Genomic DNA, 56,793 nt, shown 5'->3' with positions numbered 1-56,793 from the left:
GTTGCCCACCCACGGGATGCTGGCCAGGCCCGGCACGCGGCCTTCGGAGTCGCCGTATTCGTCCTTCAGCAGGCCGCCCAGCACCATGGTCTGGCCATCGTCCACCACCACGGTGCTCTCGATCGAGCTCTTGTCGGTGATCTGCGAGCCGTCCTGGCGCAGCGAGCTGCTCTCCTGGTAGATCGTCATGCGCACGGTGCCGTTTTCACCGATCTGGCTCTTGATCTTCAGCGTGATGCCGACGTCCTTGCGCTCGATGGTCTGGAACGGGTTGACCGCGCCATTGCCGGTGCCGGTGTTGGTGAAGCTGCCGGTGGTGAAGGGCACGTTCGAGCCGATCACGATCTTGGCTTCCTCGTTGTCCAGCGCCACCAGGTTGGGCGTGGACAGCACGTTGGCGCCGGTGTTGCTCTCCAGGAAGCGCGCCAGCGCGCCCAGCGTGAAGACGCCGTTGATCCTGTTCAGGATGCCCAGGTTCAGGCCCTGGCCCGGCACCGTGGAGGTGCCGCTGCTGGCAGCCGTCGTCGTCGCGGCGGAGCCCGCCACCTGGGCCAGCGTCAGGTTCAGCAGGTTGTTGCCGCCGTTGCCGTAGTTGGTGCCGGCGTAGCCAATGGTGTTGTTCTTGGTGCTGCCGATCACGCCTTGCCACTGGATGCCGAATTCGGCAGCCTTGGCGGCGTCGACCTTGACGATCATGGTTTCGACATAGATCTGCGCGCGGCGCGTGTCGAGCTGGTCGATGACCTGGCGCATCTGGCGGTAGACGGCTTCGGGCGCCGAGATGATCAGCGAGTTGGTCGACGGGTCGGCCTGGATCTGGCCGCCGGTGGACGGTCCGGCCGAGGCCGAGACAGGCGTGCTCGCCACGCTGCTCTGGCCGCTGCTGGTGCCGCTGGTCTGGATGCCGGTGGGCTGGTTTTGGGCCGGCGTCGGGCGGCTGGCGCCGGACAGGCCGGTGAGGCCGCTGCTGTTGGTGCCGCCCGCGCTGCTGGCCGAGGCCGCACCGCTGGCCATCGCGGCGCGCAGCACCTCGGCCAGCTTCACCGCGTCGGCATTCTTCAGGTAGACGACCCAGATGTTGCCGGCCGGGCCGCCGCCGGGAATCGGCTTGTCCAGCTTCTCGATCAGCGAGCGCGCATTGTTCAGGCGCGTCGGGTTGGCGGCACGCACGATCAGCGAGTTGCTGCGCGGCTCGACCATCACCGAGGTCGCCGAGCCGGACACGGCGGCGGCACCGGGCACGCCTGCCGTCGCGGTCTCGGTCAGCTTCTGCACCAGCGGCGCCAGGTCCGCGGCCAGCGCGTACTTCACCGGGATGACTTCCACTTCGGAAGCCGCCGGCTGGTCCAGCGCGGCAATGATCTTGGCCAGGCGCTGCAGGTTGTCGGCGTAGTCGGTGATGATCAGCGAGCCGTTGCCGGGGTTCGCGTTGATCGTGTTGTTGGCGCTGATCAGCGGCCGCAGCACGGCCACCAGGTTGTTCGGGTTCTCGTGGTTGAGGCGGAAGATCTGCGTCAGGATCTGGTCGCCACGCACCGTGGGCGCACCCACCGAGACGGTGCCGGCCTGCAGCTTGGCTTCGGCCTCGGGCACCACCTTCAGCAGCCCGGCGTTTTCCACCACCGTGAAGCCCAGGCCACGCAGCGCAGCCAGGTAGCTGCGCCAGGCTTCGAGCGGCGGCTGCGGCTTTTCGCTGGTCACGGTGATCTGGCCGCGCACCCGGGCGTCGACCAGGATCTGGCGGTCCAGCATCGCGCCGATGGCGCGCGACACGGCCTCGATGTCGGCATTGACGAAGTTCAGCGTGACCGGCGCCTTGGCGCGGGTGGCTGGCATCGGCGGCTCGGTGTTGTCCTGCGCGAAGGCGGCGCCGGTCACGCCCAGGGCCGAGAAAGCCTGGCTCATGGCCACGACCAGCGGCGCCAGGCGGCGGACAGCGCGCGTGCGGCTGGCACCGGGCTGCTGGACGCGCGTGCTGCGCATGGCGTTTTGAGGCTGCGACGAAGTCATGTTCACCCGATCGAAATGACGGACGACGCACCCTGGCGCCGCCCGATGATGTTCAGCAGATTGTTCAATGCCGGCTCCTGCCCCGGCGCGGCGCGCGCATCACCGCGAAAGTGCAGGCCGCCCGGGCGCAGTTCGCCCTGGCCCTGCAGTTGCAAGGCGCCTTCCAGCGTCTGCAATTGCACCACCGGCGGCTGGCCAGGCTGGCTGGGCGCCGTCAGCGAGATGCGGTAGCTGCCCAGCGGGTCGACCGGCGCGAGCCGGGACGAGGTCTGCAGCAGCTGCAGCTCGGCACTGCCCTGGACCTGCCAGGCACCGCCGGCCTGCTGGCTCAGCGTCAGCCCCGGGCTGGCCAGGCGCAACTGGCCGCCAGGCTTGACGGTGTTCCATGGTGCGCCCAGGCCTTCCAGCCAGGCCGCAGGCCATTGGCCCAGCGTGGTGTCGCTGCCACCGGCGCCGCTGGCCGTGCTCAGTGGCGTCAGCGTCAGTTGCATGCGGCGCCAACCGGTGCGCAGCTCCAGCCGCGCGCCGCCGGCCATGCAGCAGGGCTGCGTCAGCTGCAGCCCCAGGCCCAGCCACAGCGGCGACAGCCGCCAGGCCAGCCGCGAAGGCATGACGCGCGCGTCCTTGCTGCCCGGCCCGCCGGTCAGCACCGGCAAGGCGCTGCCATGCCACAAAGTGCCCTCGGCCTCGGCCAGTTGCAGCCGGCCCTCGGTGGCACCGGCCACCCAGCCGGCCAGCCACGAGGCCGGCAGCTGGGACGCCAATGCCAGCAGCCCACCGACCAGCGCGCCGCTCCACAGCCAGCCGCGGCTTTGCGCCTGGCCCGGCAGCATGCCGCCCAGGCTCAGCCCGCCGCGCGCCAGCTGCGCGCTGGCCGGCGCACGCGGGCGCCGGGCCAGCCGGCGCAAACGCGCGGCGGTGTGCGCGGCGGTGTGCGTGGCCGCAGGCGAGGGCAGCACCGGTTTGCGCATCAAGGTGAGCCTGGCAACTGCAGCACCAGCGTGCCGCTCAGGCCGTCATCGGCGCGCGAGAGCTTCATCTGCACCGGCCGTGCACGCGCTGCCAGCCTGGCCTCGGCCAGCCAGCTGCGTAATTCTTCGGGCGGCATGGCCTTGAGCGTCAGCGTGGCGCGGTCGCCCAGCAGTGCCAGCGTGCCGTGGTTGCCCAGCCGGGTGACCGAGGCCTTCAGCGCAGCGCTGGCGTCGGCGGTGCTGACGGGCGCCTGGCCCTTCAGCTGGCCGGCTTCGCTGGCCAGGGCCTGCATCTGCAGCCACTGCAGTTCCAGCTCGGCGGCTTGTGCCGGCACCTCGCGCCAGGTGCGCCAGGCCGGCCGTACGGCGATCAGCCAGACCAGCAGCACCGCCAGCGCAATGCCCATCACCAGCACCAGCTGGCGTTCGCGGGCAGACAGCGCCACCCAGCGGGCCTGCAGCGGCGCCAGGCGGGCCTGCAGGGCGGCGTTGGTCGAAACGCTGCGGTTCATTCTTCGTCCTCGTCGTCACCGGGCTTGGGTTCGGGGCCGCCCATCGGGCGCATCACCGGGCCGGCCGGCTTGCCGCCGGGCTGCGGCAGCATGCCCACCGGCTGGCGCATCTGCATCGGGCCGCTCTCGCCAACGCCTGCCGGGCGCTGAGCGTTCGGGGCTGCGCCCGGTGGCAGGCCGGGCGAGCCGCCAGCCGCGCCGGGGCTGCCGCCAGGGCGTGCGCCCGCTGTGCCGGTGGCGCCCGTTGCGCCGCCAGCGCCGGTCGGCGGCCGGCTGCCAGGTTTGGCGCGGGTCACGATGGGGCCGTTGGCGCTGGTTTCGGCGTCCAGCCCCATGACCAGCAGATGGTTGCGGAAGGCTTCAGTTTCCTGCGGGCTCCAGCCCGGGCTCTCCAGCGTCAGCCGGCCGTTTTCGAACTGCAGCCCGTTGGCCGGGCCACGCGAGGCCGGCCAGGCGGCCTGCGCCGCGTACATCAGGGTTTCGAGGTCGCCATCACCGGGCTTGCCGGAGGCGGTGCGCAGCAGGTCGATTTCCTTTTGCATCTGCAGCGGCGCGTCGATCACGCCGCGCACCTGCGGGAAAGTGGTCTGCAGCAGCGTGTTCATGGCCTGCTTGCGCTGCGCCAGCGCGCTGCGCTGCTGCCAGGCCCAGACGTTGGCGCCCACCAGTTGCAGCACCAGCAGCAGCACCAGCCCGCCGCGCACCCAGCGCCAGCTCGGGTCGTGCAGCGCGTTGGCCAGCGCCTCGTTGAAGGCGCGCTGGCCGCGGCGCTGGGCCGCCAGGTCGAACTGGCGCAGGTTCCAGCCGCTGCGCGCGGCCTGCTGCAGGAATTCGGTGTCGCTTTGCGAGGCCACCGGTGCACCCGCCAGCCGGGCCGCTTCGGCCGCGCCACCGGGGCTGGCCGACCAGGCAATGCTGACGTCGGCCGGTTGGCGCGCCAGCAGCGCGCGCGTGGCCGGGCTGTCCAGCGGCAGGCACAGGGGGCCTTGCTCGTCGCGCCAGGCCAGTTGCAGGCCCTTGTCGTCTTCGTAGACGTGGCCGGCCGGCGGGCCTTCGGGCACCCAGGCGGGCACCACGCGGTCCACCGTCAGGCCGCTGGCTTCCAGCCTGGCCAGCTGGCCGGCCAGCCAGGGCTTGTTCAGCGCGGCAATCCAGCCGAGGCTGCCGGCGCTGGCGCCCGGGGCGAGCGCCAGGTGCAGTTCGGATTCGTCTTCCAGCAGGGCCTCTTCCAGCACGCCGGCCAGGGCCTGGCGCATGCGGCTGGCGGGGGCCTTGGGCAGCATCGCGTGGTGCCAGCCAACGTCGGCCGGTGCCAGCACGGCCACCACCTGCTGCGCCTGCGGCAGCTCGGCGACCGCGGCGCGGCCCTGGCGGGTCACGTGGCTGCCGTCGGCGCTGAAGGCAAACGCGACGTCCGCGGGCTCACCCAGCGTCGCCGGCTCGGCTTGCTGGGCGGCCAGCCGGGGCTGGGCTGGCAACTGGACGATCAGAGTGGACATGGACGGCGGAAACTCGACGCGGAAGGCATGGGGGTATCAGGCAACAGGCATGGCGAGCCGCCGGGCAGGCGGATGGCCGTCCGGCGTGGGCACGCCGGTGCCCTGCAACCCGCTATTGTGGCGCGAGCCGGAGCGGCGCCGGCCCACGTTTGTGGGGAGTGGGTCTGGCGCTTCATTTGGACAGGCGCTCGCGCCACAGCACGCGCACCTCGGCCCCCTGCCGCTGGACCAGCGAAATCTCGCGCAGCACCGAGTCTTCGTAGCGCAGCTGGCCGGTGACTTCGAAGTACTGGCTGGCGATGCCGGCCACCTTGCCCCATGCGGTGGCATTGGTGCTGAACTTGTCGCCCAGCGCCTTGGCCGCTGAGCCGACCGAATCGAACCCCTTTTTCAGCTGCGCGCGCTGCTGCACGAGGCGCTGCGCGCTGGAGCGGTCCAACCCTTCCATCACCGACATCAGCACCTCGGGTGAGGCGGTATTGAGGTTCACCGTGGTTGTGTTTGGCAGGATGGTCACGTAGGGCGTCAGCCTGTCGATGGTGGCTTGATCCAGCCCCAGCCAGCGCAGCTGGGCCACGCGTTGGGGCCGGATCGGCGCACTGGCCTGGGCCTTCTGACCACCGTCGACCAGATCTTCCGCATCGCTGGAGACCGCCATGGCTTCGGCGATGCGCTGCGCCACCCCCACGGGCAGCCCGAGCGTGTCGCAGAGCCGGGTGAAGGCCAGCAACTGAAGCTTGGCCTGTTCTTCGTCGTCGTTGGCCAGGTTACGCAGGTTGTAGCGCGAGGTCGCATCGACGATGTCGCCGGACAGGAAGGCGTCGAGCCCGGTGTCCTGGGTGTTGTCCTTGTCGGCCGCCAGGAAGGTCGACAGCCGGATTTCCGCCAGGCCGGTGGCCCACGGCTCGGTCAAGGCATCGCCGCCGCCATCGCGCTGATCCTCGCGCAGGATCAGCCGCGCCCAGTCCAGTGCGCCACCCAGCAGCCAGGCCGACTGCGCCCGCGCGCGCTCCGCGCTTTCGACCTCGATGGCCCGCCATTGCTGCCAGACCATGCCTGCCGCCAACGTCGCGACCAGCGTGACGATCAGCATCGCCAGCAGCAGGGCCGCACCGCGTTGCGTGTGGCGGTTGAGGTGTTGGGCGGTCATCCGCCGCTTCCTTGCGTGCCTTGCAACTGCAGGTCGCGGGTCAGCACGCCTGCCGGCAGGCTCAGAACCAGGCGCACGCCTTGCGGCAGGTCATCGTCGTCGCTGCTAGCGTTTGCCGCTGCGGCAGCCGCAGCCGCAGCCGCAGCCGCAGCTGCTGCATCACCAGCCCCGGTTCCCGCGCTCTTATCATCCATCGGTTGCGTGTTCGTCGTCGTGGTGGACTTCGTCGTGCGGTTGCCGCTGGACTGCGCATTGCTCCAGCTGTTGTCGCCCTGGCGGTAGTAGAAGACCTGCCAGTTGCTCAGCTCGGTCAGCATCGGCAGGGCACTGTCGCGCAGGCTGCTCCACTGCTGGCTGCGCATCCACCATTCCTGCAGGTCCTGCAGCTTGGTCACCGGCGGCGAGGCCCAGCGGTACAGCGTGTTGTCCTGGCGCGTCCAGACGACCAGCATCAGGCCGTCCGGCGCACGCCGGGTCAGGCGCAGCGCGCTGCCGTCGAAGCGAAGCGGCGGCGCGCCGGGGCTGGCCTGCAGTTGCTGCAGGTCCTGCTCCCATTGCGAGATCACGGTGGCCATCTGCAGCGTGCGCTCGGCACTGCCTTGGGCTCCATCGCGCACGCGCACCAGGCCGTCCATGCCTTGCCAGGCCATCGCGGCCAGGATGGCCATGATGAACAGCGCGACCATCACCTCGATCAGCGTGAAGCCAGGCGCGGCGCGACCTTGCGGTGCAGAAGAAGGAGGGCGCGGGTACATCTGGAACATGCTGCGCTCAGTAACGCGGCAGCACGGTGGACTGCGTCAGCAGCTGCTGGCCGCTGTCGTTGGCAATCACCACGTCGACGCGGCGGAAATTCGGGTTTGGCGTGGCCTGCACCCGCACCACGCTGCGGTAGGTGTTTGCCAGCTGCGTGCACTCCCCCGTGCTCTCGCCAATGTCGGGGAAGCGGTGGGCCAGCTTCAGTGCGGTCAGCTCGTTGTCGGCGCACCACTGGGCCTCGGTGACCGAGGTCAGGCGCTGGGCGTTGTTCAGCAGCGAGCCGCCGGCCCGGCTGCCGGCTGCCAGCGCAATGGCCACGATGGCGACCGCCACCAGCACTTCAACCAGCGTGAAGCCGTGCGCTGCCCTGGGGTTCACGGCGTCACCGCCGCGTTGGCCGCATCCACCTGCACAAACGGGCCCAGCCCATTGGTGGCCAGCACCAGCCGGCGTGCTTCGAGCTGCAGCACCACCTGTTGCGCGCCGATGACCGGTTCCGGCCCCAGCCGCAGCGGGCCACCGCCAACGACTGCGGCCCGGGTGCTTTCGTCCAGCCATTGGGTGGGCAACTGGATGCTGTCGGGCAGGCCGAGGAAGTTGAAGCCCGGGCCATCGCTGCGCGGCAGCCAGGTCACTTCCAGCCCCATCGAGCGCGAGCGGGCGCGGGCGCCTTCGAGCAAGGCGCTCAGCCGAGCACCTTCTTCCTCCAGCTTGCTGGCCGCCCGGTCGCGCAGCGACAGCGAGGCGATGCCCATCGCGATGGCAATGATGGCGACCACGATCATCAACTCCAGCAGCGTGAAACCGCGCTGGAGGCCGTGACGGCCATCAGGAGAGAAACGGGCAGGCCCGCGGGTCGAGGTCAATGCGGTGCCACGAGAGACGGTGCGACCGGCAGCCGGTGCAGCACCGCTTATTGCCAGGAGCCGATGTCGGCGTCGGTGCCTTCGCCGCCGTTCTGGCCGTCGGCGCCCAGGCTGAAGACGTCGATCTCGCCTTGCACGCCGGGGTTGGCGTACAGGTACGGGCGGTGCCAGGGGTCATCCGGCAGCTTGTCGACGTAGGGGCGCCAGTTCGGCGGGATCTGGCCGACGGTGGGCTTGTGCGCCAGCGCGTCCAGGCCTTGTTCGGCGGTCGGGTAGCGCTGGTTGTCCAGCTTGTAGAGCTTGAGCGCCTGCATCAGGGCGCCGATGTCGGTGCGGGCCGCGGTGACGCGGGCCTGGTCGGCGCGGTCCAGCACGTTGGGCACGATCAGCGCGGCCAGCACGCCGATGATGACCAGCACCACCATCAGCTCGATCAGCGTGAAACCCTTTTGCGCCGCTTGGCGCAGGCCTTTCAGGCCATTTGGGCGGAGGGGTGATCGGGGCATGGCAGACATGTCGGTAAAGAGGCCTCGTGGGCCGTCGGGCGAGGGGTGGGCTTGCATGATAATCGCCCGATGGCTTCGCGATTATTAACGTTTGTGGTGTGGGCGCTGGTGGCTGCCAGCGGGCTCTTCTGGGGCCTGAAACTGTTCACCCATGCCCGTGGTTTGCCCGACAACGCGCAGGCGACCCGGCAGGTCGTGCCCCAGGGCGGCGACTTGAGCCGGCTGCTGGGCACGGTGGTCGTGGCCGCGGCCGAAGAGGAGCCCGAAGACGCCAGCGACCGCTTCAAGCTGCTGGGCGTCGTGGCGCCCGCCGGCCATACCGGTCCCGGTGTGGCCCTGATCGCCGTGGGCGACCAGCCGGCCAGGGCCTGGCGCACCGGCGCGGTGGTCGATGGTGACACGGTGCTGCTGTCGGTTGGCAAGCGTTCGGCCCAGCTGGGCCCCAAGGGCGGCCCGGTCAGCGCCGAATTGAACCTGCCGGAGCCTGCCGTGGCCGCGGCCTCGCCGGCCCGGCCGGTGCTGTCGATTGGCGTCGGTGGCGTGCACGGCCCGCAGGGTCAGGGCCCATTGGCTCAACCCCGCCCGATGACCGCGCAGCCGGCCCCGCAGCCCGCCCAGAGCAACGACGACGACGAGTGAATGGGTCACCCGGTTCGGCGAATACGCCGAACCACCCTCCGAGATCGCGTCACTGATCCATGCGCCTGAGCGTGGCCACCGACACGTGCGGCCAGCTCAGGCCGGCGATTCACTCGACTCGCGGTGAGTTCGCGGGGGGTGGATCGGGGGGCGGTGCGGTCTGCCGGGCCGACCAGAACGGGCTGTCCGGCCATCGGCGTTCGGCTGCGTAGTGCATGCGGCGTTGCTGGAGATAGCGCCGCCAGCTGGTGTCGGCGCGCTGCGCCCAGGCCCGCCCCGATGGCGCCATGGGCTGTCCGGCCAGCCAGGCGGCCAGCGTTTCGGCCGCGGCAAGGCCATCGGCCAGCGCGCCCGAGATGCCCGACGAGGTGAGCGGGTCGAAGGCCATCAGCGCATCGCCGACCGCCATCCAGCCCGGGCCCGTGGCGCGATCCAGGCAGGCGCTGTGGGCCGGGAAGCTGGCGATCCCCGGCGCACGCTCGGGCGGCGGCAGGCGGCGCACCAGCTCTTCGGTGTTGCACCAGGCCTGGTGGAAGCGGTCGCCGGAGCGCAGGCGATGCGCTTGGGCGAGATCGCGGTCCGTCATCAGGCAGACCACGGCACGTTCACCGGCCAATGGCGCGGCGTACCACCAGCCGAAAGAGACGGGCTCGATGAGTGACAGGCCCGCCAGGCCGCCTGCCGCCGGCCGCGGCACGATGGCGCCGAGCGCCACCAGCGCATCGACCTGCCTTCGCGTGGCGCCCAGGCGCGTGGCCAGCTCGGCACGCCGGCCGCTGGCATCCACCAGCACCCGCGGGCGCCATGTGCTGCCGTCGTTCAGGCGCAGCACCCAGCTTGCGCCTTGCCAGGCCAGCTGGTCGATCTTGGCCGGCCGCATCAGGCGCACGCCCTGGGCCACGGCGGCTTCGCGCAGCATGGTGTCGAAGGCCTGGCGGTCCAGGTGCCAGCCGCTGCCTTGCCCGCGGTGGAGGAAGTCGTCGATCTGCCGCTGTTCCCCCCACAGCGACAGGTTGGCCTGGTAGGGGGCGTGCGCCTGCATCGCGCCGGGCAGGCCCAGCCGCGAAAGCATGGTCCCCACGTCCGGCGTGGCCGACTCGCCGATGGCCCAAGGGCGCGCCAGCGGCCAGTCGACCAGGCCCACGTCTCGCACGCCAGCCTGCCTCAGCGCCAGGGCCGTGGCGCAACCCGCCGGCCCTGCGCCGCAGATCAGCACGTCAAGCGGCGTCACCTGCGGCGGGCGGGAAGAAGGGGCGTGGCAAGGTGCGGGCGACCTCGACGAAGCGCAGCTCGCCCTGCACGGTCTTTTCCATCACGAAGCCCAAGCCTTGCCAGTACTTCACCATGTCGACATCGTCGGCGAAGGAGATGAAGTCGTCGCGCAGCTGGTCAAAGTCCGTGCCGACCCAGGCGACCTGCGCGCCGCTGTGCTGCCCTGGTGGAGGTGGGGCGGCGGCCAGGCCCGCGGCGCGCGGTGCGGGCGGCTCCAGGTAGACGAACTCCGGCCGCTGCGCTGGCCACCACCAGATGACCCGCCCGTCCATGGGCTGCGAGGAGCATTCGTTGAAGTCCGCCTGCCACGGCACGGCCATGTAGCGGCAGATGTCGCCGGGCTGCATGCGGGCCGGGTCGAAGCCGGCGCTCAGCGGGCCCTCGAGCACCGGGCAGGCGTTGATGCGCAGCGGGTCGTCGGCTTGGTAGATGGCCGTGTTGCGTGAGATCCAGCCCATCTCGATGCCCGGCGAGAAGGCACCGCCGACGCAGTTTTCCAGCACGTTGCGGGTCAGGCCGATGGGCGACTCGGGAGACGGTGCTTCGTTGGAGAACCATCCGGCCGCCCACTGCTGCAGGAAGAAGAACTGCGTGTCCGTCACCCGCAGGTACTTGGAGGTGAGCGTGCCGGGGATCAGGCAGTTGTCGCCCGCCAGGTACGGCATCATCGTGCGGCCACTGCTGCCGCTGCTGTTGCCGACGATGACGTTCTCCGAACTGGGTGGCCGCAGCACGTCGAGGATCCAGGTGCGCAGGCCCTTGTACTCATCGCTGTCCGGCGAGCTGGGCACGGTGCCCAGTTGCGCGAAGTTGAAGCTGTGCGGCTTGGGCGGGATGGCCGCCACCCAGGGGTAGAGCGTGCCGCGCTCCAGCAGCGGCTGGATCTCCGTCTGGAAGTTGGGCCGGTAGCCCGAGGGGCCGGACTTCCACAGGCCCTGGTCGAGGATTTGCGGCACCTTGCCCGCGCGCACGCCGGCGTCGAAGATGGTGTCCCACAGCGAGACCAGGTTGGGGATCTGCGGCGCGTACGAAGGCGGGCCCACCAGCACCCAGGAGGCATCGGCCTGGACCTCGGTGCCATCGGTCAGCCGGATCACCGCGAAGATGGGGCCGTCCGAGGTGTCGTCCCACCAGCCGTCGTTGTTGGCGTAGTCGTGGATCTTCGGATCGGGCGAGGGCGTGCCCGAGATGCCGAATCCGCCCAGCACCAGCAGGCGCCCGGCGTCATCCGTGCGCAATTCGCCCAGGCTGGCGATGGTCTCGCCGGTCGGGTTGAGCGGCCCGGGCGGGAAGTTCACGCCGCGGTAGTCCGGCGGTGCACTCGCCGCATCGAAATGCACGCCGGATTGCGCGGCCCCGGCGATCGTGCGCGGCCCGGCGTCGATCATCAGCTTGTTGCGGTCCGGCTCTGCGGCATTGCGCAGCGGGTGGTTGGGTGCGTAGCCCTGTTCGCCTTCGTTGGTCACGAAGGTGTACCAGCTCGCCTTCTTGTTCGCGATGTGGGCCGTCCAGGTGATGGCCGCAATGCCGGGCGTGCCGAGGGTGATCTCTTCGGCGCCGTCCGGACCTTCGCGGTAGATGCGAAAGCGCGCCGCCTGGCGGCACATGCGGCCCTGGTCGTCGCGGAAGTCGCGCTCGGTGAAGGGCGCGCCGTCGGGCAGCGTCGGCAGGCCCCGATAGGCCTCGGGGCCGATGTAGAACTTGGCCGGCGCATTGCCCACGCGTGCCACGCCAATGCTCGGGTAGATCTTGTAGTTGCTCATGGTCTTGCCTCCGGTTCAAAGCACATGGCCGGCGCCGGTGGCAGCCAGCTTGTCCAGGCCGCGCATCGCGCGCACCAGGTGCGCCGCGCGCACGCTGCCGCTGGGCGCCTTGAGGATTTCCTGCCGTAAGCCGTGCGCCAGCGTGCGCGTGTCGGCGCCTTCGTCCCAGCTCCAGGTCGGCGCGGCGTTGGGGCCGACCGCGCTGTCGCCATTGGCATGGGCCGGCGTGTTCATCAAGGAGATGGCCAGGTTCGGCAGCACCTCGTGCATCAGGTTGAGCACGACGCCGAAGAAGGGGTCGTGCTCGCCGCGCATGAAGGTTTTTTCGAAGCCGCGCAGCATCACGCTGTAGTGCTGGTTGAAGGTCTTGGCCAGGCTCAGCGCTTCGGGATTGGAGAAGTCCTCCAGCCGTGGGTTGGAGGTGGCGGGCAGGGTGGGCGGGAAGTTCGCCAGGTCCAGCGAAACCTCGCGGAACTTCATGAAGTGGCTCAGCTCCTCGGGCGTGCCCAGGATGGGCCCGTAGGTGCCATCGCTGCGCATGCCGTACTGGTTGTAGGCGCCATAGGGCTGGCGCGCCACCAGGGGCTGGTCGGCAGGTACCTTGCCTTCGCCCTGGCGCACGATCTGGTCGATGCCGGCCAGGGCGCTGGCCTTGTCGCGCACTTCGATCACCTTGCCGCCGAACTTGCCCAGGTAGACGTCGGTGCGCTGCCGGAACTCGGGCGTTTTGGCGCTGAAGGGGTCGCCCGGAAACGCTTCGATCGCATTCACCAGCGACTGGTACAGCTGCGCGATCGTGTCGTAGTGGTCGCCCTGTGCTGGCGCATCCCAGGGCGCGGGCGTCTCGATGGCGGCATAGACGTTCGAGAACACGTCGATCGATGCGCGGTACAGCCCGAGCAAGGGCGTGGTGTTCTCGTTTGCGTGCGGCAGGTAGCCGGGATAGACGGGCGCGAACGCTTGCGTGAAGCGCGGCTGGCCGCCCAGTGCGACGACGAGGTTGGCGGCCTGGTTGACGTGGAACATCTCTTCCATGACCACGCTGCGCAGCGCCTGGTAGGCCTTCGAACCGGTGTCGGAAATCGAGTACAGGCCGCTGAGGTACACGGGTATGGTCGAAAACTCGACCTGCAGCGCCAGTTGTGCGGCGCTGCGCAGGTCATGGAGCTGCTCGTGGGTGGTTCGGGCCTGCAGGCCATGGGGTGTGCGGGCCCCGGGCAGGCGATCAAAAAGATGACCGAATGGGCGTGGGCTTTGCAGGCCTCGGCCCGAGCGGGGGCGCGATGCTTCGGAGGGCATGGATGGGGGCTCCCAACGAGTGTTGCGACATGGCGGGGCGCGATGAACAACAACTGTCCGTCGTGGCTGCCTTCGAAACTGCACACAACTTTCGGTGGTTCACCCCTGCGCACCGAGAGGTCCGCGCTGGCGAGGTGGTGTTGTGCGTGGCGGACTGTAGTGAGGTCGGCCTTCAGCGCCTATCTGCCAGAGTTGACAGGTCGGGTGATGTCGGGCTTTGGGCCGTTTTTGCGTTTTTGCGTTGTTGCCGAAGGGGCGGCGCTTGAGCGCGGTTGATGGACGCGCGAGCAAGGCTCAGTTGCGGTCCACCGGATTGTTGGCGCAGGCTGACGGTGGTTCAGGCAGGAAATCCCAGCCGTAGGGGCCGTCGCGCAGTTGCAGCGTGCCTTGTGCTGCGCCGGTGCAGTTCGGGCCGCTGCGTTGCCAATCCAGGCGCAGCGCGGCGCTGTCGGCGCGCCAGCTGCGGAAATAGAGGTGCGTGCTCGCGGCAGGCTCGTAGCGGAAAACCTGCGACCAGCGGGGGCCGGCCTTCTGCAGCAGCGTGACGCTGCCGGGCGCATGGCCGCCTTCCGGGCTGTCGACGACAACGATCAGGCGGCCGTTGGGCGCCACCCAGGGCCAGTCGGCCAGCAGCAGACCGGCGGGGTTGCCGGCGCTGAACAGCCGCAGCCGGGGTGCACGGGTGTCGTCCCCGGCGGCGACCTGGGCCACCAGCCAGGCGTCGGCATGTTCCAGCGGGCCCAGCAGGCGGTAGCGCAGGCCGCCGGCCGAGACGGCGGGGCTGCTCGCGGCACGCGGGGCGGCGGGCTGGTCGATCAGCACCAGCGCCGGCTCCCCAGGGCCGAACAGTTGCAATGTCAGCGTGTCGTCTTCGCGTTTGGCGCGCTGTTCGCCGGCCAGGGCCAGCGCGGCGGGTTCACGCGCGTCGGCGCAGCTCAGTGGCGGCTGGTGGGCGACGCAGTCTGACCAGCTGGAGGCCGCGGGCGGTGCGGCGGGTGTGTCCGCCGCAGGGATGACGGGGACGGCGGGGCCGGCGGCCAGCGCGGCGCCAGTGGTGCCCCAGCATGCCAGCAAGGCAAGGTCCCAACGGGTCATCCGCATCGTCGGTGGATCTCCTGTTCGGGCCATTCTGCATGGGCAGCGGCCCCAGGGGAAGCCGGAGCATCCCGTGCGTGGTTCAGCCTGCCACGAACAAGCCCTTGTGCTGTTCGCGCAGCAGGTTCTTCTGCACCTTGCCCATGGTGTTGCGCGGCAGCTCGGTCACGACGAAGACCTTCTTGGGCACCTTGAATGCCGCGATCTGGCCCTTCATCGCCGCGATCAGTGCCGCTGCGTCTGGTGCTTCGCCGGGCCGGGCCACGACCACGGCCACCACCGCCTCGCCGAAGTCCGGGTGCGGCACGCCGATCACCGCGCTCTCGGCCACGCCGGGCAGATCATTCAGGTAACCCTCGATCTCGGCCGGGTAGACGTTGTAGCCGCCGCTGATCACCAGGTCCTTGCTGCGGCCGACGATGTTGACATAGCCGGCCGCGTCCACCTTGCCGACATCGCCGGTCTTGAACCAGCCGTCGGCGGTGAACTCCTCGGCGGTTTTCTCCGGCATGCGCCAGTAGCCCTTGAAGACGTTGGGCCCCTTGACCTGGATGCCGCCGATCTCACCAGCCGGCATGGGCTGGCCCGCATCGTCCAGCACGCGCAGGCCCACGCCGGGCAGCGGGAAGCCGACCGTGCCGCCGCGGCGCTCGCCGTCTTCGGCGCGGTAGGGGTTGGAGGTGAGCATCACGGTCTCGCTCATGCCGTAGCGCTCCAGGATGGTGTGGCCGGTGCGTTGCTGCCAGAGCTGGAAGGTCTCGATCAGCAAGGGCGCCGAGCCGCTGATGAACAGGCGCATGTGGCGACAGGCGTCCTTGTTCAGCCCGGCCTCGCCCAGCAGCCGCACATACAGCGTGGGCACGCCCATGAAGACGGTGGCCTCGGGCAGCTTGGCCAGCACGGCCTTGGGGTCGAACTTGTTCAGCCAGATCATCTTGCTGCCGTTCAGCAGCGCGCCATGGATGGCGACGAACAGGCCATGCACGTGGAAGATGGGCAGCGCGTGGATCAGCACGTCGCCAGCCTGCCAACCCCAGTAGGCCTTCAGCGTCTGCGCGTTGGACAGCAGGTTGCCCTGCGTCAGCATCGCGCCCTTGCTGCGGCCGGTCGTGCCGCTGGTGTAGAGGATGGCGGCCAGGTCATCCTCGGCGGGCTGGGCTGGCGTGTGGCTGTCCAGGTGGAAGCTGGCGCGGTCCAGCAGCGTGCCGCTGCGGTTGTCGCCCAGTGTGTAGACATGGCTGCTGCCGCACTGGAAGGCCAGGCGGCTGACCCAGGTGAAGTTCTGCGGCGAGCAGACGACAACCGCCGGCTCGGCATTGCCCAGGAAGTATTCGATCTCGCCGGCTTGGTAGGCGGTGTTCAGCGGCAGGAAGACGTGGCCGGCGCGCAGCACGCCGAGGTAGAGCATCAGCGCCTCCACGCTTTTTTCGACCTGCACCGCCACGCGGCTGGCTGGCGGCAGGTCCAGAGAATCGAGCAGGTTGGCGATGCGCGCGCTGGCATGGTCCAGGTCGCGCCAGGTGTAGTGCAGTGGCGCGCCGGGGCCGTCCATGGTTTCGATGGCAATGCCGTCCAGGTCGGCGGGGAAGCCGGCGCGCAGCGCGGCAAAGAGGGTGTGCTGGCTCATGATGAGGATTCGCTGGAAGGTGGGGGTTCTTGGGCCGGAGCGTCGAAGCGCGCCGGTCGTTTTTCGTTGAATGCGGCCAGGCCCTCGCGGTGCTCGGCCGAGGGCGCGTAGGCGTAGTGCGGCTCGCGCTCGGCGCGCTGGCTGGGCGGGCCGCTGGCAAAGCGGCGCAGCGCCTGCTTGTTGAGCTTCATGGCCTGCGGCGAGAGGCGGGCGATCTGCCTGGCGCAGCGCAGCGCCTCGTCTGCCACCAGGGCGTCCGGCAGCACGCGGGTCACCAGGCCGCGCTCGCGGGCCTCCTGGGCGTTGAGCACGCGGGCTTCGAGCAGCAGCTCGCGCAGCACCGTCTCGCCGATCACGCGGGCGACGATCTCGATCTCGCGGGGCGCCATCGGAAAGCCCAGCTTGGCGATGGGCACGCCGAAGCGGCTGGCCTCGCCGCACAGGCGCAGGTCGCAGCAGGCGGCGATCTCCAGCCCGCCGCCCACGCAGGCGCCCTCGATCTGCGCGACCATCGGCAGGTCGCACCACCACATGGCCTCCAGCGCCGGTGCCACCAGCTCTTCGTGGAAGTGGGCCAGCGTGTCGGCCTGGAAGCGGAAGGCCGGGAACTCCTCGATGTCGCCGCCCGCCACGAAGGCGCCGCCCGCACCCTGCAGCAGCAGCACGCGCACCTGGGGCTGCGTGGCCAGCGCGTCGAATCCGGTGCGCAGCTCGCGCCACATCTGCGCGTTCAGCGCGTTGAGCTTGCCCGGGTGGTCGAACACCACGCGGGCCACGCCCTGTGCGTCGGCAGGCAGGAAGTGGACTTGGCCGGTCATGCAGAGAAGCGCATCAATCGAGCTTTGCGCCAGAAGCCTTGACGACCTCGCCCCAGCGCTTGGTTTCGGACGCGGCGAACTTGCCGAAGTCGTCGCCCCAGAGGTTGGGCATGTTGGCGCCCAGGCCGTTCCAGATGCCTTTCAGCTCGTCGCTGGCAAAGGCCTTCTTCAACTCGGCCTGCATCGCGGCGACGATTTCCTTGGGCGTTCCCTTGGGCGCCCACAGGCCGTACCAGGTGGCGACCTGGTAGCTCGGCACGCCGGCTTCGATGGAGGTGGGCACGTCCGGGAAACCCGGCGCGCGCTTGTCTGAGGCGACGGCCAGCGCCTTGATGCGGCCGCTCTTGATGTGGGTAGCCGAAGAGGCCAGGCCGTCGAACATCAGGTCGACCTGGCCGGCCATCAAGTCCTGCAGCGCCGGGCCGGCGCCGCGGTACGGGATGTGGGTGATGAAGGTCTTGGTCTGCAGCTTGAACAGCTCGCCGGCCAGATGGTGCGAGGTGCCGTTGCCGGCAGAGCCGTAGTTCAGCTTGCCCGGGTTCTTGCGCACATAGTCCAGCAGCCCGGCCAGGTCCTTGACCGGCACCTTCTGCGGGTTCACGACGATGACCTGCGGCACGCTGGAGATCAGGCCGACCGGCACGAAGTCGGTGTCCAGCTTGTAGTCCAGCTTCGGATACATGGCCGGGGCGATGGCGTGGTGCACCGCGCCCATGAAGAAGGTGTAGCCGTCCACCGCGGCATGGGCGGCAATGCTCGCGCCCACGGTGCCGCCGGCGCCGCCCTTGTTGTCGATCAGGAACTGCTTGCCGGTGTTGTGCGAGAGCACGGCGAACAGCGGTCGGGCGAAGGCGTCGGTGCCGCCGCCGGCCGGGAAGGGCACGATGATGGTCACGGGCTTGGCCGGCCAGGCGTCGGCCGCCAGCGCAGTGCCGGTCATCGCGGTGAGGCTGGCGAGGGTCAGCGCCGTCAGCAGGCGGCGGCGGTGGAAGCTTGGGGTCACGCTGGGTTCCTTTGGGATGATTTGTTGGAATGGGTGCGGGGTCACAGCAGCGCGGCGATGGCGCGGGAATGCACCACCTCGCCGTTCACGAAACGCGCGTGGCAGGTGTCGATGCGCGCCAGGTCGTACAGGTAGTTCACCATCATGCCGGCCGATTGCTTCAAGCCTTTGGCAGCCAGGTTGGCATTCGGGTTCAGCCGCTCCAGGCGGGCGCCGTTGTCCAGGTGGAAACGGGCCACCGGGTCGCCGCCGGGCTGCGGCGAAAAATGGTTCAGGTAGAAGGCGGCCAGCTGCAGCAGCGCCTGCTGCACTTCCGGGCGCATTGCCTCGTGCGCGGCCGGGCGGGTGAGGGCGGCGAGGTCGCCGTCGCCCGCTGCAAGCAGGAGGGTGCGCGCGGCTTCCAGTTTCGCGGCGGCCGTGGTGCGCACGCCGGGCAGCTCGGCAAACGGCCCGGCCTTGCCCAGCCAGGCCATGAAGCCGGGAATGGGCGAGAGGGTGCAGAAAGTCTTGAGCTGCGGCAGCTCGTGCTTGAGCTGCTCGACCACGCGCTTGATCAGGAAGTTCCCCAGCGACACGCCGCGCAGCCCCGGCTGGCAGTTGCTGATCGAATAGAACACGGCAACCTTCCAGTCGCCCGGCGGCAGCGGCTCGGCGCGCTTGGCGATCAGCGGCGCGATCGCGTCGGCCATCGCCGGCACCAGCGCCACTTCCACGAAGATCAACGGCTCGTTGGGCAGCTGCGGGTGGAAAAACGCGAAGCAGCGGCGGTCGGGCTGCAGGCGGCGGCGCAGGTCGTCCCAGCCGTCGATTTCGTGCACCGCCTCGTGGCGGATCAGCTGCTCCAGCAGCTGGGCGGGCGATTGCCAGCTGACCTCGCGCATCTCCAGGAAGCCGGGGTTGAACCAGCTGCCCAGCAGGTGCAGCAGGTCGGCTTCCACCGCCTTCAGCGCCGGCCGCTTGGGCAGCCGCTCCAGCAGCGCATGGCGCAGCGCGATCAAGGCCGCGGTGCCGCCAGGCGCACGGTTGATGCGACGGAACAGCTCCTGGCGCGGCGGCTCGACGAGTTCGCTGAGTCGGATCAGCGCTTCGGCATCGGGCTTTGCCGCGTAGGCTTGGGCGCCTTCGAGCACCGCCGCCGGGTTGGGGCTGAAGTCGGCCAGCAGCAGTTCGAAGAAGTCGTCCAGCCTGCGCACCGGGCCGTCGTCTCTCAAGATCGCCAGCTGTTCGATGACGCGCCTGGCGATCACCGGGCTGCTGGCTTCGCCGCGCAGCGAGAGCAGGTCATGGCAGTCCTGGCGCAGCTGGCGCACCGCGCGTTCGTGGCTGCGCGCCTGGGCTTTCTGAAGCAGTCCGTCAAGCATTCGGGTGGGCCTTGGCGTAGGTCTCTTGGGCTTCCTGGTCCCGCAGCGCCTTCAGCGCGACGAGCTGGGCCATCAGGTGGTCGTGCATCGCGCGTTCGGCGCGTTCGGCGTCGCTGGCCAGCAGCGCGGCCAGCAGCTCGCGGTGCTCGCCAATCGAGGCCTGCATGCGGCCCGGCATCAGCAGCTGGCGGCCGCGCATCAGGCGCACGAAGCGGCGCAGGTCGCCGGTGCAGCGGGCCAGCCAGCGGTTGCCGGCCAGGCGTTGCACCAGGCTGTGGAATTCGTGGTTGGCACGGTAGTAGCCATCGCGGTCGCCGGCCTCGGCGTGGCGCTCCAGCTCCTCGTGCCAGTGGCGCAGCTCGGCGCGGCTGGCGTCGTTCATCTGGCGCGTGGCCTCGCCGGCGCAGCGGCCTTCGAGCATGGCCATCACCGGGAACAGCTGCTCGGCGTCGTGGTCGTCCAACTCGACGACACGGCAGCCGCGCTGCGGCACCAGCTCGACCAGCCCCTCGGCCGCCAGCACCTTCAGCGCCTCGCGCAATGGCGTGCGGCTGATCTGCCATTCGGTGGCCAGCGCCTTCTCGTCGATCCACTGGCCCGGCAGCAATTCCTGCTCGAACATCATCATGCGCAGCCGCGTGGCCACGCCGTCGTGCAGGGAAGCGCCGCGCAGCGAGGGGGCGACGGGAGGGGCAAGGGCCATGGGCTGCATCGTAATTTTGTAATTACGGCGACGGACCTGGGGTCAACCCGCAGCCGCCCACAGGCTGTTTCAAGCGGACAAACCTGGCCCGGACAAACCCGAGCCCCGCCCGCGCCAGCAGTCCGTGCTCCGTAAACTGGCCCGATGCCTGTTCCCGCTGCCGCCATGGCCCTGCCGCAAGATGCCGATGAAGTGCTGAAGCTGGCCGCGCGCAGCATGTTCGACGTTTTCGCGAACACGGCGCAAGGCATGCTGGTGGTGGACAAGCACCACCGCATCGTCTGGATCAGCGAAGGCTACAAGCGTTTCCTGCCGGCGCTGGGTTTCAGCGACGAGCACGACTTCGTCGGCCAGCCGGTGGAGCAGGTGGTGCCCAACACGCTGATGGCCGAGGTCATCGACAGCGGCCAGCCGATGCTGGTGGACCTGCTGACCAACAAGGCCGGCACCTTCCTGGTCAGCCGATTGCCGCTGCGCAATGATGCAGGCGAGGTCATTGGCGCACTGGGCATGGTGCTGCTGGACCACCCCGGCGCCGGCCTGCAGCCGCTGATGGCCAAGTTCGTGCGCCTGCAGCGCGAGCTGGACGACGCGCGCCGCGAGCTGGCGGTGCACCGCCGCACCCGCTACACGATTGCCAGCTTCATCGGCAACAGCCCGGCCGCCATCGAAGTGAAGCGCCAGGCCCGCCGCGCAGCGGGCACGTCCAGCACCGTGCTGCTGCTGGGCGAGACCGGCACCGGCAAGGAGCTGCTGGCCCAGGCCATCCATGCCGACAGCGCGCGCGCCGCGCGGCCGTTCGTGGGGGTGAACATTGCCGCGGTGCCGGACACCCTGCTCGAAGCTGAGTTCTTCGGCGTGGCAGCTGGCGCCTACACCGGCGCCGAGCGCAAGGGCCGCGAAGGCAAGTTCAAGCTGGCCGACGGCGGCACGCTGTTCCTGGACGAGATTGGCGACATGCCGCTGGCGCTGCAGGCCAAGCTGCTGCGCGTGCTGCAGGAACAGGAAGTGGAGCCGCTGGGCAGCAACAAGGTCGAGAAGCTGGACCTGCGGGTGATTGCCGCGACCAGCCGCGACCTGGCGGTGATGGTCACCGAAGGCAGCTTCCGGGCGGACCTTTACTACCGCCTCAACGTGCTGCCGATCCGCCTGCCCGCGCTGCGCGAGCGCATGCCGGACCTGGACGCCTTGTCCGACCACCTGCTGGCCGACATTGCCCGCCGCAACAGCCAGCCGCACAAAAGCCTCAGCGCCGACGCGATGGACCTGCTGGCCGCGCAACGCTGGCCCGGCAACATCCGCGAACTGGGTAACGCGCTGGAACGCGCCTGCCTGATGACCGACGACCTGCGCCTCGCCGCCCGGCATTTCGGCGACCTGCTGCCCGTGCCGATGGACATGCCGACGCGGGCCCGCATGCCGCTGCGAGACGAGCCTTCCGAGGCTTTGCTGCAGGGCGCCCGGCCGCTGGGCGAAGCCTTGATGCAAAGCCTGTTGAAGCCGCTGCCGGTCGCAGTGGCCGAACTGGAAGCGAGTTCGATCCGCGCTGCACTCAGCGCCACCAAGGGCAACAAGCTGGCCGCTGCGCGTCTGCTGGGCATTGCCCGGGCCACGCTGTACGAGAAGCTGGGCCAGCTGGGTTGAAACCCTGTCTGGTGGCCATGCACATGCGGCGATGGGTGTCTGGAAAACAGACGCTGTCTGCCGAACGGACAACCCTGAAGCTTTCGCACGACACCGCCGGCGGCCGCTGACGCCACGTGCCTTCGGTGTTTTCCCGGCCCTGCCCGCTTGCGGCACGGGCTTTGCGGTGTTGCAGGCACACAAGAACACGCAGGAGACACACGGCATGCCGCTCAAGGCTTTTTGCAAGCAGGTTCTCGCCGCTGCGGCCGCACTGGTCACCTTGGCCGCCGCTGCCGCGGACGGCGAGATCCGCATCGCCCATGTCTACAGCCGCACCGGCCCGCTGGAGGCCTACGGCAAGCAGACGGCGATCGGCCTGCAGATGGGGCTGGACTACGCGACCGGTGGCACGATGACCGTGGCCGGCAAGAAGCTGGTCCTGATCGAGAAAGATGACCAGGGCAAGCCGGACCTGGGCAAGAGCCTGCTGGCTGCCGCCTATGGCGACGACAAGGCCGACGTCGCCATCGGCCCCACGTCTTCCGGCGTGGCGCTGGCGATGCTGCCGGTCGCCGAGGAGTACAAGAAGATCCTGCTGGTGGAGCCGGCGGTGGCCGACAGCATCACCGGCGACAAGTGGAACAAGTACATCTTCCGCACCGGCCGCAACAGCAGCCAGGACGCGATCTCCAACGCGGTGGCGCTGGACAAGCCCGGCACCGTGATCGCCACGCTGGCGCAGGACTATGCGTTTGGCCGTGACGGCGTGAAGGCCTTCAAGGAAGCGATCAAGAAGGCCAAGGTCGTGCACGAGGAATACCTGCCGACCAGCACCACCGACTTCACCGCCGGCGCCCAGCGCCTGATCGACAAGCTCAAGGACCTGCCGGGCCGCAAGCTGATCTGGATCGTCTGGGCCGGCGCCGGCAACCCGTTCAAGATCGCCGACCTGGACCTGAAGCGCTACGGCATCGAGATCGCCACCGGCGGCAACATCCTGCCCGCGATGGCCGCCTACAAGAACTTCCCCGGCATGGAAGGCGCCACCTACTACTACTTCGGCATTCCGAAGAACCCCGTCAACGAGTGGCTGGTGGCCAACCACTACAAGCAGTACAAGGCGCCGCCGGACTTCTTCACCGCCGGCGGCATGACGGCCGGCATCGCCATCGTCGAGGCGCTGAAGAAGACCGGCGGTGATGCTTCGGCCAACAAGCTGATTGCCACCATGGAAGGCCTGCGCTTCGAGTCGCCCAAAGGCCCGATGACCTTCCGCAAGCAGGACCACCAGGCCCTGCAAAGCATGTATCACTTCAAGATCAAGGTGGACCCGGCCTTCCCTTGGGGCGTGCCTGAGCTGGTGCGCGAGATCAAGGCCGAAGAAATGGACGTGCCGGTGCGCAACACGCGCTGAGCCGCCTGGGCGCGGCGCAGGCCTCCCGCTTGCCGCTGCGAAGTTCCGAGACCAACGGAGACAAAGCCATGAGATTTTCTGCCCGCAGCGCGGGTGCCGTCGCGGCGTTCGCCGCGATCACACTCGCCAGCCTTTCCACCGTTCCAGCCCAGGCCGCCGTCGCGCTGCCCGCGCTGAACGTCGACACCAGCCAGACGACGGTTTCCGGCCTTTCGTCCGGTGGCTTCATGGCCAACCAGCTGGGCTACGCTTATTCAGGCACCTTCAAGGGCGTGGGCGTTTTCGCCGGCGGGCCTTACATGTGCGCCGGCCACAGCAACTACACGGCCTGCATGTACAACGCCAGCATCAGCGCCAGCATGCTGAGCACCATGCAGGCCGACCTGAACAACTGGAGCGGTTCGCTGAACGATGCGCTGGCCAATGTCGCCAGCCAGAAGATATTCCTGTTCGTCGGCACCAGTGACTACACCGTCGGCCCGAACCCGATGAACGCCGTCAACACCCAGTACGGCAACAACGGCGTGCCGGCCGGCAACCTCAGCTACGTGCAGCGCGCCAGCACCGCACACGTCTTCCCGACCGACTTCGCCGGCACGGGAGACAACGCCTGCAACAGCAGCAGCTCGCCCTACATCGCCAACTGCGGTTACGACGGCGCCAAGGCCGCACTCACGCAGTTCTACGGCACCTTGGCGGCCCGCAACGATTCGCCGGCAGCCGCCAACTACATCGAGTTCGACCAGACCGCCTACAGCAACGGCAACCCGGGCATGGCCGCGACCGGCTGGCTCTACGTGCCGGCCGATTGCGCCGCCGGCACCCAGTGCAAGCTGCACGTGGCGCTGCACGGCTGCCAACAGAACTACGCGACCATCGGCGACAAGTTCCTGAAGAACACCGGCTACACCCGCTGGGCCGACACCAACCACATCATCGTGCTGTTCCCGCAGACCAAGGTCGACAGCACGAGCCACAGCACGTCCGCCAGCGGCTCGCTGGGCAACCCCAACGGCTGCTGGGACTGGATCGGCTGGTACGGCAGCGACTTCGCACGCAAGTCCGGCACGCAGATGGCAGCGCTCAAGGCCATGGTCGACCACGTGGCGTCCGGCTTGGGCAGCGGTGGTGGCGGCGGCGGTGGCGGTGCGTTGCCTGCGCCCACTGGCGTGGCCACATCCGGCGCGACCAACACGACGATGAGCATCGCCTGGGGCGTGGTGAGCGGCGCCGCCGGCTATCGGGTGTTCCGCGGCGGCACGCAGGTCAGCGGCAGCGGCCTGGTCACAGGCACCAGCTACACCGACACCGGCCTCACGGCGGCGACCACCTACAACTGGACCGTGGCTGCGGTCGACGCCAGCAACGTGCAGGGCGCCATGTCCAGCCCCGCCAGCGGCACCACCACCGGCGCCGCGGCCACCTGCACGACGGCCAGCAACTACGCGCACGTCTCGGCCGGCCGCGCGCATCAGAGCGGTGGCTACGCGCTGGCCAACGGCTCGAACCAGAACATGGGGTTGTGGAATGTCTTCGTCACGACCACGCTGAAGAACACGGCCCCGAACTACTATGTGATCGGCACCTGCCCATGAGCAAGAAAGCCCATGCTTGAGACACGCCACTTGAGCATCCGCTTCGGCGGCCACGTCGCGGTCAACCGTGTGTCCTGCGTCTTCACGCCGGGCACGCTGACCGCGATCGTTGGCCCCAATGGCGCGGGCAAGACGACCTACTTCAACCTGATCTCGGGCCAGCTGCCGGCCAGCGAAGGCCAGGTGCTGCTGGACGGCATGGACATCACACGCCTCGGCGCGCCGCAGCGCACGCGGCGCGGCCTGGGCCGGGCCTTCCAGCTGACGCAGCTGTTCGCGCAGCTCTCGGTGCAGGAAAACGTGCGGCTGGCGGTGCAGGCGCGGCATGGGGGCGGGCTGAACTGCTGGCGCGTGTGGCTGGACCGCCAGGACTGGCTGGAGGAAACCCGCGAGATCCTGGCCGAGACGCAGCTCTGGCCGCAGCGCGACGCGCTGGCCGCCAGCCTGCCGCATGGCGACCAGCGCAAGCTGGAGGTGGCGATGCTGATGGCGCTGGACCCGCGCGTCTACCTGTTCGACGAGCCGACCGCCGGCATGAGCGCTGACGATGCGCCTGTGGTGCTGGACCTGATCCGCCGGTTGAAGACCAGGCGCGACCGCACCATCCTGTTGGTCGAGCACAAGATGGACGTGCTGCGCGAGCTGGCGGACCGCATCGTGGTGCTGCACCAGGGCGCGCTGGTGGCCGATGGCGAGCCTGCCTCTGTGATGGCCTCGCCTTTGGTGCAGCAGGCCTACCTGGGCGTGGCGCCGGTGCAGGAGGCGGCATGACGAATGCGTTGTCGCTGGAAGGCGTTCACACTCACGTCGGCCCGTACCACATCTTGCATGGTGTGGACCTCCATGTGCCCGCCGGCCAGGTCACGATGCTGCTGGGCCGCAATGGCGCCGGCAAGACGAGCACGTTGCGCACGGTGATGGGTTTGTGGCCCGCCTCGGCTGGCGTGCTGCGCTTCAAAGGGCAGGCGATCACCGCGATGACCACGCCAGAGATTGCGCGCCTCGGCATCGCCTACGTGCCCGAGACCATGGGCATCTTCAGCGAGCTGACGGTGCGCGACCACCTGGTGCTGGGCGCTCGCGCCGCGCGGCGCGCCGAGGACCTGGACCGCACGCGGCTGGACTGGCTGTTCGGCCTGTTCCCGGCGCTGCACAAGTTCTGGCTGCATCCGGCGGGCAAGCTCAGCGGCGGCCAGAAGCAGATGCTGGCGATTGCCCGCGCGCTGATAGCACCGTGCGAACTGCTGCTGGTCGACGAGCCCAGCAAGGGCCTGGCGCCGGCGACGGTGATGAAGTTGATCGAGGCCTTTACCGAACTCAAGCGCCAGCGCTGCACCGTGCTGATGGTGGAGCAGAACCTGGCGATGGCCAAGGCGCTGGGCGACCGCGTGGCGGTGATGGACAACGGCCGCATCGTGCACACCGGCGCGATGGCGGAACTCGCGGACGACGAGGTACTGCAGCAGCGCTTGCTGGGGCTGTCGTTGGGAGTGGCGGCATGACCGATTCGCCTTTGCCCACCGGCAGCTTGCCGACGCAGCCGGGCGAAGTGGCCTTGCCCGGCGCGCGATTCGACGCGAAGCCGCTGTGGCTGCTGGCCGCGCTGGCGCTGCTGGCCTTCCCGTTGATCGGCAATGGCGCGAGCTGGCTGACGCTGACCGCGGCCGGCCTGGCGATGGGCTTGATCGTCTTCATCATGGCCTCGGGGCTGACGCTGGTCTTTGGCCTGATGGACGTGCTGAACTTTGGCCACGGCGTGTTCATTGCCGCGGGCGCTTTTGTCGGCACCAGCGTGCTGGCTGGCATGGCCGGCTGGGTGGGCAGTGCCTCGGCGCTGCAGAACCTGGGCGCGGTGGCGCTGGCGATGCTGGCCGCGATGGCGGTGGCCGCGGCGCTGGGCGCGGCTTTTGAGCGCGTGATCGTGCGGCCGGTCTACGGCCAGCACCTGAAGCAGATCCTGATCACCATGGGCGGCATGACGGTGGGCGAGGAGCTGATCAAGCTGATCTGGGGCCCGCAGCAACTGCCGATGCCCATGCCCGAAGCGCTGCGCGGCGCGGTGCTGGTTCCCTGGTTCGGCGGCGAGGCGGCTGCGGTCGAGAAGTACCGGCTGTTTGCGGTGGTGCTGGGCCTGGCGGTGTTCGCCGGCCTGCTGTGGCTGCTGAACCGCACCAAGCTCGGCCTCTTGGTGCGCGCCGGCGTGCAGGACCGCGAGATGGTCGAGGCGCTGGGCTACCGGGTGAGGCGGCTGTTCGTGGGCGTGTTTGTCGCCGGCTCGGCGCTGGCCGGGCTGGGCGGCGTGCTGTGGGGGCTGTACCAGCAAAGCGTGGTGCCGCAGATCGGCGCGCAGCTGAACACGCTGCTGTTCATCGTCATCATCATGGGCGGGCTGGGCTCCACGCTGGGCTGCTTCGTCGGCGCGCTGGCGGTGGGGCTGATGGCCAACTACACCGGCTTCCTGGCGCCCAAGCTGGCGCTGTTCTCCAACATCGGCCTGATGGTGGCGGTGCTGCTGTGGCGGCCGCAAGGCCTGTATCCGGTGCGGTGAACACGATGCTGAACCGCCTGCTTTCGCACGACCTGCCGCGCAGCCGCTGGCTGGCTGCGGCGTTGCTGCTCATTGCCGCGGCGCTGCTGCTGGCGCCCTTCCTGTTCCATGGCGCGAAGGCGCTGAACGTGGCGGCCAAGGTGCTGGTCTTCATCCTGCTGGTGGCGAGCTACGACCTGCTGCTGGGCTATGCCGGCATCGTCAGCTTCGCGCACACGATGTTTTTCGGCATCGGGGCGTATGGCGTGGCCATTGCCTGTGCGCGTGCCGGCAGCGGCGTGGGCTGGGGCCATGTGGCGCTGGGCCTGGGCGGCGCGCTGCTGCTGTCGCTGCTGCTCAGCCTCGTCATCGGCCTGTTCTCGCTGCGCGTGAAAGCCATCTTCTTCGCGATGATCACGCTGGCCGTGGCCTCGGCCTTCCAGACGCTGGCCTCGCAGCTCTCGGAGCTGACCGGTGGCGAGGACGGCCTGAGCTACAAGGTGCCGGCGCTGCTGTCGCCGTCGTTCGAGCCGTTAGCCGAGCCGGTCTTCGGGCTGATGATCGACGGCAAGGTCATCGCGTACTACGGCCTGTTCATCGTCGTCACGCTGGGCTTCCTGGCGCTGCTGCGGGTCGTGAACTCGCCGTTCGGCCGCGTGCTGCAGGCGATCCGTGAAAACGATTTCCGGGCCGAAGCCATCGGCTACCGCGTGGTGGTCTGGCGCACGCTGGCCAATGTGCTGGCTGCGGCGGTGGCCACCGTGGCCGGTGCGCTGCTGGCGCTGTGGCTGCGCTACACCGGGCCGGATACCACGCTGAGTTTCGAAGTGATGCTGGACATCCTGCTGATCGTCGTGATCGGCGGCATGGGCACGCTCTACGGTGCGGTGCTGGGCGCTGCGCTGTTCGTGCTGGCGCAGAACTATCTGCAGGACCTGCTGGCGCTGGGCGCGCGGGCGCTCGAAGGCGTGCCGGTGCTCTCGGCCCTGGTCTCGCCAGACCGCTGGCTGTTCTGGCTGGGCCTGGGTTTTGTGCTGTGTGTCTACCACTTCCCGAGTGGCGTGGTGGGCCGGTTGCGGGCAAAGCCCGGCCGGCCTGCGGCGTCTGAATGAAACGTCGATCAAGGAGACCATGATGAAGACTCGCTCGAATCTGTTCCCTGTGCTGTCGGTGCTGGGCGCTGCGCTGGCCTCGGCCCTGGCTTCGTCCGCCTGGGCAGCCCCAATCAACCAGCCGCCCGCCGCGCTGCGCGGCCCCATCGTCGAGAAGGCGTACGACGGCAGCAGCGACGACCTGCTGACCGGCGGCCTGGGCAAGACCGGCCTGATGGGCGCCACGCCCGTCTTCGTGAACCCGGCCGCGCCCACGCCGGCCGAATTGCGCCGCAACGCGATCTACACCAACTACCGTGCGCTGGTGGACTACACCGCGCTGGGCGGCATGGGCGTGTTCTACGGCCCGAACATCGACGTGAACGGCAACGACACGCTGGGCGAAGGCAAGGTCGCAGGCCGCGAATCCATTGCCTGGGCCGACGACGGCAGCGGCCAGCAGAACGTCGCGATGATGGTGCAGGTGCCCGACAGTTTCGACACCGGCAAGCCCTGCATCGTCAGCGCCACTTCGTCCGGCTCGCGCGGCATCTATGGCGCCATTGCCACGGCAGGCGAGTGGGGCCTGAAACACGGCTGCGCGGTGGCCTACACCGACAAGGGCGGCGGCAACGGCCTGTTCGACCCGATGACCGGCACCGTGATCGCCCGTGACGGCACGTTGACGACGGCCGCCAGCGCCGGCATCGAGTCCCCCTTCACGCCAGCGCTCACGCCCGAGCAACTGGCCGCCTTCAACACCGCGCTGCCCAACCGTGTCGCCTACAAGCACGCGCATTCTCAGCAGAACCCCGAGAAGGACTGGGGCAAGCACACGCTGGACGCAATCCGCTTTGCGTTCTACGTGCTTAACGAACGCTTCGGTCCTGTGGACCCGAACAACCCGGACCAGCACCTGGTGGCCTTCAAGCCGAAGAACACGCTGGTGATTGCCTCCAGCGTGTCCAACGGCGCGGGCGCTGCCTTGGCCGCGGCCGAGCAGGACACCGAGAAGCTGATCGACGGCGTGGCCGTCAGCGAGCCCAACGCGCAGCCCAACGGCGTCAAGGGCCTGACGATCCGCCAGGGCAGCCAGACCGTGCCGCTGATCGGCAAGCCGCTGGCCGAATACTTCACGTTCGCGGATGTCTACCAGCCCTGCGCACTGCTGGCGCCGGGGCCGTCCCTGAATGCCGCGTTCTGGCCGACAACGTACACCGATGCTGCGACGCAGCGCTGCGCAGCCCTCGCCGCGCGTGGCCTCGTCACCGGCGCCACCACGGCCGACCAGGCGAACGGCGCGCTGGCCCAGCTGCACGCCCACGGCTACACGCCCGAGGCGGATTTCCTGCACCAGTCGCACTTCCGCTTCGCGACCAATTCGATCGCGATGACCTACGTCAACGCTGCCGGCCGCTTCAGCGTGGCCGACAGCGTCTGCGGCTTCAGCTTCGCCAACACCGACGCCGGCGGCAGCGTGGCGGCGCAGAACCCGCTGCTGCAGGCAGGGCTGTTCTCGACCGGCAACGGCGTGCCGCCCACCAGCGGCGTGAACATCGTCTACAACAGCTCGGTGGGCGGCGGCAAGCTCGACTTCATGGCCGTGTCGCCGACCAGCGGCCAGGCCGACTTCGCGCTGGACGGCGCGCTGTGCCTGCGCTCGCTGGTCACAGGCAAGGACCCGGTGACCGGCGCGCCGCTGACGGGCACGCTGGCGGCGCAGTCGCAGCGCGTGAAGGCCGGCATCAACGAGGTGCAGCGCACGGCCAAGCTGGGCAAGCTGCCGGTGATCATCGTGGCCGGCCGCAGCGATGCACTGCTGCCGATCAACCACGCTGCGCGCGCCTACTTCGGCAAGACCCAGATGGCCGACGCCAAGGGCCCGAACGTGCGCTACATCGAGGTCACCAACGCCCAGCACTTCGACGGCTTCATTGCCTATGGCGCGCTGATGGGCTACGACACGCGCTTCATCCCGCTGCACGTCTATTTCAACCGGGCGATGGATGCGATGTACGCCAGGCTGAGCACCGGCGCCGCGCTGCCGCCCAGCCAGGTCGTGCACACGACGCCCCGCGCCAGCGGCAGCACCGCGCTGACCGCCAGCAACGTGCCGCCGATCAGCGCAGCGCCGGGCGGCGACGCGATCACCATGGATGGCAGCACGCTCGTGATCCCCGATTGAGCATGCACCCAGCCCAAACCATGCGTTCGAACTACCTCCGCTGCGCTGGCCGCGAGCTGCACTTCACCGAGTGGGGCGCAGGCAACCCGGAGGTGCTGATCGCCTGGCACGGGTTGGCCCGCACCGGGCGGGACATGGACGACATTGCTGCCCACCTGGCCGATCGCTATCGGGTCATCTGCCCGGACACCGTCGGCCGGGGTCTCAGCGAATGGAGCCCGGTGCCTGATGCTGAATACTGCCTGGACTTCTACGTGAAGCAGGCGGTCGACCTGCTCGATCAGTTCGGGCTGCAGCAGGTGCACTGGCTGGGCACGTCCATGGGCGGCGCCATCGGCCTGCGCGCGGCCGCGGGCGTGCTGAAGGGCCGCATCCGCAGCCTGGTGCTGAACGACATCGGCCCCGAGTTGGCGGGGCCCGCGGTGGCGCGCATCCGTGCCTATGCCGGCCAGCTGGCCGCATTCCGCACCGTCAGTGAACTCGAAGCCTATTTGCGGCAGGTCTATCGACCCTATGGTGAGCTGAGCGATGCCCAATGGCGCCGCATGACCGAAACCTCGGCGCGCCGCCTGCCGGACGGGCGTGTCACGCCGCATTACGACCCGGCGATGGCGCTGCAGTTCGAGCACCACCCGGACGACTACACGCAGTGGACCGCCTGGGACCAACTGCGCCTGCCGGTGCTGTGCCTGCGCGGTGAAAGCTCGGACCTTCTGACCCCCGAAGTCGCCGAGGCCATGACGCAGCGCGGCCCACGCGCCGCGCTGGCCACTATCACAGGCTGCGGCCACGCGCCGGCGCTGAATGTCCCGGCGCAATGGGCGCTGGTGGAAGACTTCCTGAGCCGCCACCGTTGAAGCCTGCGCAGGCAAAAAAAGGCCGCCTGTTGAGGCGGCCTTTTTACAGGGTGCGATCTGGCTCAGGGCGTGATCGGCAGGTTGATCGTGATGATCTTGGTGGGATCGGCCACTGAGGCGGCGTGCAGCACAAGCGTGGTCGCTGCGCTGGTGTTGAACTTGCCGTAGTAGGTGGTGGATTCCACGCTGGTGTCCATCAAGGTGATGGCCGCGTTCGCGTCCTGGGTCACGCTCATGGCGATCGAGCCGTTGAACCGCAACACCACGCCGGCGCCGCTGTTGGCCGAGGTCGTCGGCAGGGTCAGCGTGGTGCCGGACTGCACGTTGCTGGCCTTGGCCACGCCGTTCACCGATACCGTGCTCAGTGTCAGGATGGTGGGCGTGATGTTGAAGTTCAGCGTGATGACTGGCGTGGTCTCGCCTTGCGGTGTCACCGTCAGCACCGTGGTGGTCGGCGTGCGGCTGGTCAGCACCGCGCCCCACAGCGTGCTGCTGGTCGTCAGGCTGTTGGCGGTGGCCGAGCCGAGGTCCGGGCTGAAGTCCATCGGCAAGCCCGAAGCCGAGCCGAGCACGACCTTCTGGCCGGAGTTGATGGCATACGTCTGGGTGCTGCCTGAAGGGATAGGCGACGGTGACTGCGCCACTTCGTCGATGTTCAGGTTGACCGCAAACGGCAGCTGGTCGAGCACCACGTTGATGGTCACGACCTGGCTGCTGTCGGCGTTCGACGTGACCAGCAGTTGCACCGTGGTGGGCGCGTTGCTGGCCAGGGTCGAGACCCAGGTGGTCGAAGTCGTGTTGAGGTGATCCTGCGTGACGCCGCCCAGCGCGGCACTGAAGACTGCGTTGGTGCTGGTCTGCACGAACAGCTTCTGGTTCGACTTCATGTTGACCGTGACGGCCTGGCCTGCTGGCACGTCGGTCAGGACCTGGATGTCGGCCACGGAAATGGTGGAGACCACCAGCGGCGTGGCGGCGACCTGCAGCGTGATGGTCGCGAAGCGGCTGCTGTCGCCCGTGGCGCTGACAGTGAGCACCACCTGGGTGGCGACACCGGAATTCAGCGTGGCCTGCCAGTTCGTGTTCGAGCGGCTGACGGCGGACTTGTAGGCGTTGCCCAGCGACTCGGCGACGCTGATGGCCGCGCCATCTGCCGAGGCGATCGTCACGGTCTGGCCAGAGCTCACCGCCAGCGTTGGGCTTTCACCCTGGTTGACGGTCGCGGTGGAAATCGTGGTGGTGCCGGAAGAGAGCGTGAGGGTCAGCACGACCGGATTCGGGTCCACCGTCACCAGCAGCGTGGCGAAGACGGTGTTGTCTGCCTGGGAGCGCACGATCAGTGTCGCGGTGGCAGCGGCTGCCCCGCTCAGCTTGGCGGACCAGGAGGTCGATGTGGTCGCGCTGTTGCTCTTGGTGATCTCGCCCAGCGTCTGCTCCACCGTCACCGGCACCGTGGTCGAGAACGACAGTGTCTGCCCGGAATGGATGCTGATGGCGCGGATTTCGCCGGCAAGAACCGAAGGAAGCGATGCGCCGTTGGCCGTGAGGTCGGTCACCGTCAATGGCGTGGGCGTCACGGTGATGTTCACTGTCGCGGTGCGGCTGGTGTCACCTTGCGGCGAGACCGTCAGCGACGCGGAGCTGCCGGATGCGCTGCTGACCAACTGTGCTTGCCAGGTGGTGGTGTTGGTGAAGATGCGGCTAGCGCGGGTGTTGGTCAGCGTCGGGCCGAAGTTGGCTTTCGTGTTGGAAGTCACCGTCACCAGCTGGCCGGAGTTGACGGTCAGCGCATAGGTACCGCCTGCGCCCACTGGCGTGGCGGTCACCGGGCTGCCGTCGACCTGCACGGTCACCGCCAATGCCGTCGGCACCACGTTCACGGTCAGCGTGCGGCTGATCTCCGGATAGTCGCTGGAACTGAGCGTCATGGTCATCGTCGTCGCGACGTCGCTCTTGACCGTGCCGATCCAACTGGTGCCGGTGCGGGTCAGCGGGCTGACGGTGGCGCCGGCGGGGGAGTTGACGACGTCCATCGTCAGGTTCGAGCTGATGCTCAGGCTCTGGCCAGACTGGAGGGTGATCGTCGTGCTGCCGCTGTTCGAGAGCGGGGAGCCGTCGATGGCAGTGCCGTCCACCGTCACGCTGAGGTTCAGCGTGGGGTCGGTGCGACCGCCGCCGCAGCCTGCCAGCAGGCCCATCAACATCAGGGCCGCGAAGGCCGCCTGGAGCACGCGGCCCCCGAACAAACGCAATAGCATGATCATCCTGCACGAGGTTGAGAAGACACCGGGCGGCGCGCCTGTGGGGCGCGCACCAGGATGCCCAGGAGCGGCCATGCTCCCAAACCCTAGTGTAGGGGGGACAGCCGGCGCTGACTGTCCCTACCTCTGCAGACGTGTTGCGCTGCCTGTTCTAGGGGGTCACGCTGAAGTGCTGACCAGGCCGGTGGTCGAGCCTGCGCTGTCGGCCGCCATGCTGGCGTAGCGCGCGGCCAGTTGCTCGATGAAGGCGTGCACGTCGATCTTCGGCTTGGCTGCGCTGCTGCTGGTCGAATCGGTGCTGCTGTCGCTGGCGCCGCTGGCCGAGGACGATTCGCCCGGCGGCGGGCCGGGTGGCGGGCCCATCGGGGGCATGCCCGTGCCGGACATGCCGGCGCCGCTTTCGCTGCCCTGCCGCTCTCGGGCCTGGTCCATTGCAGCGGTCATCTTGTCGCGGAAGGCACTCATTTCCTTGGCAGACATCGCGCCGTCGCCGTCGCTGTCGATGGCCTTGAACAAGGCCTGCGCGGCGTCGCTGGATTTGTCCAGGCCGAATTCGTCGGACGAGACGCTGCCGTCACCGTCGCTGTCCAGCGAGGCCATCGGGTCCTCGTGCCTGCCCTGGCCGCCTGGGGGCATGCCACCCATGCCGGCGAACTGGGCCGTGCTCATCATCGCCATGTCGAACTGCGAGGGCGGCGGTGGCGGGCCGTCCGGCCGGCTGGTGGTCGTGCTGCTGGTCGCGTCAGCGGTGCCGGTGTTGGTGCTGCCGCCTGCGCTGCCGGTGCTGCTGGTCGCGCTGCTGCGGGCGTTGGCCTGTGCGCGGGCGGTGAGCATCTGCCAGATGCTGTTGTTCGACGTGGCCGATGAGACGTTCATGACGAGGGGCTTTCCAGGGATGAAGAGAAGCGGGGGCGGGCGGGGTGGGCCGCCGGATCGCTGTCAAAGACGCTTCGGCGGTGTGCGCATGTTCGGGCGGGTGCGTCAGCGGCGTTTGTCGACTTGGTTGCCGGCGTGACACAAAGAAGTGAGCGCCAGCCTTCCGGGGCCCCCAGTCAGCTCTTGGCCTTGTGGGGCTCGTCCAGCGCGGCAAACAGGTAGCCCACGCCGCGCACGGTGCGGATGATCTGCGGCGAACGCGGGTCGTCGTCCAGCTTGTGGCGCAGCCGCGAAACCAGCAGGTCGATGCTGCGGTCCAGCTGTTCCACGCCTTCGCCGCGCGCCAGGTCCAGCAGTTGCTGCCGGTCCAGCGTGCAGTGCGGGTGGGCGATGAAGGTCTTGAGCAGGCGGAATTCGGCCTGCGACAGCGGCACCCGCAAGCCGGTGGGCGCTTCCAGGCTGCGGGTGGCCGGGTCCAGCCGCCACTGACCAAAGCGCAGCGCCGAGGTGGCCTTGGCGGCCGCCGCGGTGGTCGCCGCGGCCGGTGGCGGCCCGCCCACGTCGTCCCGCGAGCGGCGCAGCAGCGCACCGACGCGGGCCCGCAGCTCACCGGGGTGGAAGGGCTTGTCCAGCACCGCGTCGGCGCCGAGTTCCAGCGCCACGGCGCGGTCGGCCGCGTGGCTGGCGGCCTGCAGAACCAGCACCGGCATGTGGCTGCCCAGCTCGCGCAGGTTGCGCAGCTGTTGCCAAGCATCGGGCCGGTGGCCGCTGCGCGACGGGCTGGGGTCCATCACCAGCAGCTCGAAGCCTCGCCGGCCGGCGTGCTCGATGAGCTGGGTGTCGTCGGTGGCCTGCACCTGGTGGCCGTGCGGCTCCAGGCACATGCTCAGCCATTGGCGGCTGTCGGCGTCGGGGTCCACCACCAGCACGCGGGCAGCAGGGTGGGGGCGCCGGTCGGCGGGTGGCAGGGCAGTCGGGGTGGGGTGGTCGGACATGGCATTCAGGCAAAGCAATCCATGCCTGAGAGCCTACGGACATCCCCTTGATCGCAGCCAGGGATCAGTCCGGTGGACCACCCCCTATTCACCTGCGCTTAACGTTGCGGCAACACATGGCACCGCAACGGTGCCAAATCAGCGGTGGAAGTGACCGTCCTCGCCGACGATGGAGAGGTCGGAATAGTCCAGGCCGCTGTGGTCGGTGCTGGAGAAGCTCACTTCCAGGCCGCCGAGGTCGTAGCGCTTGAAGCTTTCGAGCGAGGACCTGATGCGCTCGCGGGTGATGTTTGGCCCGGCGCGACGCAGGGCTTCGACCAGCACCTTGGCACCGGCAAAGCCTTCCAGCATCGCCGGCGTCAGCTCCACGCCCTTGCCCTGCGCGGCCACCAGGCCCATGGCTTCCTTGACCATGCCGTTGTTCATCGAGCGCTCGTACGGGAAGACCTGGGTGATGATGGTGCCGCGGGCGTTGTCGCCCAGGGTCTTGATGAAGCCTTGCGAGGCATTGTTCGACAGCGTGACCAGTTGCGCTTTCGAGCCTGCGGCGCGCAGTTTGCCCAGCGTGTCGGCCACCACGGTGCCGCTGCCGACCACGATCACCGCCTGCACGTCGGCTTTGACCAGCTTGGCGATCACGGGCGCCAGGTCGGGTTTCTCGCGGTCGAACTTCTCGTCCACTGCCGGTTCGCGTCCCACCGCCTTGAAGCCGGTCATCGCGCCCTTGGCACCGTCTTCGCCAAACGAGTCATTGACGTGGACCAGGCCGATGCGCGACATGCCGATCAGGCTCAGGTGGCGCACCGCGCGCTCGGCTTCGCGCTGGTACGAGGCGCGCACGTTGAAAACCCAGGGCTGCACCGGCTGGTGCATCACCATCGAGCCGGTGGACGGCGCGATCAGCGGCACGCGGGCGGCCGTCACCAGCGGGATGATGGCCTGGTTGTGCGGCGTGCCGCGGGTCAGGAACAGCGCCAGCACGCCGTCGTCGATCAGCTTTTTGGCGTTTTCGGCGGCCAGCGGTGGCTCGAACTTGTCGTCCAGCGAGATCAGCTCGATGGTCTGGCCGTTGACGCCGCCGTTCTTGTTGACGCTGTCGAGGTAGAGCTTGGCGCCCTCGGTCGTCTCTTTGACGCCAGCCGCCACCGGGCCGGTGAAGCCGGCCGTCTGGCCGATCTTGATCTGGGCCCAGGCGGGGCACAGGGCGAGGCATGCCAGGGTCGCAACAACCCATCCGCGGCAGTGGCGGTTCAATTTCATGTGATTCCCAACGACAAGAAAAAAGGTGGCTGGTCTGGCAGCTCTTCCGCGCTGCAGTGCCGGTTGACCGGCCCGCAGCAAGCGCGCGGATTGTCTCGCCTGCCCATGACGCGAGCATGAGCGTTGCACGCAAGGTTGCACCTTGGCAACAACCCTGGCCGCCGCGAGGCCCCCGGGGCGTGACAACATAGCGGGTTCTGCCTGCCTCGCACCCCTTCCATGTCCTCTGGCCTGATCCAAATCCGCGGCGCCCGCCAGCACAACCTGAAGAACCTGGACCTGGACATCCGCACCGGCGAGATGACGGTGGTCACCGGTCCCAGCGGCTCGGGCAAGTCCAGCCTGGTGTTCGACACGTTGTATGCCGAGGGCCAGCGCCGCTACGTCGAGACCTTCTCGGCCTATGCCCGCCAGTTCCTGGACCGCATGGACAGGCCGGCGGTGGACAGGGTGGACGGCGTGCCGCCGGCGATTGCCATCGACCAGACCAACCCGGTGCGCACCAGCCGCAGCACGGTCGGCACGATGACCGAGCTGAACGACCACCTGAAGCTGCTGTTCGCCCGCGCCGGCCAGCTGTTCGACCGCAAGACCGCGCTGCCGGTGCGCCACGACACGCCGGAAACCATCTACGAGGACCTGAAGGCCAGGGCCGAGGCGGCGGGTGACCCGCGCCTGGTCGTCACCTTCCCTGTGCAACTGCCGGCCAACACCAGCGCCGAGCAGCTCGAACAGTGGCTGGCCGCCAGCGGTTTCAACCGCGTGCAAGCCGAGCGCACGGTGGACGACAAGAAGCAACTCGACGTGGTGGCCGACCGCTTCCGCTTCTCGAACACCGAGCGTGTGCGGGTGATGGAAGCCATCGAGCTGGGCCTCAAGCGTGGCACGGGCCGCCTGGCCGTCTATGCGCTCAAGGAGGAGGGCGAGCAGGACCTTTGGAAATACTCCACCGGCCTGCACTGCCCCGAGAGCGACCTGCGCTACGGCGAGCCGCAGCCGGCGCTTTTCTCGTTCAACTCCGCCTACGGCGCCTGCGAGACCTGCCGCGGCTTTGGCCGGGTGATCGGCGTGGACCTGGGGCTGGTGATCCCGGACGAGCGCAAGACGCTGCGCAACGGCGCCATCAAGCCGATGCAGACGCCGGCCTGGAAGGAGAGCCAGGACGACATGATCACCTACGCCGGCGAGGCCGGCATCCCGCGCGACACGCCCTGGGGCCAGCTCACGCAAGGCCAGCGCGACTGGGTCATCAACGGCTCGCCGAACTGGACCGGCAACTGGAACAAGCAGTGGTACGGCGTGCGCCGCTTCTTCGAGTACCTGGAGAGCAAGGCCTACAAGATGCACATCCGCGTGCTCTTGTCCAAGTACCGCAGCTACACGCCGTGCCCCACCTGCGGCGGCGCGCGGCTGAAGCTGGAATCGCTGCTGTGGCGCGTGGGCACCAAGGCCAATGCGGACGCGCAGCTGCCGGCCGAGCGGCGCTTCATGCCGGTCGGCGTGGATTGGACCCGCGAGCAGCTGGAGGCGCTGCCCGGCTTGGCGCTGCACGACCTGATGCAGCTGCCGATCGACCGGCTGCGCGGCTTCTTCGACAAGCTGAGCTTGCCGGACGCGTTGCGCGACGAAGCGCTGAAGCTGCTGCTCGAAGAAGTGCAGCACCGGCTGAAATACCTCAGCGACGTGGGCCTGGGTTACCTGACGCTGGACCGCCAGAGCCGCACGCTTTCTGGCGGCGAGGTGCAGCGCATCAACCTCACCACCGCGCTCGGCACCTCGCTGGTCAACACGCTGTTTGTGCTGGACGAGCCCAGCATCGGCCTGCATCCGCGCGACATGAACCGCATCGTGCAGGCCATGCACAGGCTGCGCGACGCAGGCAACACGCTGGTCGTCGTCGAGCACGACCCGGCGGTGATGCTGGCGGCGGACCGGCTGATCGACATGGGCCCCGGCCCCGGCGAGCGCGGCGGGCAGATCGTGTTCGACGGCGCGCCCGAGCAGGCCCGCAATGCCGACACGCTGACCGGCGCCTACCTGGGCGCACGCAAGAGCGTGGGCATGGGCTTCCGGCGCTTCGTGGACGCGAACACGCCCAAGCTGATCCTCGAAGGCGTGCGCGAGCACAACCTGAAGAACCTGCACATCGAATTCCCGCTGCAGCGGCTCACGGTGGTCACCGGCGTCTCCGGTTCCGGCAAGAGCACGCTGGTGCAGGACGTGCTGGTGCCAGCGCTGCAACGCCACTTCGGCAAGGCGACCGAGTCCCCCGGTGCCTTCGACCGCCTGTTGGGTGCGGACTGGCTGTCGGACACGGTGTTCGTGGACCAGTCGCCCATCGGCAAGACGGCGCGGTCCAACCCGGCCAGCTACGTCGGAGCGTTCGACGAGATCCGCAAGCTGTTTGCGGTCGCCCCGCTGGCGCAGGAGCGCAAGTACACCGCCGGCATGTTCAGCTTCAACGCCGGCGACGGGCGCTGCCCGACCTGCGGCGGCTCGGGCTTCGAGCACGTGGAGATGCAGTTCCTGTCGGACGTCTACCTGCGCTGCCCGGACTGTGACGGCCGCCGCTACCGCAACGAGATCCTCGACGTGAAGATCCAGCGTGGCGGGCGGGACCTGTCGATTGCCGACACGCTGGAACTCACTGTCCATGAAGCCGTCACGCTGTTCGCCAATGACCGCGAGGTCGTGCGCACGCTGCAGCCCATCGTCGACGTGGGCCTGGACTACGTGCGCCTGGGCCAGCCGGTGCCCACGCTGTCCGGCGGCGAAGCCCAGCGCCTGAAGCTGGCCGGCCACCTGGCCGAAGCGGCCGGCGCGCCCAGGCAGCCGGTGGCCAAGAAGGGCACGCTGTTCGTCTTCGACGAGCCGACAACCGGCCTGCACTTCGACGACATTGCCAAGCTGATGCGCGCGCTGCGCAAGCTGCTGGACGCCGGCCACTCGCTGCTGGTGATCGAGCACAACCTGGACGTGATCCGCGCGGCCGACTGGCTGGTGGACCTCGGGCCGGAGGGTGGCGAATCCGGCGGCGAGCTGGTGGCCACCGGCACGCCGGAAGACCTGCGCGCCCACCCCACGTCGCACACCGGCCTGGCGCTGCGCGAGTACGACGGTGCGCTGCATGCCGGTGAAGTCTCGGCCGGTGCCTACCTGGGCAAGGCGGTGAAGGCCAAGCGCGAGGGCGAGGACGCGATCCGCATCATCAATGCCCGCGAGCACAACCTGAAGTCGCTGAACGTGGACATTCCACGCGGCAAGTTCACGGTGGTCACCGGCGTCTCGGGTTCGGGCAAGTCCACGCTGGCTTTCGACATCCTGTTCAACGAAGGCCAGCGGCGCTACCTGGAATCGCTGAACGCCTATGCGCGCTCCATCGTGCAGCCGGCCGGGCGGCCCGAGGTGGACGCGGTGTGGGGCATTCCGCCGACGGTCGCGATCGAGCAGCGCCTCTCGCGCGGCGGCCGCAAGAGCACGGTGGCCACCACCACCGAGGTCTGGCACTTCCTGCGCCTCTTGTGGGTCAAGCTGGGCCTGCAGCACTGCACCAAGGACGGCGCGCCGGTGATGCCGCAAAGCGCCGAGAGCATTGCCGCCCAGCTGCTGCGCGACCACAAGGGCCAGCACGTGGGCATGCTGGCGCCGCTGGTGGTCAACCGCAAGGGCGTCTACACCGACCTGGCCAAGTGGGCCAAGGGCAAGGGCCACAGCCACCTGCGCGTGGACGGCGAGTTCGTGCGCGTGGACCCGTGGCCGCGGCTGGACCGCTTCAAGGAACACACGCTGGAGCTGCCGGTGGGCGACCTGGTGCTGAGCGCGGACAACGAACCCGAGCTGCGCCGCCTGCTGGCCGAGGCGCTGGACGTGGGCAAGGGCGTGATGCACCTGCTGTTCCCGCTGGACGGGCTGGCCGAGCGCATCGAGGAAGGTGACAGCACCGTGGGCATCGGCCAGGTGCAGGTCTTCTCCACCCAGCGCGCCTGCCCTGTCTGCGGCACCAGCTATCCCGAGCTGGACCCGCGCATGTTCAGCTACAACAGCAAGCACGGCTGGTGCACCGGCTGCGTGGGCACAGGCCTGGCGCTGACGCGCGAGCAGCGCAAGGCCTTCGACGACAGCGTGCGCGACGACGACAACAAGGGCCGCGAGCAAAGCTTCCCCAGCGAGGAGCCGGAAGTCGAGGGCCTGGAAGACCAGTCCTGCCCGGACTGCCACGGCGCACGCCTGAATCCGGTGTCCCGCGCGGTCACCTTCAGCGGCCTGGGCATCCAGAACGTGGCCGAATGGTCAGTGCGCGACACGCATGCCTGGATCGCCGGGCTGCAGCTCGAAGGCCGCCTGAATGCCAGAGAAAGCGGCATTTCGCGCGACGTGATCACCGAGATCCGCAATCGGCTGGAGTTCCTGTCCGAGGTCGGCCTGGGTTACCTGACGCTGGACCGCGCCGCGCCAACCCTCTCCGGCGGCGAGGCGCAGCGCATCCGCCTGGCCGCGCAGCTGGGCAGCAACCTGCAAGGCGTCTGCTACGTGCTGGACGAGCCGACCATCGGCCTGCACCCGCGCGACAACGGCATCCTGCTCAATGCGCTGCAGAAGCTGGGCGACAAGGGCAACACGCTGGTCGTCGTCGAGCATGACGAAGACACGATCCGCCGCGCCGACCATGTGATCGACATCGGCCCCGGTGCCGGCAAGCGTGGTGGTCGGCTGGTGGCCGAAGGCTCGCCGGCGGCGCTGGCCGCGAACCCGGATTCCATCACCGGCCGTTTCCTGGCCAACCCACTGAAGCACCCGCTGCACGAGCGGCGTGTGCTCAGCGGCGCCACGCCCTCACTGGCGCTGCGCGGCGCCAAGCTGCACAACCTGCAGAACGTGGACGTGGACGTGCCGCTGCACCGGCTGGTCGCCGTCACCGGCGTGTCTGGCTCCGGCAAGAGCACGCTGGCGCGTGACGTGCTGCTGACCAACGTCGCGGCGCTGGTGATCGCCAAGGGCCGCAAGCCGGACGAAGCTGCTGCGTCATCCGTCATCCTGACCGGCTGCGCTTCCTTGACCGGCTGGGGCGCGGTGGACCGCGTGTTGGAGGTGGACCAGACGCCGATCGGCAAGACGCCGCGCTCCTGCCCCGCGACCTACATCGGCTTCTGGGACGCGATCCGCAAGCTGTTCGCCGAGACGCTGGAAGCCAAGGCGCGCGGCTACGCGCCCAACCGCTTCAGCTTCAATACCGGCGAAGGCCGCTGCCCCGGCTGCGAAGGCCAGGGCATGCGCACCGTGGAAATGAGCTTCCTGCCGGACGTGAAAGTGCCCTGCGACCTGTGCCACGGCCAGCGCTTCAACGCCGAGACCCTGGCCGTCTCCTGGCGCGGCAAGAGCATTGGCGACGTGCTGCAGATGGAAGTGGACGAAGCGGTGGAATTCTTCGCCTCGATGCCCGCCATTGGCCACCCGCTGCAACTGCTGAAGGACGTGGGCCTGGGCTACCTGACGCTGGGACAACCGTCGCCCACGCTGTCCGGCGGCGAGGCCCAGCGCATCAAGCTGGTGACCGAACTCAGCAAGGTGCGCGACGACGTGACCCGCCGCGGCCAGAAGCCGCCGCACACGCTGTACGTGCTGGACGAGCCGACCGTTGGCCTGCACATGGCCGACGTCGAACGCCTGATCCACGTGCTGCACCGCCTGGTCAACGGCGGCCACAGCGTGGTGGTGATCGAGCACGACCTGGACGTGATCGCCGAAGCCGACTGGGTCATCGACCTCGGCCCGGATGGCGGCAACGCCGGCGGCCGCATCGTCTGCGCCGGCACGCCGGAGACGCTGGTGGCGACCGGTACGGCCACCGGCGAGGCGCTCGCGCCGGTGCTGGCGCGGGTCTGATCAGCGCTCGGCGGCGCCGGTCTTGCACTCGGCGGCGCCTGCTTGCAGTGGCAGCACGTGCAGCTGCAGCCGGTAGCTCGCGGGCGCCACCTCCTGACCGGCGCTGGGCCGCGGGCTGAGGTCCAGGAAGCAGAACTGGCGGCCAGCGGCCTGCGACGGTGCGGTTGCCGCTTGCCGACCGTCACCCCAGCCGACGGTGACCGGCTGCGGCGGCTGGCCGGCGGGTGTGACCTGCAGGTCGGCCTGCACGTCGCCAGCACGAATGCAGTTGACGCCTGTTGGGCAGCGGCTGTCGCGCACCGCGACCAGGCTGACGACGGTGCCGTCACCGTTCAGCGTCACAGGCGTGTTCAGCTTCAAGGTCAGTACCTGCGGCGCCGCTGGTGGCGTGGCGGCAGGGGCAGCGCAGGCGGCCAGCGCGACGACTGGCAGCAGGACGGCGGGCAAGGGTGAGCGAGGTTTGCGCATGGTTGTTCAGGGTTTGGGGGCATGGGCGGCGGCACGCATCGCGGTGAGCTGCGTGCGCAGCCAGGCCCCGCTGTCGACCGGCGCTGCGTTGCCGCACTTCACGAGATAAGGCCTGCCGCTGGAGCTGCTGGTGCTGGCGCCCAGCTCGATGAACTTTTCGGTCGTCGGCACGGCGTCCTTGTCTTCCAGGTAGCCCAGCTTGCGCTGCAGGTGTGTCCTGGCCTCGGCGCCCGGGTACCAGCTGCCATTGCGGTTGAACTCACAGCCGGAACTGGCCAGCCGGCCGAGCAGGGCGTCGATCTCGGCGTGGGCCGGCGAGGGCGCGGCGTGGGCGTTGAAGGCGGCCAGCAGCAGGCTGGCGGCAAGAGGTTTCACTCGCATGGGTGCATCTTAGGCTCGCCGCGCACGGCCATGAAAAAGGCCCGCCGAAGCGGGCCTTGCACAGCGGTGAGGCAGTGAGTGCTTACGGCGTCGGGGTGGCGACGATGTAGCTTTCGACCACGCCGGAGTTGGTGGTGCTGTTGCGCGCCGGGGCGACAGCGCCCACGCCCATGCCGCGCTTGGCGAAGGCGGTGGCCCAGATCATGAAGTCGGCGTCGTCGGTGGCGTCCGCTGCTGCCAGGATGGCGTCGCGTGCTTCGACCAGGGTCGGGGCGTTCGGCGTCATCTTCAGGCCGGCGATGACGTAGTCCTGCACCTTGGCCTTGGCTTGCTTGAAGTTGTAGCGGCCATCCTTCAGGAAGCCGGCATACGCTTCCCACAGCATGTTGGCCCAGACTTCACCGGTGTTGTGCACCTCGGCGTTGCTGGCGCCGTCCTGGCCGAAGGCCAGCGGTGCGGTGGTGGGCAGGGCCACGCCGTTTTCAATGTGCTTGAAGGTCAGCGGGTTCTTCGCGAAGTCGGTCGAGTACGGGGCGCGGCGGATGCCGTAGTACATCTCGCCGGTCACGTAGCCGCCCATCGCGTAGGCGCCTTGCCAGTCGCTGTTGTTGGCGACGTCGGTGTCCTTCTTGCGCACGCTCAGGATCAGCGCGGCGACATCGCTCCAGCCTTCGCCCATGCCGCCACCCTGGTTGTTCGACAGGCCGCTGGCGTTGCCGACCAGGCGGTTCGAGACATGGTGGAAGTATTCGTGGGCAATGACGCTTTCGTCGAGCGTGCCGTCCAGGTCCAGCGCGGCTTCCTTCACCATGTGAACGGTGACCGGCGAGCCGGAGGCCTTGATCTTCGCGCCGTCTTCCATCGTGATCATCACCGCGGGGATGGTCACGGTGGTGTCGTCGCCGCCCATCGTGATCGGCGAGCCGGTCACGTTGTTGGCGACGATGACGGCGGTGGCGCCAGCGTTCTGTGCGAACTTGACCTTGACGTCGAAGTCGCAGGAGCCGCGGTCGATCAGCGCGATGTTGCCGGCCAGGGCCGCCGCGTTGACCGGGGCGGTGCAGGTGTCGCCGGTCGGCGCGGTGCCATCGTCGGACAGGACCACGGTGCCGGTCACGTCGTACGCCGAGGCGCCGAAGCCGGCAGCGGAGAAGGTCAGCTTGCCTGCCAGCGAGGCCGGGGCGGTGATGGAGACATCACCCTTGACCAGGCCGTCGAACAGGTACATCTGCATGCGCGGCGAGCCACCGTCGGCCGGGGTGCTCATGTTGGCGTTGTTGCGGCCCGAATAGTCCTGGCCTTCGGCCAGGATCGCGTCGCCTTCGACGCCGCCGCGGCCGAAGTTGCTGGCCTGGGCATTGCCGGCGGCTTCGTTGAAGCCGTGGTCGTACCACAGGTCGTGCAGGTAGTTGTTCATGTAGAACAGGTTCACCACGGCCGACTTCTTGGCGTCGTCAGTGCTCGGGTCCACGTCGCCAGCCAGCGGGTAGTCGAAGGTGGCGGTGCTGGTGGTCGTGGGCTGCACGTCGCCACGGCGGGCCTGGAAGCCACTCGGCGAGGCCAGGTCCAGGTAGGCGCTGACGTTGTTGCCGACCGGGGTGGTGGCGCCTGCGGCCAGCCAGGGGTCGTTGGTCGAGATGCCAACGCTGTTGACGGTCACCAGGTTGGACGCTGCGTCGGTGCGCTTGACGGTTTGCGTCGGCAGGTCCTTCTTGAACGGCACCATGCCGTTGCCCATCGGGGAGTCGAAGGGCACGCCGTTCTTGTCGGCGAACATGCGGTAGGTGACCGCGCTGTCGTGCGCTTCCTGGTTCATGCGGAAGAGTACCGAGCCATCGGCGGCCGAGACCACGTAGGCATAGTCGGCCTGGGTCGCGCCGTCACGGGTCGCGGCCGAGAGTTCGACGTAGTAGGCGGGCACCAGCGAGCTGCCCAGCGCATACATCACCTTCTTGACGCGCGGATCGCTTTGCAGCTGCAGGTCGCCCTGGCTGGCGGGACGCTTCCAGGTGCTGTACGCACCCTTGGTGGCGCCAGCGGCGAAGCTGTCGGCGATGCTGCCGCCCATGTCCGCGAAGGCCTTGGTGATGGCGGTCGATTCCTTCAGCGAGAAGCTGGCGGCGCGGGCCGAGGCAGCATCGCTCTGCTGTGCGAAGTAGCCCGAGATCGCGACCAGGCGGCCGCTGCGGTCGGTCATCACGTTGATGTCGCGGCCGAAGACCTCGACACCGCCCACGTGCTGGCGGAAGCGGCTGATGACAGGGCCGTTGCCCAGGTCCTGGGTGTCGAACAGCTTGGCATTGCTGATCGCGGCGGCGCTCAGGCCCAGGGCGCTGGCGTTGCGGCTCAGGAAGTGACGGGCGGTGGCTTCACGCAGGGCCGCGCCGGTCAGGCTGGTCTTCAGCGTGGACTGGTTGTTGCCCTTTTGCGCCCACAGGAAGGTGGTGCCGAGCTGGGCGTCGTAGTGGCTGGCAAAACCGAAGCGCGACTTGCGGGCTTCGACGTTCTGGCGCAGGGAGGTGGTGGCGACGGCCGCGGCCTGCGCGTTGGCGTCGAAGTTCGGCTTGTCAGCGGAGACGAAGCGGCCGGAGATCGGCGACGCCGCAGGTGCCGCAAAGCTGCTGGCAGCAAACAGGGCGGCGACCGCCCCCAAAGCAAATTGACGCATGGTCGAGAGTTCCTACAGGGAAGGCCTTGGCACCCGCGGCGGCAGGGCGTTTGGCGACAACACCGCCCCGAGCGCTTGTGACGCGAGGGGCGAACGAAGAGAAAACATTTTGCAATCTCCGTGCCATCGTTGACATGCCAGACATCGCGGGCTAACCCTGTGCCCCTTTGAACTAGGGGGTAGACAAAAACCCAGTGCCGTACGGGGCTGTCGCGTCCCCGTTATAGTAATTAGCAAGCTAACTATCTATTGGCCCGTGCCGCTTCCGGCTCGGCGCCTTGCTTGCCATGACTGCTGCACCGACGCGCGCTGCCTCACAGATGAAGTTCGGCATTGCGCTGGGCGTGCTGCAGCGGAGTTACCGCGCTGCGGCCGACAAGGCGGTGGCGCACGTTGGCCTGTCGCATGCGATGGCCTGGCCGCTGATGATCATTGGACGGCTCGGGGGCCATGTGCGGCCTGGCGTGGTGGCCGACATGCTGGGCATCGAGGCGCCTTCGCTGGCGCGTTCCGTGGACCAGTTGGTGGAAGCCGGGATGGCGGAGCGCCACAGCGACCCGGCCGACGGCCGGGCCAGGACACTGCATCTCACGGCCGCCGGGCATGCTGCCTGGGAGCAGATCGAAGCGGCGCTGACCACGTTTCGTGGCGAGCTGTTTGCCGGGCTGTCTGAAGAGGACCTCTCCGCCTGCCTTCGGGTCTTCGACACCCTGGGCGAGCGCCTGGGCTGCAGCGTGCCGGTGATGCCAGGCAAGCCGCGCGCGCGGCGCAAGGACGACATGGCATGACGAACACCTTGAGGGCTGCGCAGGCCGAACCGCGCTGGCGCGGCACCTTGCTCTGGTGGCCGCGCCTGCTGGGTTCGATCACGCGGGCCGAGCTGGTCTTCTCGCTGAAGTGTTTTGCCGCCGCGATGCTGGCGATGTATGTGGCCAGCCGGGCCGGTCTGCCGCGGCCGTTCTGGTCCATGCTGACGGCCTATGTGGTGGCCAACCCGATGGCTGGCGCGGTGCGCTCGAAGGCGCTGTACCGCTTCTGCGGCACCTTGATCGGCAGCACGGCAACGGTGTTGATCGTGCCGGCGCTGTCGAACACGCCGGAGCTGACCGCACTGGCGCTGGCGCTGTGGGTGGCGTTGTGCCTGTACGTTTCGCTGCTGGATCGCACGCCGCGCGCTTATCTCTTCATGCTGGCGGGCTACACCGCGGCCTTGATCGGCTTCCCGTCGGTCGAAACGCCCACCGCCATCTTCGACACCGCGCTGGCCCGCGTCGAGGAGATCGGCCTGGGCATCCTCTGCGCGTCGCTGGTGCACAGCCTGGTGCTGCCGACCGGCCTGGCGCCGGCCGTGCTGGGCCTGCTGGACCGCACCGCGCGCGACAGCCGGCAGTGGCTGCATGACGTGCTGCGGGCTGACGCAGGCGAGGGCGCCGCGCGCCAGACCTTCGACGCCGACCGCCGCCGGCTGGCAGCCGATGTGACGCAGCTGCGCATGCTGTCCACCCACGTGCCCTTCGACACCTCGCACCTGCGCTGGACCAGCGGCGCGCTGGCCGCGATGCAGCACGCCACCGCGGCGCTGACCTCGCTGCTGGCGGCGGTGGACGACCGGCTGCAGGCATTGCGCGAGGCCGAAGGCGACCTGGCGCCGGACGTGCAGGCGGTGACCGCGCGGGTGGACGCCTGGGTGCAAACACTGCCGTCGCGCATCTCCGAGACCGCCTCGCCGGTGGACGAAGCGCAGGTGCAGGCGCTGCTGGCCGACGTGCGGGCGCTGGGGGCCTTGGCGGGCGAGACGCCTTTGCCAGCTTGGTCGCACGCGCTGCGCCTGGCGCTGGCGAGCCGGCTGGAGGAACTGGTGCTGGCCTGGCAGCGCTGCGCCGAGCTGCGCGACGAGATTGGCCGCGGCCTGGGCGGTGCGCCGGCGCCCACGCGGCGCCTGCCGGCGCTGGGCGCACAGGCCTTGCACCGCGACCGCGGGCTGGCGCTGCTGTCTGCCACCGCCGCCGCGCTGGCGGTGCTGGCCTGCTGCGCGATCTGGATCGCCACTGGCTGGCGCAGCGGCTCGGCGATGGCGATGATGGCCGCGGTTTTCTGCAGCTTCTTCGCGACCATGGACGACCCGGTGCCGATGATCCACGGCTTCCTCAAAGGCACGCTGTGGTCGGTGCCGTTGGCGGCGGCCTATGTGCTGGCCATGCCGCTGGTGCAGGACTTCGGCATGCTGGTGTTGCTGTGCGCGCCGGTGTTCCTGCTGCTGGGTTGCTTCATCCCGCGGGCCACGCCGAGCAACCTGGCGATGCCCATCCTGTTTGGCGTGGCTGGCGCCTTGTCGATGCACGACACCGCCACCGCCGACCTGGTGAACTTCGCGAACTCGATGCTGGCCCAGGTATTGGGTGTGGTGGCCGCGGCGCGCATGACCGCGCTGGTGCGCTCGATTGGCGCCGACGTGGTGGCCCGCCGCATCCAGCGCGCCAGCTGGCGCGAACTGGCCGAGCTGAGCGCACCGGCCGGCGCAGGCAGGCGCCAGGTGCGCGAAGACAGCTACGCGGCGCGTCTGCTGGACCGCATCGGCCTCTTGGCGCCGCGCATTGCGCAGGCTGGTGGCCGCATCGAGGGTGTGGTGACAGACGACGCGCTGCGCGACCTGCGCGCCGGGGCCGACATCGTCGCGCTGCAGCGCGCCCGTTCGGCGCTGCCCAAAGGGGCTCGCGCCGCGGTGCTGGCCCAGGTGGCGGCGTTTTTCGAGGCGCTGCAGGCGGGCCGGCGCGAGCGACCGGCTGCGCTGCAGCAGCAACTGGACGCGGCGCTGCAAGGTGTGTTGGCCGAACCAACCCGCTTGCCCGGCGAACAGGCGCGCGCGGTGGCCGCGCTGGTCGGCCTGCGGCGCAACCTTTGCCCGGGTGCGCCGCCACCCCAGGGTTTGACGATGGAGGTGGCGACATGATTGGTGAGGCGCATGTCTACGGGCTTTACCTGCCCTGGCTGATGCTGCTGTGCGGCGCCGCGTTGGGCGCCCTGTGGGGCGTGCGGCGGGTGCTGGCGGCCACGGGGCTGTACCGCTGGGTTTGGCACCCCGCTTTGTTTGACCTGGCGCTGTATGCGCTGCTGGTGTGGGCGCTCAGCCGTCTCACCGTCTTGATGCAATGAACGAGGCTTTGATGAACAAGCACTGGCTTTCTTCCCGCGTGGCCGTGCCGGTGTTGCGCGTTGGCGTGACGCTCGCCGCGGTGGCCGCCGCGAGTTGGGCGGTGCTGCAGCTGTGGGACCACTACGAGCTGGCACCCTGGACCCGGGACGGGCGTGTGCGGGCCAATGTGGTGCAGATTGCACCAGATGTGTCCGGCCTGGTCACCGCGGTGCCGGTGCAGGACAACCAGGCAGTGAAGGCCGGCCAGCTGCTGTTCGACGTGGACCCGGTGCGCTATGAGCTGGCGCTGAAGCAGGCGCGCTCGGCGCTGGCCGCACAGCGCGTCGTGCTGGCCCAGGCCGGCCGCGAGGACCAGCGCAACGCCGGGCTGGCCTTGTTGATCTCGCAGGAGCAGCGCGAGCAGACGCGCATGCGCGTGGAGCAGGCGCAGGCCGCGGTGGCCCAGGCCGAGCTGGTCGTCAGCGCGGCGCAGCTGAACCTGGAGCGCGCGGCGGTGCGCGCGCCGGTGGACGGGCTGGTCACCAACCTGGACCTGCGCGCCGGCGCCTATGCCTCGGCCGGCCACGCCGCGCTGGCGCTGGTGGACCAGCGTTCGCTGTACGTCGAAGGGTATTTCGAGGAGACGCAGCTGCCACGCATCCACGTGGGCGACCGCGTGCGCGTCACGGCCATGGGTGGCAGCCGCGCGCTGCCCGGCGTGGTCGACAGCATTGCCGCCGGCATTGCCGACCACGACCGCTCGACCAGCGCCAACCTGCTGTCCAGCGTGAACCCCAGCTTCAACTGGGTGCGGCTGGCGCAGCGCATCCCCGTCAAGGTCAAGCTGGACCCGTTGCCGGCCGATGTGCGGCTGGTCGCAGGGCAGACGGTGACAGTGCAGGTGCTGGAAGCGGCGCCGGTGGCCGCGCCAGCGCGTACCGCCAATGCTGGCTCGGCGGATTCGCGGAGCTGAACCCATGCGCAGCCTGTTGATCCCCTTTTTGCTGTCAGCCTTGCTGGCCGCCTGCAGCCACACGCCGGTCGGGCCGGACTACGTGCTGCCCGCGCAGTCGCTGGCTGCGCAACCCGCGGCGGCGGCGCAGTTCAACGAGGCGGCCGAAACCGCCGGTGCGTCGTTCACGACGGCGCCGCTGCCGCCGCACTGGTGGCGGCTCTACGACGATGCCCGGCTGGACGCACTGGTGCAGCGCGCGCTGGCCCACAACACCGACCTGCGCCAGGCCACGGCCAACCTGGAGAAGGTGCAGGCGCAGGCCGATGAAGCGGGTGCCGCGCGGGGCGTGAGTGCGGCGCTGAGCGGTGGCCCGTCGTTTGGCCACGCCTCGGGTCTGTCCTACCTGCAGAAGGGCTACGTGCCGCCCAACCACTTCAGCGCGAGTGCGGGCGTCGCGCTGTCCTATCAGCTGGACCTGGTGGGCCAGCTGCAGCGCAGTATCGAGGCTGCGGAGGCGAACACCGGCGCGGCAGAGGCCGGGCTGGACCTGGCGCGCGTCAGCGTGGTGGGCGCGACCACGCGGGCTTATGCGCAGGCCTGCTCGGCCGGGCTGCGCTGGCAGACTGCGCAGCACTCGGTGCAGCTGCAGCGCGAGGCCTTGGACGTGGCTGGCCAGTTGCAGCGCGCCGGCCGTGTCGGCATGCTGGACCTGAACCGCGCGAAGGCGCAGCTGGAACAGCTCAACGCTGCGATGCCGCCGCTGCAGGCCGAGCGCGAAGCGGCCTTGCTGCGGCTGGCGACGCTGACCGGCGCGCTGCCGGGCGACCTGCCGGCCGGTGTGGCCGACTGCGTCACGCCGCCGCAGGTCATGCAGGCGCTGCCCGTGGGCGACGGCGCCGCGCTGCTGCGCCGCCGGCCCGATGTGCGCCAGGCCGAGCGTGAACTCGCCGCGGCGACCGCGCGCATTGGCGTGGTCACCGGCGAGCTGTACCCGCACATCACGCTGGGCCTGTCGGCCTCGTCGGCGGGCCCGGCGCCGGACTTCGGCCACAGCGATTCGCTGGCCTGGGGCCTGGGCCCGCTGATCTCGTGGACCGTGCCGAACACCGGCGCGGTGCAGGCCCGCATCGCGCAGGCCGAAGCCGGCACGCGCGGTGCGCTGGCAAAATTCGACGGCACCGTGCTGACGGCCTTGCGCGAAACCGAAACCGCGCTGAACGCCTATGCCCGCGAGCTGGAGCGGCGCGCTGCCTTGACGGCTGCGCGCGAGGCCGCAGCCAAGGTGGCACAGCAGTCCGCCCAGCTTTACCGCGGTGGCAAGACCGGTTACCTCGATGCGCTGGACGCAGACCGTTCGCTGGCCAGTGCGGACGCAGCGCTGGCCGCGTCCGAATCGCAGTTGGCCGACGACCAGGTGCAACTGTTCATGGCCCTCGGTGGCGGCTGGGAGGCTTTGCCTGCGTCGCCAGTCGCCAGCGTCAAGCCATGACCGGCCGGCGGCTGCGCAGCCAGCGCCACACGCGCCAGCCCAGAAGGAAGAAGATGACCGCGGCGTAGACCGCGACTTCTGCGAAGTTGTGCTTGCTGGCGCGCAGCCAGAAGAAGTGCAGCAGGCCGCCCAGCGCAATCGCGTACATGGTCTTGTGCAGCGCCTGCCAGCGTTTGCCGCCCAGGCGCTTGATGGCGGCGTTGAACGAGGTCAGCGCCAGCGGCAGCATCGCCAGCCAGGCGGCAGTGCCAACGAGGATGAAGGGCCGCTTGGCCACATCGTGCAGCAGCGCCTGCAGGTCCAGGTTCTGGTCGAACCAGGCGTATGAAAGCCAGTGCAGCGTGCCGTAGAGAAAGGTCGCGACCCCCAGGTTGCGGCGCCAGCGCACGATGCTGTTGAGGCCTGTCCATTGGCGCAGCGGGGTAATGGCCAGCGTGACGCAGAGCAAACGCAGCGTCCAGTCGCCCAGCCCACGGATCAGCGCTTCGGTGGGGTTCGGCCCCAGCTGGTTCTGGATGGCGCCCCAGAGCAGCAGCCCGGCCGGCATGGCCAGCAACAGCCACAGCAGCGGCTTGACGACCGGGTGCAGCAACCAGCCATTGAGCCGCGGCACCAGGCCTTTAGGCGGCGCGCGGCGCGCGGCCGTAGAAACGCCTGTCGCTGCCATCAGAAGTTCTTCTTCAGGTCCATGCCGGCGTACAGCGACGCCACCTGGGCTTCATAGCCGTTGAACATCAACGTGGCGCGCTTCTTCGCGAACAAGCCGTCTTCGCCGATGCGACGCTCGGTGGCCTGGCTCCAGCGCGGATGGTCGACCTGCGGATTGACGTTGGAATAGAAGCCGTATTCGGATGGCGCGGAGCCTTCCCAGCTGGTGGTGGGTGCCTTGTCCATGAAGCGGATCCTGACGATGGACTTGGCGCTCTTGAAGCCGTATTTCCAGGGCACCGCCAGGCGCAGCGGCGCGCCGTTCTGGTTCGGCAGCACTTCGCCGTAGAGGCCGAAGACCATCATCGCCAGCGGGTGCATCGCTTCGTCCATGCGCAGCGCTTCGACGTAGGGCCAGTTCAGCACGCCGGCGCGCAGCTCGGGCATCTGCTTCGGGTCCGCCAGGCTGACGAATTCCACGTACTTGGCGCTGCCCAGCGGCTGCGCCTTCTTGATGATCTCGGACAGCGAATAGCCGACCCACGGGATGACCATGGACCAGCCTTCGACGCACCGCAGCCGATAGACGCGCTCTTCCATCGGCGCGAGCTTGAGCAGCGCCTCCAGGTCCAGCGTGAGCGGCTTGGCGACCAGGCCTTCGATGCTCACGGTCCATGGCCGCGGCTTCAGGCTGCCGGCATTGCGGTTCGGGTCGGACTTGTCGGTGCCGAACTCGTAGAAGTTGTTGTAGGTGGTGACGTCGCCGTAGGCGGTCAGCTTCTCGTTGGCCAGCGCACCGGCCACGCCGCTGCGCACGCCCGGCAGCTTGGCCAGCTTGCCTGGCGGCGTGGCCGGCATGCCTTGCGCGAAGGCCTCGCGCTGCGCCCAGCTGGCCAGGCCCAGCCCGGCGGCCCCGGCCGCGGTGCGCTGCAGCCAGGCCCGGCGCGAGTGGTAGAGCTCGGGGGAGGTGATTTCCGAGGGCAGCGGGTCGTGCGGACCGCGGGAACGGATCAAGGGCATGGCGAACTTCCGAAAGCGAGTGCGAGGTCAACGTCAGTCGGGATGACTGCGCCAGACCTTACAGCTTTCGGATGGATTGTGCTGAGGGGCGGGTGGTTCCCCTCAGCCGATCACCCAGCTCAGAGTTCCCCGTACGAGTGCAGACCCGAGAGGAACATGTTCACGCCGAGGAAGGCGAAGGTCGTGACGACCAGGCCGCCCAGCGCCCACCAGGCCGAGCCGGCGCCGCGCAGGCCCTTCATCAGCCGCATGTGCAGCCAGGCGGCGTAGTTCAGCCAGACGATCAGGGCCCAGGTTTCCTTCGGGTCCCAGCTCCAGTAGCCGCCCCAGGCTTCTGCGGCCCAGAAGGCGCCCAGCACCGTTGCAATGGTGAAAAACGCGAAGCCGACCGCGATGGCCTTGTACATCAGGTCGTCCATCAGCAGCACGCTGGGCGTGCGGGCGTTGATGGGCCGGCGCAGCGCGACCATGATGGCGAAGAACAGGCCGGTGCCGCCGATCAAGCGTGCCGCCTTGGCGGCGGCGCCGGCTGCGGCCGGGTCACTGCCGCCCACCGCGTAGCCGGCGACCAGCACCAGCACCGTGGCCGGCAGCGCCACCAGGCCCAGCCAGAGCGCCTTGGCACTGGCTTCCTTCAGCACGCAGGCCAGGGCCACCATGGCCGACAGCGAGAAGGTGCCGTAGCCGATGAAATTGGCCGGGACGTGCAGCTTCATCCACCAGCTTTGCAGCGCGGGCACCAGCGGCTGGATTTCCTGCGCTTCGCGCGCCACCGTGTACCAGAGCAGGAAGCCGACCGCGGCACTCACCACCAGCATCACGAAGCCACCCAGCGCGCGCACCTGGGCGTGCAGCTTGTAGTGGGCTTCGAAGTAGAGGTAGAACAGCGTGGTCAGCCAGCAGAACAGCACGAAGACTTCGTACAGGTTGCTCACCGGGATGTGGCCGATGTCCGGGCCGATCTGGTGGCTCTCGAACCAGCGCACCATGGTGCCGGTCAGGGCCATGAAGACAGCGGCCCAGGCCAGGCCGGAGCCGATGCGCTGGCCCACGGCGTTGCCGCCTTCTGCCTTGCCCAGGAAGCCCAGCCAGTAGAAGATCGTGCTCATGAAGAAGAGCACGCTCATCCACAGGATGGCGCTCTGGCTGGAGAGGAAATACTTGAGCCAGAAGACCTGGTCGGCGGCGGCCAGGTCGGCGCCGAAGCCGTCGGTGTGGCGGTTGTAGAGCGAGATGGCCAGCAGGCTGGCCAGGCCCACGGCCAGCGCCAGCGCGCGCAGCGGGCGCCAGAACCAGCCCAGCGCGATCAGCGCCGGCGCGGCGCCGGCCAGGATGCCACGTTCGTAGCCGTCCATCGACGCGCCGTAGCGCTGGAACGCATAGCCTGCGCCGCCCAGCACCAGCAGCGCATAGAGCCAGTCCAGCAAGCTGCGGCCGGCGAGCCAGCCGGACTTGCCCATGGGCAGCGACGCCAGGGGCGCATTGCCGGTCGTGGTGGTGTTCATGGCGTGTCTCCAATGACAGCGGGTTCGGCGGCGGTGGATGCGCCGAGCAAGTCCTGGCGCAAGGCAGTGAATTCTGCATCCACGTCCAGTGTGCGCCTTGGCGTGGACAGGGCAATCAGCATGCGGCTGCCAGGGTTGGCTTCGCCAGCGCCCTGCAGCCAGACCCAGAGCCGGCGTTCGCGCACGTAGAGCATCGCAAACACGCCGATGATGAGCAAGACTGCGCCGAGGTAGACAAGGGTCTTGCCGGGTGCGCGGGCGACCTGGAACACGCTGGCCTGGCGCTGCTGGAAGTCCTGCAGCGCCAGCAGCACCGGGGCGGGGTAGAAAAAGCTGTCGGACAGCGAGATGACGGCCTGGGCCATGAAGCTTTGTGCCGCCGCTTCGTTGCCCTGCGGTTTCAGGCCGGCCTGTTCGCGGGCGATGTCGTTGAGTTCGTACAGCGCGCTGTTGAGGATGCGCAGCAGCACGTCGGCCACGCGGGCGCGCTCGGCCTCGGGCACGCTGTCGTCAATGAACTGGCTCAGCGCGACCAAGCCGGCGCTGGGTGTGCTCTTCTTGCTGGCGGGCTCCACGCCAGCGAACAGGGCCAGCGCGCGTGCGCTGGTCACGCGCAGCTGCTCGATCATTTCGGGCTTGTCGGCCGGTGCGGCCTGCCTGGCGTAGCGGCTTGCCGCCTGTTCGCGCAATGCCGTGTCGCCCAGCGCCTGGCGCAGCCGCAGCCAGCCGTCCAGGCTGCCTTGTTCGTCGACCGGCAGGCGCAGGTAGCGGAAGCTGTCGGCCGGCGTGTCGCGCACGCCGACGACAAACACCCGCTGGCCGTCCAGCTCGATGGGCACCATGTAGTTGCTGAACTCGCGGGCCTGGCCGCTGGCGTCGCGCAGCTTGTAGGTGATGGATGGGCCGACGTTGTGCAGCTGCTTGGCCTTGTCGGGGCTGACGCCGCTGCCCAGGTGCTTGTTCAAGGTGCTGCCCAGGTCAACCTTGCGCACGTCGGTGCCGGCACCTTCTGCAGCGCCGAGGTTTTCGACGTTGATGACGCGCAGCCCTGTGACTTCCAGCGTCAACGGGGACTTGCCCTGCTGCAGCGGCACGCTGTCGCCGACGCGGGTGTTGATCTCGAAGGGCTGGCCGCCGGCCTGCAGCGGCAAGGCCTTGAGCTTCAGCGTCGAGCCGCCGTCCTCGAAACTGCTCTGGTAGATCGCCACGCCGTGGTGGGTGACGGGTTCGTTGACCTTGACCGTGGCCTCGACCGGCGGGCTGCCGTCGTGGTCGTGCAGCACGATCTGGCTGGCGAACAGCCGCGGCATGCCGGTCTCGTAGTACTCGACCATGAAGCGCTTGAGCTCGACGTCGAAGTCCAGGTCCTGCAGCACGATGCCGTCCGGCATCTGCAGGATGGCGGTGCCGCTGCGTGCGCCCTCGGGCACCATCAGGTTGCCGCGGAAGGTCGGGTTGCCGGCGGGCAAGCGGTGCTCGGGCGGCACGTCGCGGATCAAACCGCCGCCTTCGAAGGTGCTTTTGCCGGTCAGCGCCATCTGCGCCTTGACCACCAGGTCGCCGTCGAAAAGGCCGCCCAGGCAGATCAGCACGATGGCCGAATGGGCCGACAGGTAGCCCAGCTTGTTGACCCGGCCCTTGCGCGCCGCGACCATGGTGCCGCCGGCACGCACCTGGGCCCTGGCCTGCCAGCCGTGGCGAGCCAGCACGGCCGACACATGGTCCAGCGCCGCCTGGCCTTGCAGCGCGATGCCGCCTTCGGCCTTGTGATGGAAGGCTTTGAGCGACTGCTCGCGCACGCCTTCCTTGAAGCTGCGCAGGTCGGCCAGGATCTTGGGTGCGTTGCGCGCGATGCACAGGCTGGTGGAGGTGACCAGGAAGGCCAGGATCAGCAGGAACCAGGGCGCGCTGTAGACGGTGAACAGGCTGACATGGCCGAACAGCTCGGCCCAGAACGGACCGAACTTGTTGACATAGTCCGGCAGCTGCTCGCCCTGCTTGACCACGGTGCCAATGACCGAGGCAATGCAGATCACGCACAGCAAGGTGATGGCAAAGCGCATCGAGGCCAGCAGGGCCAGCGTTTCGCGGCGCGTGGTGGCG

The 56,793-nt window shown here is 68.9% G+C and carries 45 protein-coding genes (2 of these 45 running past the window's edge); 16 read left to right on the top strand and 29 right to left on the bottom strand.

All coding sequences use genetic code 11. The features are described from left to right. The 9 genes from gspD to gspG form a co-directional block, all read right to left on the bottom strand. Window positions 1–1,983, bottom strand: the 5' portion of a protein-coding gene (gene gspD / locus AC3WR5_RS15635; RefSeq protein WP_492485648.1) for a type II secretion system secretin GspD. It extends 297 nt beyond the left edge of the window; the window shows 1,983 of its 2,280 coding nt (coding positions 1–1,983); its start codon is at window positions 1,981–1,983; its stop codon lies off the left edge, out of view. Between the two features lie 29 nt (window positions 1,984–2,012). Then, on the bottom strand, window positions 2,013–2,981 hold the full coding sequence (gene gspN / locus AC3WR5_RS15630) for a type II secretion system protein N (protein ID WP_492485647.1): 969 nt from the start codon (window positions 2,979–2,981) through the stop codon (window positions 2,013–2,015). Further along, a complete protein-coding gene (locus AC3WR5_RS15625) occupies window positions 2,981–3,493 on the bottom strand; it encodes a type II secretion system protein M (protein ID WP_492485646.1) in 513 nt (170 codons plus the stop codon). The genes gspN and AC3WR5_RS15625 overlap by 1 nt, the downstream gene beginning before the upstream one ends. Continuing rightward, the gene (gene gspL, locus AC3WR5_RS15620) at window positions 3,490–4,992 is read right to left on the bottom strand and encodes a type II secretion system protein GspL (protein ID WP_492485645.1); all 1,503 of its coding nucleotides are present in this window, start codon (window positions 4,990–4,992) and stop codon (window positions 3,490–3,492) included. Before gspL ends, AC3WR5_RS15625 begins: the two co-directional genes overlap by 4 nt. A gap of 172 nt (window positions 4,993–5,164) precedes the next feature. Continuing rightward, on the bottom strand, window positions 5,165–6,142 hold the full coding sequence (gspK, locus tag AC3WR5_RS15615) for a type II secretion system minor pseudopilin GspK (protein WP_141290205.1): 978 nt from the start codon (window positions 6,140–6,142) through the stop codon (window positions 5,165–5,167). Beyond that, window positions 6,139–6,906, bottom strand: a complete 768-nt coding sequence (locus tag AC3WR5_RS15610; protein WP_492485644.1) for a PulJ/GspJ family protein — start codon at window positions 6,904–6,906, stop codon at window positions 6,139–6,141. The genes gspK and AC3WR5_RS15610 overlap by 4 nt, the downstream gene beginning before the upstream one ends. A gap of 7 nt (window positions 6,907–6,913) precedes the next feature. Next, window positions 6,914–7,279, bottom strand: a complete 366-nt coding sequence (gene gspI / locus AC3WR5_RS15605) for a type II secretion system minor pseudopilin GspI (RefSeq protein WP_492485643.1) — start codon at window positions 7,277–7,279, stop codon at window positions 6,914–6,916. After that, on the bottom strand, window positions 7,276–7,767 hold the full coding sequence (locus tag AC3WR5_RS15600) for a prepilin-type N-terminal cleavage/methylation domain-containing protein (RefSeq protein ID WP_492485642.1): 492 nt from the start codon (window positions 7,765–7,767) through the stop codon (window positions 7,276–7,278). The genes gspI and AC3WR5_RS15600 overlap by 4 nt, the downstream gene beginning before the upstream one ends. A gap of 47 nt (window positions 7,768–7,814) precedes the next feature. Next, complete coding sequence (gene gspG, locus AC3WR5_RS15595; RefSeq protein WP_211361555.1) at window positions 7,815–8,273, bottom strand: type II secretion system major pseudopilin GspG; 459 nt, start codon at window positions 8,271–8,273, stop codon at window positions 7,815–7,817. Window positions 8,274–8,342: 69 nt separating this feature from the next. Here gspG and AC3WR5_RS15590 point away from each other — a divergent pair, with 69 nt between their 5' ends. Continuing rightward, a complete protein-coding gene (locus AC3WR5_RS15590) occupies window positions 8,343–8,912 on the top strand; it encodes a type II secretion system protein N (protein WP_492485641.1) in 570 nt (189 codons plus the stop codon). Window positions 8,913–9,021: 109 nt separating this feature from the next. Here AC3WR5_RS15590 and AC3WR5_RS15585 read toward each other — a convergent pair whose 3' ends face one another. The 9 genes from AC3WR5_RS15585 to AC3WR5_RS15545 all read right to left on the bottom strand — a co-directional run bounded on the left by AC3WR5_RS15585 (window position 9,022) and on the right by AC3WR5_RS15545 (window position 19,853). After that, window positions 9,022–10,143 carry a tryptophan 7-halogenase gene (locus AC3WR5_RS15585; protein ID WP_492485640.1) on the bottom strand — a complete coding sequence of 374 codons (1,122 nt, stop codon included), beginning with the start codon at window positions 10,141–10,143 and terminating at the stop codon, window positions 9,022–9,024. Next, window positions 10,130–11,947 carry a LodA/GoxA family CTQ-dependent oxidase gene (locus AC3WR5_RS15580; protein ID WP_492485639.1) on the bottom strand — a complete coding sequence of 606 codons (1,818 nt, stop codon included), beginning with the start codon at window positions 11,945–11,947 and terminating at the stop codon, window positions 10,130–10,132. Before AC3WR5_RS15580 ends, AC3WR5_RS15585 begins: the two co-directional genes overlap by 14 nt. Before the next feature lie 15 nt (window positions 11,948–11,962). Continuing rightward, window positions 11,963–13,246 (bottom strand): ferritin-like domain-containing protein, encoded by a 1,284-nt coding sequence (locus AC3WR5_RS15575; RefSeq protein WP_492485638.1) that lies wholly within the window; start codon window positions 13,244–13,246, stop codon window positions 11,963–11,965. Between the two features lie 294 nt (window positions 13,247–13,540). Further along, entirely contained in the window at window positions 13,541–14,347 is an 807-nt protein-coding gene (locus tag AC3WR5_RS15570) for a hypothetical protein (protein ID WP_231010196.1), read from the bottom strand. 76 nt (window positions 14,348–14,423) lie between these two features. Next, the gene (locus AC3WR5_RS15565; protein ID WP_492485637.1) at window positions 14,424–15,968 is read right to left on the bottom strand and encodes a malonate--CoA ligase; all 1,545 of its coding nucleotides are present in this window, start codon (window positions 15,966–15,968) and stop codon (window positions 14,424–14,426) included. Further along, the gene (locus tag AC3WR5_RS15560; RefSeq protein ID WP_231010197.1) at window positions 15,965–16,786 is read right to left on the bottom strand and encodes an enoyl-CoA hydratase/isomerase family protein; all 822 of its coding nucleotides are present in this window, start codon (window positions 16,784–16,786) and stop codon (window positions 15,965–15,967) included. The genes AC3WR5_RS15565 and AC3WR5_RS15560 overlap by 4 nt, the downstream gene beginning before the upstream one ends. 13 nt (window positions 16,787–16,799) lie before the next feature. Beyond that, window positions 16,800–17,726 carry a Bug family tripartite tricarboxylate transporter substrate binding protein gene (locus AC3WR5_RS15555; RefSeq protein WP_492485898.1) on the bottom strand — a complete coding sequence of 309 codons (927 nt, stop codon included), beginning with the start codon at window positions 17,724–17,726 and terminating at the stop codon, window positions 16,800–16,802. 104 nt (window positions 17,727–17,830) lie between these two features. After that, the gene (locus AC3WR5_RS15550; RefSeq protein WP_141290777.1) at window positions 17,831–19,150 is read right to left on the bottom strand and encodes a malonyl-CoA decarboxylase; all 1,320 of its coding nucleotides are present in this window, start codon (window positions 19,148–19,150) and stop codon (window positions 17,831–17,833) included. Further along, a complete protein-coding gene (locus tag AC3WR5_RS15545; RefSeq protein WP_231010198.1) occupies window positions 19,143–19,853 on the bottom strand; it encodes a GntR family transcriptional regulator in 711 nt (236 codons plus the stop codon). The genes AC3WR5_RS15550 and AC3WR5_RS15545 overlap by 8 nt, the downstream gene beginning before the upstream one ends. A 144-nt stretch (window positions 19,854–19,997) precedes the next feature. Here AC3WR5_RS15545 and AC3WR5_RS15540 point away from each other — a divergent pair, with 144 nt between their 5' ends. The 9 genes from AC3WR5_RS15540 to AC3WR5_RS15500 all read left to right on the top strand — a co-directional run bounded on the left by AC3WR5_RS15540 (window position 19,998) and on the right by AC3WR5_RS15500 (window position 31,148). Next, window positions 19,998–21,497 (top strand): sigma-54 interaction domain-containing protein, encoded by a 1,500-nt coding sequence (locus AC3WR5_RS15540; RefSeq protein ID WP_141286362.1) that lies wholly within the window; start codon window positions 19,998–20,000, stop codon window positions 21,495–21,497. Between the two features lie 205 nt (window positions 21,498–21,702). Then, a complete protein-coding gene (locus AC3WR5_RS15535; protein WP_141286364.1) occupies window positions 21,703–22,893 on the top strand; it encodes a substrate-binding domain-containing protein in 1,191 nt (396 codons plus the stop codon). Between the two features lie 68 nt (window positions 22,894–22,961). After that, complete coding sequence (locus AC3WR5_RS15530; RefSeq protein ID WP_492485636.1) at window positions 22,962–24,488, top strand: extracellular catalytic domain type 2 short-chain-length polyhydroxyalkanoate depolymerase; 1,527 nt, start codon at window positions 22,962–22,964, stop codon at window positions 24,486–24,488. Between the two features lie 12 nt (window positions 24,489–24,500). Continuing rightward, a complete protein-coding gene (locus AC3WR5_RS15525) occupies window positions 24,501–25,259 on the top strand; it encodes an ABC transporter ATP-binding protein (protein WP_141286368.1) in 759 nt (252 codons plus the stop codon). Continuing rightward, window positions 25,256–25,990: an ABC transporter ATP-binding protein gene (locus AC3WR5_RS15520; protein WP_492485635.1), complete on the top strand. Its 735-nt coding sequence runs from the start codon at window positions 25,256–25,258 to the stop codon at window positions 25,988–25,990. Before AC3WR5_RS15525 ends, AC3WR5_RS15520 begins: the two co-directional genes overlap by 4 nt. Beyond that, window positions 25,987–27,036: a branched-chain amino acid ABC transporter permease gene (locus AC3WR5_RS15515; RefSeq protein ID WP_141286372.1), complete on the top strand. Its 1,050-nt coding sequence runs from the start codon at window positions 25,987–25,989 to the stop codon at window positions 27,034–27,036. The genes AC3WR5_RS15520 and AC3WR5_RS15515 overlap by 4 nt, the downstream gene beginning before the upstream one ends. A 5-nt stretch (window positions 27,037–27,041) precedes the next feature. After that, window positions 27,042–28,127 carry a branched-chain amino acid ABC transporter permease gene (locus AC3WR5_RS15510; protein ID WP_492485634.1) on the top strand — a complete coding sequence of 362 codons (1,086 nt, stop codon included), beginning with the start codon at window positions 27,042–27,044 and terminating at the stop codon, window positions 28,125–28,127. A gap of 19 nt (window positions 28,128–28,146) precedes the next feature. Next, on the top strand, window positions 28,147–30,291 hold the full coding sequence (locus tag AC3WR5_RS15505; RefSeq protein ID WP_492485633.1) for a 3-hydroxybutyrate oligomer hydrolase family protein: 2,145 nt from the start codon (window positions 28,147–28,149) through the stop codon (window positions 30,289–30,291). A gap of 2 nt (window positions 30,292–30,293) precedes the next feature. After that, a complete protein-coding gene (locus AC3WR5_RS15500) occupies window positions 30,294–31,148 on the top strand; it encodes an alpha/beta fold hydrolase (protein WP_492485632.1) in 855 nt (284 codons plus the stop codon). 62 nt (window positions 31,149–31,210) lie between these two features. Here the strand turns inward: AC3WR5_RS15500 and AC3WR5_RS15495 are convergent, their stop codons facing one another. The 4 genes from AC3WR5_RS15495 to AC3WR5_RS15480 all read right to left on the bottom strand — a co-directional run bounded on the left by AC3WR5_RS15495 (window position 31,211) and on the right by AC3WR5_RS15480 (window position 36,540). Further along, window positions 31,211–33,406 carry a beta strand repeat-containing protein gene (locus AC3WR5_RS15495; protein ID WP_492485631.1) on the bottom strand — a complete coding sequence of 732 codons (2,196 nt, stop codon included), beginning with the start codon at window positions 33,404–33,406 and terminating at the stop codon, window positions 31,211–31,213. 162 nt (window positions 33,407–33,568) lie between these two features. Continuing rightward, window positions 33,569–34,285 (bottom strand): EF-hand domain-containing protein, encoded by a 717-nt coding sequence (locus tag AC3WR5_RS15490; RefSeq protein ID WP_141286382.1) that lies wholly within the window; start codon window positions 34,283–34,285, stop codon window positions 33,569–33,571. Window positions 34,286–34,461: 176 nt separating this feature from the next. Then, complete coding sequence (locus tag AC3WR5_RS15485; protein WP_231010199.1) at window positions 34,462–35,280, bottom strand: winged helix-turn-helix domain-containing protein; 819 nt, start codon at window positions 35,278–35,280, stop codon at window positions 34,462–34,464. Between the two features lie 138 nt (window positions 35,281–35,418). Further along, complete coding sequence (locus AC3WR5_RS15480) at window positions 35,419–36,540, bottom strand: ABC transporter substrate-binding protein (RefSeq protein WP_492485630.1); 1,122 nt, start codon at window positions 36,538–36,540, stop codon at window positions 35,419–35,421. A 219-nt stretch (window positions 36,541–36,759) separates the two neighbouring features. On the opposite strand from AC3WR5_RS15480, the gene uvrA reads away from it, so the two are divergent. Next, window positions 36,760–42,423: an excinuclease ABC subunit UvrA gene (uvrA, locus tag AC3WR5_RS15475; RefSeq protein WP_492485629.1), complete on the top strand. Its 5,664-nt coding sequence runs from the start codon at window positions 36,760–36,762 to the stop codon at window positions 42,421–42,423. On the opposite strand, the gene AC3WR5_RS15470 is transcribed toward uvrA, so the two are convergent. The 3 genes from AC3WR5_RS15470 to AC3WR5_RS15460 all read right to left on the bottom strand — a co-directional run bounded on the left by AC3WR5_RS15470 (window position 42,424) and on the right by AC3WR5_RS15460 (window position 45,940). After that, window positions 42,424–42,870, bottom strand: coding sequence for a hypothetical protein (locus AC3WR5_RS15470; protein ID WP_492485628.1), 447 nt, complete (start codon window positions 42,868–42,870; stop codon window positions 42,424–42,426). It abuts the gene before it with no gap. A 27-nt stretch (window positions 42,871–42,897) separates the two neighbouring features. Continuing rightward, entirely contained in the window at window positions 42,898–43,272 is a 375-nt protein-coding gene (locus tag AC3WR5_RS15465; protein ID WP_492485627.1) for a YfeK family protein, read from the bottom strand. Between the two features lie 82 nt (window positions 43,273–43,354). Continuing rightward, on the bottom strand, window positions 43,355–45,940 hold the full coding sequence (locus AC3WR5_RS15460) for a M36 family metallopeptidase (protein WP_492485626.1): 2,586 nt from the start codon (window positions 45,938–45,940) through the stop codon (window positions 43,355–43,357). Between the two features lie 287 nt (window positions 45,941–46,227). Here AC3WR5_RS15460 and AC3WR5_RS15455 point away from each other — a divergent pair, with 287 nt between their 5' ends. The 5 genes from AC3WR5_RS15455 to AC3WR5_RS15435 are packed head-to-tail and all read left to right on the top strand — an operon-like array spanning window position 46,228 to window position 51,517. Continuing rightward, entirely contained in the window at window positions 46,228–46,728 is a 501-nt protein-coding gene (locus AC3WR5_RS15455) for a MarR family winged helix-turn-helix transcriptional regulator (RefSeq protein ID WP_492485625.1), read from the top strand. Next, entirely contained in the window at window positions 46,725–48,890 is a 2,166-nt protein-coding gene (locus AC3WR5_RS15450; protein ID WP_492485624.1) for an FUSC family protein, read from the top strand. The genes AC3WR5_RS15455 and AC3WR5_RS15450 overlap by 4 nt, the downstream gene beginning before the upstream one ends. Beyond that, complete coding sequence (locus tag AC3WR5_RS15445; RefSeq protein ID WP_231010202.1) at window positions 48,887–49,093, top strand: DUF1656 domain-containing protein; 207 nt, start codon at window positions 48,887–48,889, stop codon at window positions 49,091–49,093. Before AC3WR5_RS15450 ends, AC3WR5_RS15445 begins: the two co-directional genes overlap by 4 nt. Before the next feature lie 11 nt (window positions 49,094–49,104). Continuing rightward, window positions 49,105–50,046 (top strand): efflux RND transporter periplasmic adaptor subunit, encoded by a 942-nt coding sequence (locus tag AC3WR5_RS15440; RefSeq protein ID WP_492485623.1) that lies wholly within the window; start codon window positions 49,105–49,107, stop codon window positions 50,044–50,046. A gap of 4 nt (window positions 50,047–50,050) precedes the next feature. Continuing rightward, window positions 50,051–51,517: an efflux transporter outer membrane subunit gene (locus AC3WR5_RS15435; RefSeq protein ID WP_492485622.1), complete on the top strand. Its 1,467-nt coding sequence runs from the start codon at window positions 50,051–50,053 to the stop codon at window positions 51,515–51,517. Here the strand turns inward: AC3WR5_RS15435 and msrQ are convergent. From msrQ to AC3WR5_RS15415, 4 genes are all read right to left on the bottom strand, one after another. Next, a complete protein-coding gene (msrQ, locus tag AC3WR5_RS15430; protein ID WP_492485621.1) occupies window positions 51,507–52,184 on the bottom strand; it encodes a protein-methionine-sulfoxide reductase heme-binding subunit MsrQ in 678 nt (225 codons plus the stop codon). The two genes, AC3WR5_RS15435 and msrQ, sit on opposite strands and share 11 nt — an antisense overlap. Next, window positions 52,184–53,185, bottom strand: a complete 1,002-nt coding sequence (gene msrP, locus AC3WR5_RS15425) for a protein-methionine-sulfoxide reductase catalytic subunit MsrP (protein ID WP_492485620.1) — start codon at window positions 53,183–53,185, stop codon at window positions 52,184–52,186. Before msrP ends, msrQ begins: the two co-directional genes overlap by 1 nt. Before the next feature lie 119 nt (window positions 53,186–53,304). Then, window positions 53,305–54,690 (bottom strand): c-type cytochrome biogenesis protein CcsB, encoded by a 1,386-nt coding sequence (gene ccsB, locus AC3WR5_RS15420; RefSeq protein ID WP_492485619.1) that lies wholly within the window; start codon window positions 54,688–54,690, stop codon window positions 53,305–53,307. Then, a protein-coding gene (locus AC3WR5_RS15415) for a cytochrome c biogenesis protein ResB (protein ID WP_492485618.1) crosses the window boundary here: on the bottom strand, window positions 54,687–56,793 show its 3' portion. The gene runs 44 nt beyond the window's last position; only the last 2,107 of its 2,151 coding nucleotides appear in the window; its start codon lies beyond the right edge, outside the window; the stop codon is at window positions 54,687–54,689. The genes ccsB and AC3WR5_RS15415 overlap by 4 nt, the downstream gene beginning before the upstream one ends.

Source organism: Ideonella sp. FW305-24 (assembly GCF_058788035.1).
Note: the sequence above shows the minus strand (reverse complement) of the source record. Positions and strands in the feature narration are given on the sequence as shown.

Bases quoted from the DNA above. Each gene is read 5' to 3' on its own strand.
- uvrA (WP_492485629.1), top strand. From the start codon at position 36,760: ATGTCCTCTGGCCTGATCCAAATCCGCGGCGCCCGCCAGCACAACCTG.
- msrQ (WP_492485621.1), bottom strand. From the start codon at position 52,184: ATGGCAGCGACAGGCGTTTCTACGGCCGCGCGCCGCGCGCCGCCTAAA.
- AC3WR5_RS15590 (WP_492485641.1), top strand. From the start codon at position 8,343: ATGGCTTCGCGATTATTAACGTTTGTGGTGTGGGCGCTGGTGGCTGCC.
- AC3WR5_RS15435 (WP_492485622.1), top strand. From the start codon at position 50,051: ATGCGCAGCCTGTTGATCCCCTTTTTGCTGTCAGCCTTGCTGGCCGCC.
- AC3WR5_RS15505 (WP_492485633.1), top strand. From the start codon at position 28,147: ATGATGAAGACTCGCTCGAATCTGTTCCCTGTGCTGTCGGTGCTGGGC.
- AC3WR5_RS15440 (WP_492485623.1), top strand. From the start codon at position 49,105: ATGAACAAGCACTGGCTTTCTTCCCGCGTGGCCGTGCCGGTGTTGCGC.
- AC3WR5_RS15540 (WP_141286362.1), top strand. From the start codon at position 19,998: ATGCCTGTTCCCGCTGCCGCCATGGCCCTGCCGCAAGATGCCGATGAA.
- AC3WR5_RS15490 (WP_141286382.1), bottom strand. From the start codon at position 34,285: ATGAACGTCTCATCGGCCACGTCGAACAACAGCATCTGGCAGATGCTC.
- AC3WR5_RS15445 (WP_231010202.1), top strand. From the start codon at position 48,887: ATGATTGGTGAGGCGCATGTCTACGGGCTTTACCTGCCCTGGCTGATG.
- AC3WR5_RS15520 (WP_492485635.1), top strand. From the start codon at position 25,256: ATGACGAATGCGTTGTCGCTGGAAGGCGTTCACACTCACGTCGGCCCG.
- AC3WR5_RS15535 (WP_141286364.1), top strand. From the start codon at position 21,703: ATGCCGCTCAAGGCTTTTTGCAAGCAGGTTCTCGCCGCTGCGGCCGCA.
- AC3WR5_RS15570 (WP_231010196.1), bottom strand. From the start codon at position 14,347: ATGCGGATGACCCGTTGGGACCTTGCCTTGCTGGCATGCTGGGGCACC.
- AC3WR5_RS15610 (WP_492485644.1), bottom strand. From the start codon at position 6,906: ATGTTCCAGATGTACCCGCGCCCTCCTTCTTCTGCACCGCAAGGTCGC.
- AC3WR5_RS15580 (WP_492485639.1), bottom strand. From the start codon at position 11,947: ATGAGCAACTACAAGATCTACCCGAGCATTGGCGTGGCACGCGTGGGC.
- gspK (WP_141290205.1), bottom strand. From the start codon at position 6,142: ATGACCGCCCAACACCTCAACCGCCACACGCAACGCGGTGCGGCCCTG.
- AC3WR5_RS15545 (WP_231010198.1), bottom strand. From the start codon at position 19,853: ATGGCCCTTGCCCCTCCCGTCGCCCCCTCGCTGCGCGGCGCTTCCCTG.
- AC3WR5_RS15575 (WP_492485638.1), bottom strand. From the start codon at position 13,246: ATGCCCTCCGAAGCATCGCGCCCCCGCTCGGGCCGAGGCCTGCAAAGC.
- AC3WR5_RS15565 (WP_492485637.1), bottom strand. From the start codon at position 15,968: ATGAGCCAGCACACCCTCTTTGCCGCGCTGCGCGCCGGCTTCCCCGCC.
- AC3WR5_RS15515 (WP_141286372.1), top strand. From the start codon at position 25,987: ATGACCGATTCGCCTTTGCCCACCGGCAGCTTGCCGACGCAGCCGGGC.
- AC3WR5_RS15485 (WP_231010199.1), bottom strand. From the start codon at position 35,280: ATGTCCGACCACCCCACCCCGACTGCCCTGCCACCCGCCGACCGGCGC.
- AC3WR5_RS15525 (WP_141286368.1), top strand. From the start codon at position 24,501: ATGCTTGAGACACGCCACTTGAGCATCCGCTTCGGCGGCCACGTCGCG.
- gspL (WP_492485645.1), bottom strand. From the start codon at position 4,992: ATGTCCACTCTGATCGTCCAGTTGCCAGCCCAGCCCCGGCTGGCCGCC.
- AC3WR5_RS15495 (WP_492485631.1), bottom strand. From the start codon at position 33,406: ATGCTATTGCGTTTGTTCGGGGGCCGCGTGCTCCAGGCGGCCTTCGCG.
- AC3WR5_RS15625 (WP_492485646.1), bottom strand. From the start codon at position 3,493: ATGAACCGCAGCGTTTCGACCAACGCCGCCCTGCAGGCCCGCCTGGCG.
- AC3WR5_RS15550 (WP_141290777.1), bottom strand. From the start codon at position 19,150: ATGCTTGACGGACTGCTTCAGAAAGCCCAGGCGCGCAGCCACGAACGC.
- ccsB (WP_492485619.1), bottom strand. From the start codon at position 54,690: ATGAACACCACCACGACCGGCAATGCGCCCCTGGCGTCGCTGCCCATG.
- AC3WR5_RS15460 (WP_492485626.1), bottom strand. From the start codon at position 45,940: ATGCGTCAATTTGCTTTGGGGGCGGTCGCCGCCCTGTTTGCTGCCAGC.
- AC3WR5_RS15465 (WP_492485627.1), bottom strand. From the start codon at position 43,272: ATGCGAGTGAAACCTCTTGCCGCCAGCCTGCTGCTGGCCGCCTTCAAC.
- AC3WR5_RS15450 (WP_492485624.1), top strand. From the start codon at position 46,725: ATGACGAACACCTTGAGGGCTGCGCAGGCCGAACCGCGCTGGCGCGGC.
- AC3WR5_RS15480 (WP_492485630.1), bottom strand. From the start codon at position 36,540: ATGAAATTGAACCGCCACTGCCGCGGATGGGTTGTTGCGACCCTGGCA.
- AC3WR5_RS15555 (WP_492485898.1), bottom strand. From the start codon at position 17,726: ATGACCGGCACTGCGCTGGCGGCCGACGCCTGGCCGGCCAAGCCCGTG.
- AC3WR5_RS15530 (WP_492485636.1), top strand. From the start codon at position 22,962: ATGAGATTTTCTGCCCGCAGCGCGGGTGCCGTCGCGGCGTTCGCCGCG.
- gspG (WP_211361555.1), bottom strand. From the start codon at position 8,273: ATGCCCCGATCACCCCTCCGCCCAAATGGCCTGAAAGGCCTGCGCCAA.
- AC3WR5_RS15560 (WP_231010197.1), bottom strand. From the start codon at position 16,786: ATGACCGGCCAAGTCCACTTCCTGCCTGCCGACGCACAGGGCGTGGCC.
- gspN (WP_492485647.1), bottom strand. From the start codon at position 2,981: ATGCGCAAACCGGTGCTGCCCTCGCCTGCGGCCACGCACACCGCCGCG.
- AC3WR5_RS15500 (WP_492485632.1), top strand. From the start codon at position 30,294: ATGCACCCAGCCCAAACCATGCGTTCGAACTACCTCCGCTGCGCTGGC.
- AC3WR5_RS15455 (WP_492485625.1), top strand. From the start codon at position 46,228: ATGACTGCTGCACCGACGCGCGCTGCCTCACAGATGAAGTTCGGCATT.
- AC3WR5_RS15510 (WP_492485634.1), top strand. From the start codon at position 27,042: ATGCTGAACCGCCTGCTTTCGCACGACCTGCCGCGCAGCCGCTGGCTG.
- msrP (WP_492485620.1), bottom strand. From the start codon at position 53,185: ATGCCCTTGATCCGTTCCCGCGGTCCGCACGACCCGCTGCCCTCGGAA.